The 50,881-nt window shown below is 65.0% G+C and carries 50 protein-coding genes, 2 tRNA genes and 1 rRNA gene (1 of these 53 cut by a window edge); 31 read left to right on the forward strand and 22 right to left on the reverse strand.

Annotation, left to right across the window (positions count from 1 at the left end):
- From ACFQO4_RS11900 to ACFQO4_RS11915, 4 genes are all read left to right on the forward strand, one after another.
- Positions 1 to 1,369: the 3' portion of an MATE family efflux transporter gene (locus ACFQO4_RS11900; protein WP_500261114.1), read on the forward strand. 104 nt of this gene lie to the left of the window's left edge; only the last 1,369 of its 1,473 coding nucleotides appear in the window; the start codon falls outside the window, past its left edge; the stop codon is at positions 1,367 to 1,369.
- A gap of 1 nt (position 1,370) precedes the next feature.
- A complete protein-coding gene (locus tag ACFQO4_RS11905) occupies positions 1,371 to 2,288 on the forward strand; it encodes a hypothetical protein (RefSeq protein ID WP_500261115.1) in 918 nt (305 codons plus the stop codon).
- 340 nt (positions 2,289 to 2,628) lie between these two features.
- Positions 2,629 to 3,315 carry a hypothetical protein gene (locus ACFQO4_RS11910; protein WP_500261116.1) on the forward strand — a complete coding sequence of 229 codons (687 nt, stop codon included), beginning with the start codon at positions 2,629 to 2,631 and terminating at the stop codon, positions 3,313 to 3,315.
- Between the two features lie 144 nt (positions 3,316 to 3,459).
- The gene (locus tag ACFQO4_RS11915; protein ID WP_500261117.1) at positions 3,460 to 4,701 is read left to right on the forward strand and encodes an MBL fold metallo-hydrolase; all 1,242 of its coding nucleotides are present in this window, start codon (positions 3,460 to 3,462) and stop codon (positions 4,699 to 4,701) included.
- A gap of 34 nt (positions 4,702 to 4,735) precedes the next feature.
- On the opposite strand, the gene ACFQO4_RS11920 is transcribed toward ACFQO4_RS11915, so the two are convergent.
- Genes ACFQO4_RS11920 through ACFQO4_RS11935 form a run of 4 tightly spaced genes read right to left on the reverse strand, consistent with a single transcriptional unit; the run spans position 4,736 to position 9,683 of the window.
- A complete protein-coding gene (locus ACFQO4_RS11920; RefSeq protein WP_500261118.1) occupies positions 4,736 to 5,818 on the reverse strand; it encodes an ABC transporter permease in 1,083 nt (360 codons plus the stop codon).
- Positions 5,815 to 6,948 (reverse strand): ABC transporter permease, encoded by a 1,134-nt coding sequence (locus ACFQO4_RS11925; protein WP_500261119.1) that lies wholly within the window; start codon positions 6,946 to 6,948, stop codon positions 5,815 to 5,817. Before ACFQO4_RS11925 ends, ACFQO4_RS11920 begins: the two co-directional genes overlap by 4 nt.
- The gene (locus ACFQO4_RS11930) at positions 6,945 to 8,519 is read right to left on the reverse strand and encodes an ABC transporter ATP-binding protein (protein ID WP_500261120.1); all 1,575 of its coding nucleotides are present in this window, start codon (positions 8,517 to 8,519) and stop codon (positions 6,945 to 6,947) included. Before ACFQO4_RS11930 ends, ACFQO4_RS11925 begins: the two co-directional genes overlap by 4 nt.
- 54 nt (positions 8,520 to 8,573) lie before the next feature.
- Complete coding sequence (locus tag ACFQO4_RS11935; protein WP_500261121.1) at positions 8,574 to 9,683, reverse strand: BMP family lipoprotein; 1,110 nt, start codon at positions 9,681 to 9,683, stop codon at positions 8,574 to 8,576.
- A gap of 445 nt (positions 9,684 to 10,128) precedes the next feature.
- Between ACFQO4_RS11935 and ACFQO4_RS11940 the strand changes: the two genes are divergently transcribed.
- Complete coding sequence (locus ACFQO4_RS11940; RefSeq protein WP_500261122.1) at positions 10,129 to 10,689, forward strand: flavodoxin domain-containing protein; 561 nt, start codon at positions 10,129 to 10,131, stop codon at positions 10,687 to 10,689.
- A 1,098-nt stretch (positions 10,690 to 11,787) separates the two neighbouring features.
- Entirely contained in the window at positions 11,788 to 12,219 is a 432-nt protein-coding gene (locus tag ACFQO4_RS11945; protein ID WP_500261123.1) for a hypothetical protein, read from the forward strand.
- A gap of 109 nt (positions 12,220 to 12,328) precedes the next feature.
- Here ACFQO4_RS11945 and ACFQO4_RS11950 read toward each other — a convergent pair whose 3' ends face one another.
- The gene (locus ACFQO4_RS11950; RefSeq protein WP_500261124.1) at positions 12,329 to 14,302 is read right to left on the reverse strand and encodes an aconitate hydratase; all 1,974 of its coding nucleotides are present in this window, start codon (positions 14,300 to 14,302) and stop codon (positions 12,329 to 12,331) included.
- Between the two features lie 266 nt (positions 14,303 to 14,568).
- Between ACFQO4_RS11950 and ACFQO4_RS11955 the strand changes: the two genes are divergently transcribed.
- Together ACFQO4_RS11955 and ACFQO4_RS11960 are read left to right on the forward strand one after the other, a co-directional pair.
- Positions 14,569 to 14,709 carry a hypothetical protein gene (locus ACFQO4_RS11955; RefSeq protein WP_500261125.1) on the forward strand — a complete coding sequence of 47 codons (141 nt, stop codon included), beginning with the start codon at positions 14,569 to 14,571 and terminating at the stop codon, positions 14,707 to 14,709.
- A complete protein-coding gene (locus ACFQO4_RS11960; protein WP_500261126.1) occupies positions 14,703 to 15,692 on the forward strand; it encodes a YeiH family protein in 990 nt (329 codons plus the stop codon). Before ACFQO4_RS11955 ends, ACFQO4_RS11960 begins: the two co-directional genes overlap by 7 nt.
- A 22-nt stretch (positions 15,693 to 15,714) precedes the next feature.
- Here the strand turns inward: ACFQO4_RS11960 and ACFQO4_RS11965 are convergent, their stop codons facing one another.
- Entirely contained in the window at positions 15,715 to 16,098 is a 384-nt protein-coding gene (locus ACFQO4_RS11965) for a hypothetical protein (RefSeq protein WP_500261127.1), read from the reverse strand.
- A gap of 105 nt (positions 16,099 to 16,203) precedes the next feature.
- Between ACFQO4_RS11965 and ACFQO4_RS11970 the strand changes: the two genes are divergently transcribed.
- The gene (locus ACFQO4_RS11970; RefSeq protein WP_500261128.1) at positions 16,204 to 16,572 is read left to right on the forward strand and encodes a helix-turn-helix domain-containing protein; all 369 of its coding nucleotides are present in this window, start codon (positions 16,204 to 16,206) and stop codon (positions 16,570 to 16,572) included.
- Position 16,573: 1 nt separating this feature from the next.
- The gene (locus tag ACFQO4_RS11975; protein WP_500261129.1) at positions 16,574 to 16,909 is read left to right on the forward strand and encodes a DUF7521 family protein; all 336 of its coding nucleotides are present in this window, start codon (positions 16,574 to 16,576) and stop codon (positions 16,907 to 16,909) included.
- Positions 16,910 to 16,927: 18 nt separating this feature from the next.
- Here ACFQO4_RS11975 and ACFQO4_RS11980 read toward each other — a convergent pair whose 3' ends face one another.
- Positions 16,928 to 19,075, reverse strand: a complete 2,148-nt coding sequence (locus ACFQO4_RS11980) for a CARDB domain-containing protein (RefSeq protein WP_500261130.1) — start codon at positions 19,073 to 19,075, stop codon at positions 16,928 to 16,930.
- Positions 19,076 to 19,258: 183 nt separating this feature from the next.
- Here ACFQO4_RS11980 and ACFQO4_RS11985 point away from each other — a divergent pair, with 183 nt between their 5' ends.
- A complete protein-coding gene (locus tag ACFQO4_RS11985) occupies positions 19,259 to 19,711 on the forward strand; it encodes a GNAT family N-acetyltransferase (protein ID WP_500261131.1) in 453 nt (150 codons plus the stop codon).
- Positions 19,712 to 19,846: 135 nt separating this feature from the next.
- Positions 19,847 to 20,212 (forward strand): hypothetical protein, encoded by a 366-nt coding sequence (locus ACFQO4_RS11990; RefSeq protein ID WP_500261132.1) that lies wholly within the window; start codon positions 19,847 to 19,849, stop codon positions 20,210 to 20,212.
- Between the two features lie 57 nt (positions 20,213 to 20,269).
- On the opposite strand, the gene ACFQO4_RS11995 is transcribed toward ACFQO4_RS11990, so the two are convergent.
- The 3 genes from ACFQO4_RS11995 to ACFQO4_RS12005 all read right to left on the reverse strand — a co-directional run bounded on the left by ACFQO4_RS11995 (position 20,270) and on the right by ACFQO4_RS12005 (position 23,703).
- Positions 20,270 to 21,610 (reverse strand): outer membrane protein assembly factor BamB family protein, encoded by a 1,341-nt coding sequence (locus ACFQO4_RS11995; protein ID WP_500261133.1) that lies wholly within the window; start codon positions 21,608 to 21,610, stop codon positions 20,270 to 20,272.
- Between the two features lie 106 nt (positions 21,611 to 21,716).
- The gene (locus ACFQO4_RS12000; RefSeq protein WP_500261134.1) at positions 21,717 to 23,063 is read right to left on the reverse strand and encodes a tryptophanase; all 1,347 of its coding nucleotides are present in this window, start codon (positions 23,061 to 23,063) and stop codon (positions 21,717 to 21,719) included.
- A 175-nt stretch (positions 23,064 to 23,238) separates the two neighbouring features.
- Positions 23,239 to 23,703 (reverse strand): hypothetical protein, encoded by a 465-nt coding sequence (locus ACFQO4_RS12005; protein WP_500261135.1) that lies wholly within the window; start codon positions 23,701 to 23,703, stop codon positions 23,239 to 23,241.
- Positions 23,704 to 23,813: 110 nt separating this feature from the next.
- Between ACFQO4_RS12005 and ACFQO4_RS12010 the strand changes: the two genes are divergently transcribed.
- From ACFQO4_RS12010 to ACFQO4_RS12050, 9 genes are all read left to right on the forward strand, one after another.
- Entirely contained in the window at positions 23,814 to 24,971 is a 1,158-nt protein-coding gene (locus ACFQO4_RS12010; protein WP_500261136.1) for an RAD55 family ATPase, read from the forward strand.
- A 25-nt stretch (positions 24,972 to 24,996) separates the two neighbouring features.
- A complete protein-coding gene (gene rnhB / locus ACFQO4_RS12015; RefSeq protein ID WP_500261137.1) occupies positions 24,997 to 25,659 on the forward strand; it encodes a ribonuclease HII in 663 nt (220 codons plus the stop codon).
- Positions 25,660 to 25,685: 26 nt separating this feature from the next.
- Entirely contained in the window at positions 25,686 to 26,282 is a 597-nt protein-coding gene (locus ACFQO4_RS12020) for a class I SAM-dependent methyltransferase (protein ID WP_500261138.1), read from the forward strand.
- A 37-nt stretch (positions 26,283 to 26,319) separates the two neighbouring features.
- On the forward strand, positions 26,320 to 26,799 hold the full coding sequence (locus tag ACFQO4_RS12025) for a DUF5810 domain-containing protein (RefSeq protein ID WP_500261139.1): 480 nt from the start codon (positions 26,320 to 26,322) through the stop codon (positions 26,797 to 26,799).
- Between the two features lie 25 nt (positions 26,800 to 26,824).
- Entirely contained in the window at positions 26,825 to 27,235 is a 411-nt protein-coding gene (locus ACFQO4_RS12030) for a DUF5809 family protein (RefSeq protein ID WP_500261140.1), read from the forward strand.
- 571 nt (positions 27,236 to 27,806) lie between these two features.
- Positions 27,807 to 27,971: a hypothetical protein gene (locus ACFQO4_RS12035; protein WP_500261141.1), complete on the forward strand. Its 165-nt coding sequence runs from the start codon at positions 27,807 to 27,809 to the stop codon at positions 27,969 to 27,971.
- The gene (locus ACFQO4_RS12040; RefSeq protein ID WP_500261142.1) at positions 27,971 to 28,402 is read left to right on the forward strand and encodes a hypothetical protein; all 432 of its coding nucleotides are present in this window, start codon (positions 27,971 to 27,973) and stop codon (positions 28,400 to 28,402) included. Before ACFQO4_RS12035 ends, ACFQO4_RS12040 begins: the two co-directional genes overlap by 1 nt.
- Positions 28,386 to 28,979 carry an NUDIX hydrolase gene (locus ACFQO4_RS12045; protein WP_500261143.1) on the forward strand — a complete coding sequence of 198 codons (594 nt, stop codon included), beginning with the start codon at positions 28,386 to 28,388 and terminating at the stop codon, positions 28,977 to 28,979. The genes ACFQO4_RS12040 and ACFQO4_RS12045 overlap by 17 nt, the downstream gene beginning before the upstream one ends.
- Before the next feature lie 50 nt (positions 28,980 to 29,029).
- Entirely contained in the window at positions 29,030 to 29,452 is a 423-nt protein-coding gene (locus tag ACFQO4_RS12050; protein WP_500261144.1) for a rhodanese-like domain-containing protein, read from the forward strand.
- Between the two features lie 487 nt (positions 29,453 to 29,939).
- On the opposite strand, the gene yciH is transcribed toward ACFQO4_RS12050, so the two are convergent.
- The gene (yciH, locus tag ACFQO4_RS12055) at positions 29,940 to 30,233 is read right to left on the reverse strand and encodes a stress response translation initiation inhibitor YciH (RefSeq protein ID WP_253431440.1); all 294 of its coding nucleotides are present in this window, start codon (positions 30,231 to 30,233) and stop codon (positions 29,940 to 29,942) included.
- Between the two features lie 148 nt (positions 30,234 to 30,381).
- Here yciH and ACFQO4_RS12060 point away from each other — a divergent pair, with 148 nt between their 5' ends.
- From ACFQO4_RS12060 to ddfA, 5 genes are all read left to right on the forward strand, one after another.
- Positions 30,382 to 30,801, forward strand: a complete 420-nt coding sequence (locus tag ACFQO4_RS12060; RefSeq protein WP_500261145.1) for a PPC domain-containing DNA-binding protein — start codon at positions 30,382 to 30,384, stop codon at positions 30,799 to 30,801.
- 1 nt (position 30,802) lies between these two features.
- Positions 30,803 to 34,375, forward strand: a complete 3,573-nt coding sequence (locus ACFQO4_RS12065; protein WP_500261146.1) for a DNA polymerase II large subunit — start codon at positions 30,803 to 30,805, stop codon at positions 34,373 to 34,375.
- A gap of 2 nt (positions 34,376 to 34,377) precedes the next feature.
- Positions 34,378 to 34,659, forward strand: coding sequence for a WNWW family protein (locus ACFQO4_RS12070; RefSeq protein ID WP_500261147.1), 282 nt, complete (start codon positions 34,378 to 34,380; stop codon positions 34,657 to 34,659).
- A 202-nt stretch (positions 34,660 to 34,861) separates the two neighbouring features.
- A complete protein-coding gene (locus ACFQO4_RS12075; protein ID WP_500261148.1) occupies positions 34,862 to 35,347 on the forward strand; it encodes an Lrp/AsnC family transcriptional regulator in 486 nt (161 codons plus the stop codon).
- A gap of 121 nt (positions 35,348 to 35,468) precedes the next feature.
- Entirely contained in the window at positions 35,469 to 35,741 is a 273-nt protein-coding gene (gene ddfA / locus ACFQO4_RS12080) for a DdfA family disk-determining factor (RefSeq protein WP_500261149.1), read from the forward strand.
- A gap of 155 nt (positions 35,742 to 35,896) precedes the next feature.
- On the opposite strand, the gene ACFQO4_RS12085 is transcribed toward ddfA, so the two are convergent.
- On the reverse strand, positions 35,897 to 36,298 hold the full coding sequence (locus tag ACFQO4_RS12085; RefSeq protein ID WP_500261150.1) for a DUF7968 family protein: 402 nt from the start codon (positions 36,296 to 36,298) through the stop codon (positions 35,897 to 35,899).
- Positions 36,299 to 36,416: 118 nt separating this feature from the next.
- Here ACFQO4_RS12085 and secF point away from each other — a divergent pair, with 118 nt between their 5' ends.
- Positions 36,417 to 37,295 (forward strand): protein translocase subunit SecF, encoded by an 879-nt coding sequence (secF, locus tag ACFQO4_RS12090; RefSeq protein ID WP_500261151.1) that lies wholly within the window; start codon positions 36,417 to 36,419, stop codon positions 37,293 to 37,295.
- A complete protein-coding gene (locus ACFQO4_RS12095) occupies positions 37,292 to 38,884 on the forward strand; it encodes a preprotein translocase subunit SecD (RefSeq protein WP_500261152.1) in 1,593 nt (530 codons plus the stop codon). Before secF ends, ACFQO4_RS12095 begins: the two co-directional genes overlap by 4 nt.
- Positions 38,885 to 39,094: 210 nt before the next feature.
- Here ACFQO4_RS12095 and ACFQO4_RS12100 read toward each other — a convergent pair whose 3' ends face one another.
- From ACFQO4_RS12100 to ACFQO4_RS12125, 6 genes are all read right to left on the reverse strand, one after another.
- Positions 39,095 to 42,187 (reverse strand): MEDS domain-containing protein, encoded by a 3,093-nt coding sequence (locus tag ACFQO4_RS12100; RefSeq protein ID WP_500261153.1) that lies wholly within the window; start codon positions 42,185 to 42,187, stop codon positions 39,095 to 39,097.
- A gap of 297 nt (positions 42,188 to 42,484) precedes the next feature.
- Positions 42,485 to 42,967, reverse strand: coding sequence for a ribosomal protein S18-alanine N-acetyltransferase (gene rimI, locus ACFQO4_RS12105; protein ID WP_500261154.1), 483 nt, complete (start codon positions 42,965 to 42,967; stop codon positions 42,485 to 42,487).
- A 103-nt stretch (positions 42,968 to 43,070) separates the two neighbouring features.
- Entirely contained in the window at positions 43,071 to 43,562 is a 492-nt protein-coding gene (locus ACFQO4_RS12110; RefSeq protein WP_500261155.1) for a ferritin-like domain-containing protein, read from the reverse strand.
- A 64-nt stretch (positions 43,563 to 43,626) separates the two neighbouring features.
- Positions 43,627 to 43,980: a DUF6360 family protein gene (locus ACFQO4_RS12115; protein WP_500261156.1), complete on the reverse strand. Its 354-nt coding sequence runs from the start codon at positions 43,978 to 43,980 to the stop codon at positions 43,627 to 43,629.
- 4 nt (positions 43,981 to 43,984) lie between these two features.
- A complete protein-coding gene (locus tag ACFQO4_RS12120; protein WP_500261157.1) occupies positions 43,985 to 45,760 on the reverse strand; it encodes a nitrite/sulfite reductase in 1,776 nt (591 codons plus the stop codon).
- A gap of 45 nt (positions 45,761 to 45,805) precedes the next feature.
- Entirely contained in the window at positions 45,806 to 46,180 is a 375-nt protein-coding gene (locus tag ACFQO4_RS12125; RefSeq protein ID WP_500261183.1) for a DUF8134 family protein, read from the reverse strand.
- Positions 46,181 to 46,570: 390 nt separating this feature from the next.
- Here ACFQO4_RS12125 and ACFQO4_RS12130 point away from each other — a divergent pair, with 390 nt between their 5' ends.
- Positions 46,571 to 46,765 carry a DUF8595 family protein gene (locus ACFQO4_RS12130; RefSeq protein WP_500261158.1) on the forward strand — a complete coding sequence of 65 codons (195 nt, stop codon included), beginning with the start codon at positions 46,571 to 46,573 and terminating at the stop codon, positions 46,763 to 46,765.
- Positions 46,766 to 46,849: 84 nt separating this feature from the next.
- A complete protein-coding gene (locus ACFQO4_RS12135) occupies positions 46,850 to 47,569 on the forward strand; it encodes a DUF7119 family protein (protein ID WP_500261159.1) in 720 nt (239 codons plus the stop codon).
- A 77-nt stretch (positions 47,570 to 47,646) separates the two neighbouring features.
- Here ACFQO4_RS12135 and ACFQO4_RS12140 read toward each other — a convergent pair whose 3' ends face one another.
- The gene (locus tag ACFQO4_RS12140; protein WP_500261160.1) at positions 47,647 to 48,927 is read right to left on the reverse strand and encodes a M20/M25/M40 family metallo-hydrolase; all 1,281 of its coding nucleotides are present in this window, start codon (positions 48,925 to 48,927) and stop codon (positions 47,647 to 47,649) included.
- 82 nt (positions 48,928 to 49,009) lie between these two features.
- Between ACFQO4_RS12140 and ACFQO4_RS12145 the strand changes: the two genes are divergently transcribed.
- Positions 49,010 to 49,083: transfer RNA gene (locus ACFQO4_RS12145), tRNA-Lys, on the forward strand.
- A 339-nt stretch (positions 49,084 to 49,422) separates the two neighbouring features.
- On the opposite strand, the gene ACFQO4_RS12150 is transcribed toward ACFQO4_RS12145, so the two are convergent.
- The 3 genes from ACFQO4_RS12150 to rrf form a co-directional block, all read right to left on the reverse strand.
- A complete protein-coding gene (locus ACFQO4_RS12150; protein ID WP_500261161.1) occupies positions 49,423 to 50,355 on the reverse strand; it encodes a DUF8231 family protein in 933 nt (310 codons plus the stop codon).
- A 217-nt stretch (positions 50,356 to 50,572) separates the two neighbouring features.
- A tRNA-Cys gene (locus ACFQO4_RS12155) sits at positions 50,573 to 50,648 on the reverse strand.
- 114 nt (positions 50,649 to 50,762) lie between these two features.
- A 5S ribosomal RNA gene (gene rrf, locus ACFQO4_RS12160) occupies positions 50,763 to 50,881 on the reverse strand; the annotation flags it as partial.

Here is a 50,881-nt window from a genome sequence, read left to right on the forward strand (position 1 = left end):
GGGTTACAACCTCGCGGACACCTTCTGGGTCGGTCGCCTCGGGAGCGACGCCGTCGCCGCGCTTTCGTATTCCTGGGCCATCGTCTTCCTGATGGTGAGTATCGGGGGCGGCCTCACCGCCGCGGGGACCGTCCTCGTCTCTCAGTACAAGGGCGCGAAGGACTTTCGGCGGTCGCACCACGTCGCCGGACAGACGCTCTCGTTCGTGACCGTCGTCGGCTTCGTCTTCGGCGCACTCGGCTTCGCGCTCTCGCCCTGGCTGATCCAGCTGGTGGGCGCCGAACCGGGCACCGCCGCTTACACCTACGCGGTCAACTACACCCGGATCATCTTCGTCAGCGTCGGTTTCATGTTCTGGTTCTTCATCTTCGACGCCCTCTCGCGAGGCTGGGGCGACACCCGGACGCCGATGTACCTGATGGCGCTCAGCGTGACGATGAACGTCGTCCTGGACCCCATCCTCATCCTGGGATTCGTCGACAACCCGCTCTTCGCCTGGATTGGCGCGACCGGTCTCGAGTCGACGCTCTACGCACAGACCGGCTTCGCCGGCTTCGGCGTCGAGGGCGCCGCGGTGGCGACGGTTTTCTCCCGCGGTGTCGCCGCCCTCGTCGGCCTCTACCTGCTCTTTTCGGGCCGAGTCGGGCTCGAGCCGACCCTCGCGGACCTTCGCCTCGAGCTGCCGACGGTCAAGAAGATCCTCGAGATCGGCGGGCCCATCGCGACCGAGCAAGGCTTTCGCTCCTCGGGGATCGCCCTGCTGACGGCGCTCGTGGCCATCGCCGGAACCGACGCGGTCGCGGCCTACGGGATCGCCAACCGGCTCTCCTCGCTGCTCTTCTTGCCGGCGCTCGGGCTGGCCCGCGGCACGGAAGCCGTCGTCGGGCAGAACCTCGGTGCCGAGCAGGTGAGCCGTGCCTGGAAGGCCGTCAAGCTGAGTTCCGTCGTCGTCGTCGGGATCTTCGTCGCCGTCGTCGCGGTCGCGTACCCGCTGGCCGAACCGATCACGGCGGTCTTCATCCAGGGCGAGGGGAGCGAGCAGGTCGTCACCTACGGCGCCGCGTTCATCCTGATCGCGGGGCCCTCCTACATCTTCATGGGCGTCTTCCAGGTGCTTCTGGGCGGCCTCCGGGGCAGCGGCAGCACCCGCGCGGCGATGTTCCTCTCGATTCAGGAACTCTGGATGTATCGCATCCCCATCTCGGCGATCGCCATCCTCCACTTCGGGCTGGGCATCTACGGCGTCTGGTACGCCATCGCCCTCTCGTACGTCCTCTCGGCCATCGTCACCGCCGTCTGGTTCCTGCGCGGGACCTGGACCGACAACGTCGTGACCGAGGACGTCGCGTCGGCACCCGCCGGTGATTGAAATGACCGGGTCGAATCCCTTCGTCGACGATGGTGACGTCAGCGGCAACGGTGCCGAACTCGTTCGAGGGACGGGGCTCACCCCGTCCGTCCGGGCACTCTCACTGCGCGCCTGTCCGCCTCCAGACGACTCGCTTCCGGTCACCCTCTGTCGGACCGTCGCGACGACCGTCGACGCCGACTCGAGCGTCGGCGCCTCGGCCGCGACGCTCGAGTCCCTGGCCACCGCGCTGGTCGCCCTCGAGGGGTACGTCCGGCTGCGACGCGCGACGCTATCGGAGAGAACCGACGACCGCGAGACGGCGCTGCTGGCGAGCGATTACCTGTTCGCTCGCGCGCACAGTGCGGTTGGGGCGGCCCCGCTGGACGCCGAACGGGCGCTCGTGGGCGTTCGCGCGTTCACCGATGCCTCGAGCGAGTTGCCTGCGGCGATTTGTCGTGGCGGGAGCGCGGGCGACGGGGAGATGGAATCGGAGTCGGAATTGGAATCGGAATCGAAACCAGCGCTCGAATCGACCGTCGAAACAGGCCCACTGGCCGCCCTCACCGGCTGCGGCTGCATCCTGGGGGCCGTCGTCGGCGACCGACTCGATGCAGCCGACCCGCTTCGAGCGTACGGGCGCCACCTCGGAACCCTCCTCGACGCCGTTCCGGGCGGATCGCTCGACGAAATCGCGAGCCCACCCGAACGCCTCGCTCGCGACCACCGCAAGACGGTTCGACAGGCGATGATTCGTGGCTTCCAGGGCGAGGCGATCACTGGGTCACTCCCCGACGACCCCCGTCTTCGGACAGTGCTCGTCCCACGACTCGAGGCGGCGACAGCCGCCCACGCCCGCCTCGCCGATCACCTCGACGAAACCGCGCTGGGTCGGCTCGAGCGACCGCTTCGCTGGCTCGGGAGCGAACTTGTCCACTGACAAGCCCACGACTGACGTCGTGGGTTACTGGCAGGAAGTCACAGATAATGTCAGACGGTCAGTATAGGCTGCTACCGAGAGCACACCCGTGGAGAGATATTCCCGACACTTGTTCTTCTTTAGAGTGGGTCCGAGCCGAACGAGACTGTCAGGAGAGAGGCACACGTCTCGAAGACAGAGCTACAGCATCGTTTCCTTTTGACACCGGTATTTATGCGTAGAGCGGTAAATGAGCTAACAAATGCGGCGAAGACAGTACGTACTTGGAGCGGTCTCGCTCCCGGCTGCTTGTACGGCGGGGTGTCTATCGCGTGTCTCAACACTAGACGACCGGTCTGACTTGACGCCTGGCGACGACCGAGACGTCGAGACGGTTGCCACAGCGACGTTCGACGAGGATATAACGCCACTTTGTACCGAAGGCGAATCCCTCGGTTCAAGCGTTGACGGGTGGTTCGCGGACGTCGTTACCGATCACGAATTTTTCCGAGACACCGAGAGCGGTCGATACGGTGTTCGTGGTCGAATTGAGTGGGAAACGGGGAATATTCCAAGGATTCGAGCGGAGTTTTCCGACGGTTCACGCGGATCGGATCGAGGTTTTGGCGTTGATGAGGACGAGACGTATTTGTTCACGGTGGTGAGTGCTGAGGGAGATCCTGACGCGATAGACGGGTACACACTCACCATTGATGGCGGTGGGGTCGAGGATATCGGGACCGTTCCAGAGGAGTACGCGACAATCGATGGGGACTGGGGCCAGATTGGAACGTACGATGACGCACCGGTGTATGGATACGTTGGGACAGTTTCCAACGATCACACGAAGGACGTCACGCTCTACCCATACCTGAAGGCGTACCTCGATGAGACGACAGTGGCCTACGCTGAACGAAGTACAGAATTTGGTATCGATCTATCTCCGGGAGACACACGAACGGTCTACTTCCCCTATCTACGGTGCGACCCCGCGAAAATTGACCACGTTGAAGGATGGCTCGAGTGGGGCACGATGAATAACCCGTAGCCAGTCACATCCGGAGAGACATAGACTGAGTATTGCTCAGATGTCCCCCTCAATATCGCTGGTTACTTCTCGTGGGGTTCAATCCGGACGCAACTCGACCGGATCGCCGGAGCCAAATCGCTCGAGTCCCCAGACAGAGTAGAGATGCACCTCGAGTTTCTCGGTGGGGCCCGCGAGATCGGTCGGAGCGCCCTCCTGGTGGACGATTCTCTGCTACTCGATTTCGGAATGGACTCGGGGAATCCGCCCGCGTTCCCGCTCCGGGAACCCGACCCGGACGCCGTCGTCGTCTCCCACGGCCACCTCGATCACGTCGGGACCCTTCCCGCGCTGCTGTCGGGCGACGCTCGCCCGCCGATCCATTGGACCCAGCCCAGCTCCGACCTCGCGATGGTGCTGGCTCGAGATACGCTGAAACTCCACGGCGGGAGCTACGACTGTCCGTTCACCGAGGCCGAACTCGCCCGCCTGACGCAGGTCTCGGAGACCCACGGCTACGAGGAATCGTTCGAGGCCGCAGGTTACGAGGTGACGTTCTTTGACGCCGGTCACGTCCCCGGGAGCGCCCACGTTCTGGTAGATGACGGGGATACCCGCCTGCTCTACACCGGCGACTTCCACACCGAAGACCAGCACCTCCTGGCGGGGACGACCGCCCGTCCCGACGCCGACGTCGTCGTCTGTGAGAGCACGTACGCCGACACGACCCGTCCCCCGCGGGCGGATATCGAGCGCGCATTCGTCGACAGTCTCAAAACGACGATCTGGGAAGGTGGCACGGTCGTCGTCCCCGCCTTCGGCATCGGCCGTACCCAGGAAGTGATGTGCATCTGCGCCGAACACGACCTCGAGTGTTACGTCGACGGGATGGGCACTCGCGTCGCCGACCTGTTCTTGCGCCCGCGAAATCGCGACTTCCTGCGAGACCCCGACGAACTGCGCCGGGCGAAAGGGAACGCCCGGTTCGTCGACGGCCGAGACGGCCAGCGAAAACGCATCGCCGACCAGAACACCGTCATCGTGACGACCAGCGGGATGCTCCACGGCGGCCCGGCGATGACCTACGTCCCCGCAATCCGAAGCCACCCGGCGAACAAGATCGCCATGACGGGCTACCAGGTCGAGGGCACGCCCGGCCGGGACCTCCTCGAGACCGGCAGCGCCGAAATCGACGGCCGGGTGATGCCCGTCAGCGCCCAGGTCGAGCAGTACGACTTCTCGGCCCACGCCGACCGGGCGGGGCTCGAGTCGTTCCTCAAGTCCTACCGCGATTCGCAGGTGCTCGTAAACCACGGGGATCGCTGTGAGTGGTTCGCCGAGGAACTCCGGGCCGACGGCTTCGACGCGTCCGCCCCCGAGCTGGGCGAGCGCGTAGTCCTCGAGTAGAAAGAGTGCGAACTGCTCGGTCGACGTCCAGAGATCACTCCTCGGACTCGTAGGGTTCGCCGACGGAGGAGGGAACCTGCGTCTTCCCCCAACCCGTGAGGACCACGATGACGACGACGTACGGCAGCAGCCCCAGCAGCTTCGAGGAGGCCTCGATGTTGAGCGTCTGGAACTGGCCTTGCAACATGTCGACGCCGCCGAAGAGGAGGGCCGCGGCGGCCGCTCCGAGCGGGTTGTAGTTGCCGAACAGGTAGGCGACGATGCCGAGCCAACCGCGACCGTCGACCATCGTCTGCCCGGTTCCGACGAACGACGAACTGTGTGCGAGAAGCACCGCGCCGCCGAGGCCGGCCAGTCCACCGGAGAAGATCACCGTCGCGTAGCGGACGCGATTGACGTCGATACCGGCGGTGTCGAGCGCCTCCGGATTCTCGCCCGCTGCCTGGATCCAGTAGCCGTACTGCGTGCGGTAGAGGAAGATCCACGCCCCGACCGCGACGAGGACGGTGAGCCAGACCAGCGGCGACTGGTCGAAGACGACCCGGCCGAGGAAGGGAATTTCGCTGAGTCCCGGGATCGTCAACCGCCCGACGCCGGGGAGGCGCGGACTGTTTCTGCTCCCCCAGATGACGGCCGCCGTGAACGGCACGAGACCGAGGCCGATGAACCAGACCCCCAGTCCGGCCACGATCTGATCCGCCTTGTACCGGATCAACAATACGGCGAAGAGCACGGCCAGACCCATCGTGAGCAGGACCGAAATAACGATCCCGACCCAGGCGTGGACGGCCCCGCCGGCGCCGACGAAGTACGTCGCGGCGGCGGCGAAGAAGGCGCCGAAGATCATGAACCCCTCGAGCCCGATGTTGAACACGCCACTTTTCTCCGCGTACAGCCCGCCAATCGCCGCGAGCGTGATGGGGGCGGCCATCTCCATCGACCGGGCGACGTAGCCCGGCGTCACGATGCTGGCGAGGGTCTCGAGGCCGTCGGACAGCACCTCGGCGAGCGGAACGTCGAAGACGACGGCCCCGAGGACCCCGAGGGCTGCCAGCACGACGAGCACGAGGCCGACGAGTCGGACGCCGCGGTGACGAGCGTACTCGAGGCCGCTCATCGCTCGTCACCACCGAGACCGGCTCGCTTGGCAGCCATTCGGAACAGCTCCGGCGCGGCCACGAAGACGATGACGATGCCGACGATGCCGTCGATCAGCTGGACGGGCACGTCGCTGTAGGTCTGGATGTACGAACTCGAGGAGTTGAGCCCGCCGAACAACAGCCCGGCCGGCACGACCCCGAGCGGATTGTTCGCGGCGAGCAGGCTGACGGCGATCGCGTCGTAGCCGTAGGTGTGGATGCTGGCCGGTTCGATGAACCGCCCCTGGAACATGATGACGTAGACCGCGCTCGCGAGCCCGGCGACGGCCCCGGAAAACGTCATCGTCGCGACGATCGTCCGTTTCGCATCGACGCCGGAGTACACCGCCGCCCCGGCCTGGTAGCCGCTGGTCACCATGTCGTACCCGATCCCCGTTCGCGTCATCGCGATAGCGACGACCGCGACGAGCGCGAGCGTCAGGACGAGGCCGATCACCGAGAACCCCGAATCGCCGAAGACGATCGGCGGGAGGCCGACGTGGTCCGGGAGCCGTTCGGTTTGCACGTTCGTCGATCCCTCCGCCCGGAGCGGGTTCGTGAGCAGCCAGCTGACGACGCCGATCGCGATGAAGTTCAGCATAATCGTCGTGATGATCTCGTTCGCGTCGGCGTATGCCTTCAACACGCCGGGAAGCGCTCCGTAGAGGCCGCCGCCGACGGCGGCGGCGACCGTGCCGACGAGCATCAGGCCGATTCCGCCGACGGCACCGGTTGGCAAGAACGGGGCCGTCCAGAGGATCGACACGGTGCAGAACAGGCCGCCGACGACGAACTGTCCCTGCACGCCGATGTTGAACACGCCGGCTCTGAACGCGATCGCCACGGCGACGCCCGTCAGGATGAAGAACGTCGAGAGTCGCAACGTCCGCGCCAGGATGCGCTCGCTGCCGAGCGCGCCGACGATCAGGTTGTTCAGGAACATGATCGGACTGTACCCGGCGGCGGCTACGATCAGCAGGCCGATGAAAATCGCCGTCGTGACCGACGCGAGGGCGATCCCGAGTCGTTCCAGGACCGTCGCCTGGAGGAGCCGACCAGCGACGCGGTCCGCCAGCGATCGAGTGCCGCTTTCGTCGGCCGAACTCATGGCTGGACCTCGCTGTCGGGCTCCGACAGCTCGTTCTGGTCGGCGAGGCGCTGGCCCGCCATCAGGAGGCCGAGTTCCTCCTCGGTGACCGCGGCCGGGTCGACGGTGTCGATGAACGACCCTTCGTACATGACCGCGGTTCGGTCCGAAAGTTTCTGGATTTCCTCGAGCTTCGACGAGACGAGAACGATCGCCAGTCCCTCGTCCCTGAGTTCGATCAGTCGGTTGTGAATGAATTCGATCGACCCGATGTCGACGCCGCGAGTCGGATGCGAGGCGATCAACAGCGATGGATTATGTCCGACCTCTCGGCCGACGATGAACTTCTGCTGGTTCCCGCCGGACAGCGACGCCGCCCTGGTGTCGGCGTCGGGCGGTTGCACGTCGAACTCCGCGATGATCTCCTCGGTGTGGTCACGGACGTGCGCCCAGTCGATAAATCCGTTTTTCGCGAACGGCTCGATGGTCTGATTGCCGAGCAGTCCGTTCCGGACCAGGTCGTAGTCCATCACCAGCCCCTCGGCGTGGCGGTCCTCGGGAATGTAGGCGATGCCCGCCTCGATGCGGTCGCGTCGCGACAGCGTGGTGATGTCGTCGCCGTCGAATCGGATCGCTCCCGAATCGGGCGTCCGGAGTCCGGTGAGGGCTTCGACGAGTTCGGTCTGGCCGTTTCCCTGCACGCCGGCGATGCCGAGGATCTCGCCCTCCCGGACCTGAAGGCCGACTCCGGAGACTTTCTCGAGCCCGCGGTCGCCCGTGACCCGTAACTCCTCGACCTCGAGGAGCGGTGATCCCGGGGTGGTCTCACGAGGTTCGCGATCGAACAGCACCTCGCGGCCGACCATCATCTGGGCCAGCTCCTGCTCGGAGGTGTCCGACGCGGGGACGGTGCCGACCGCCTTTCCGTCGCGGAGAACGGTGATGTCGTCGGCGATCGCCATGACTTCGTCGAGCTTGTGCGAGATGAAGATGAGCGAGCGACCGTCCGCTCTGAGGTCCTCCATGACGGCCATCAGCCCGTCGACTTCCTGTGGCGTGAGGACGGCCGTCGGTTCGTCGAGAATGAGGACGTCCGCCCCCCGGTAGAGGCTCTTGACGATTTCGACGCGCTGTCTCGTCCCGAGGTCGAGGTCCTGGATCGGGGTGTCGAGGTGGTCGGCGACCTCGAACCCGTAGCGGTCGCTGATAGCTTCGATCGACTCTCGTGCGGCCTCCTCGTCGACGAATCCGTTCTCGACGGGTTCGTGGCCGAGGATGACGTTCTGGAGGACGGTCATCGGCTCGACGAGCTGAAAGTGCTGGTGGATCATGCCGATTCCCGCGTCCATGGCGTCGCGGGGGGTGTCGATCGTCCGTTGCTCGCCGTCGATAACGATCGTCCCCTCGTCCTGATCGTAGAGTCCGTAGAGGACGCTCATCAGCGTCGTCTTCCCGGAGCCGTTTTCGCCGAGGAGGGCGTGAATCGAGCCGGCCTCAAGCGTGAAGTCGACGCGGTCGTTGGCGACGACGTCGCCAAACCGTTTCGTGATCCCCTCGAGTCGGACGGCCGGTGGTGGGTTGTGCGAAGTCATGAAGTGGTCAAAGAGATGAGAACGGAACGCCTGAGTGCACGGTCGTCCCGTCGACTAGCATCCAGTCGGTCCGCATTCGAAGTCGATCTCGCCGTCGATAATGGCCTGCTTGGCGTCTTCAATGTTCTGATTGAGGGAGTCGGGCAAGCTGTCTTCGAACGCCTGCCCGGTCACCCAGTCGATCTGTCCGCCTTCGGTCGAGAGGTTCTGTTCGCCCTGAACGCTCTCCCAGTCGTCGTTGACGACGGCTTCTGCGACCGTGTAGGTGGCCTCGTTGAGGGCCTTGATGGCCGAGCCGAGAATCACGTCCTGGTAGCTGTCGAACGAGACCGACTGGTCGCTGTCGACGCCGAGCGCGAATCGACCGTTATCCTCGGCGGCCTGGAACGCCCCTTCACCGGCGGCCGAGGCCGCGTGCCAGACGATGTCGGCCCCGCTCTCGATCTGTGAGACGGCCTGGTCGTTGACTCCCGAGGGGTCGTTGAAGCTGCCGCCGTAACCAGTGAGCACCTCGATGCTGTCGTCGACCCAGTGGACGCCCTGTTCGTACGAGACCTGGAACGCCTCGATCAACGGGATTTCCTCGCCACCGACGAAGCCGACGGTGTTCTCGTCGGGATTGGTCGAACTCCCCTCGTGTTCGATCTCCTCCTGGGTCAGCGTCCCGGCGCCGACACCGGCGAGGAACGACATCTCGTTGTTCATCTCGATCCACCCCGAGACGTTCTCCGCCTCGACGACGTTGTTGATGAGCATCCAGTTCACGTCCGGGTACTCCTGGGCATTCTCCTGGAGCGGCTCGGTGTGCTGGTCGGCGACCAGGACGATCAGATCCGGCTCGGATTCGGCGGCGTCAGCCTGGCGCTGGCCGTACTCGCCCTGGTTGGTCTCTTCGATCTGGTTAATGTCGATGTCCCACTCGTCGGCTGCTTGCTCCAGTCCCTCGAGCGCATTATCGTTGAACGCCTGGTCGTCGAATCCCGCCGGGCTCGAGATGATGGTCATCTGGTACTCGGCGTCGCTTCCGCCGTTCCCGCCGATACACCCGGCGAGGGCCATCCCACCGACGACTGCCCCCGATCGAAGGACAGAACGCCGATCGACCGGTACGGTTGTATTGCGCGACTCTCCAGACCCATCACGTCCACCAGTTCTGGAAAACATGTCACTACCAGATATGGGACTCCTACTATAAAATCATTTAGACCCAACAGGTCACTCTTGCCGTTAAAAGAGCCGTATAGGGCAGAATTCAGATTGTATTTTATATTCTGTATTCTTATTTATCGAAGTACTATAATATATGTTAGAGTGACTGATCGACACGTACAGTTGTGGTTGTGTCGGCAAATACAGACTAGAGATCAGTACCTTCAGCGGACCGAACGATCGTCGCGTAAGTTCCGCTAGTCCCTCCAAGCGTCGACTGACACGTGAAACCGGACGAACGCCATCGATTTCACCCACCAATTCAGACTTGGAATGCCACTGGTGGCTTGATAGGGATCGATGTGGTGGCTTTCCTGATGACTACGCGCACACGACCCCACCGTTCGCCGAGACATGCACGCCGACCCTCGAGTCTCGACGAGCAACACGGTGATCGCTGATGGGACGCATCCTCGTCGCCTACGGCTCGACTGAAGGGCAGACGGCCGCCATCGCCGACCGGATCGGCGACGTACTCGCCGACGCCGGCCACGACCCGCTCGTAATCAGCACGAAACACCCGCCGCCCGAACTCTCGCTGTCGCGCTACGACGGAGTCGTCGTTGCCGCGTCGGTCCACATGGGCAACCACCAGCCAGACGCCGTGTCGTTCGTCCGCGAGAATCTGGACGCACTCGAGCGCGTCCCCTCGGCGTTCGTCTCGGTGAGCCTGACAGCAGCGACCGACAGCGAGGACCCCGACCGAACCACGAACGAGTACGTCGACGACGTCCTCCAGGAGACCGGGTGGTCGCCGACGCGAACCCACCTCGTCGCCGGTGCGCTGAAATACCGCGAGTACGGACTGCTCACGCGCTTCATCGTGCGCCGCATCGCCGGCAAGGAGGGGCTGGCGACCGACACCAGTCGAGATCACGAGTACACTGACTGGGACGACATCGAGGCGTTCGTGTGCGAGTTCGCGACGCTTGTAGACGATCATAGCTCGAACGCCTCGTAACTATTCATAACCGGACTGAGTATCCGGAAGAACGGTGAAGACGTGAGTTGGAGGCGGAACTAGGAAGACGTGTTTGAGCGGTCGATGGGAACTCGAGATAGCGGTCAGTCACTGATAGTCGTCACTAGCGGGGAGAAGATGAGTAGGGAGTGGTTCGAAAACGTGGCGGAGATCGCCCGCTCAAATATTCATAATCGGTTTCCATCTTGCGGTTTTCAAGTTGGTAGCCACTCGAAAGTGAAGCGAGACGAAGAGTGACTCGAATTGGGATCTCGAAACTGGGTTCGGCGGTGTCGAGCCTTTTCTGCGGAGATCACGTTCACCTACTCGAGTCGAACGGGTGGGCTCTCAGCGGGCTGTCTGAAAGTTCATAATCGGTTCTCTGCTATCGTTTTGAGGGTGGAACCAGCACTGTAATAGCCAGGAAGGCCGAGACGGCCTTTGAGAGAGAAAACGCGTACTAGAGGAGTTCTCGTGGCGGTTATTCCTGTCTGGCTGCTCGAGGCTTGGCTCTACGCAGCGAGTGCCGGCCACGAGACGGCTGCGCTCACCGCTCACTCTGTGTACCCGCCTCGAGAAAGGTAGATGCGCCCCAAACTGCCCGAGAGGCCCCATATTCGGAAATTGGAGTGTGGGCCACGTTCTTGAAGGAGCACTTTCCTATGTACGCTCCCATCGGCGATCTTCATAATTGGCTTTGGGTCAGGATCGTAACGACTCTTCCGGACGAATTCCCCAATTATGAGTGAATTGAAGCGCGATAAGTCCAACCTCGCAAGCGCTGAGGTCCGGCTGAGACGTCAGCCGCGATTATGGCGGCAACTGTACCGATGCCGACAGCGATTGCGAACCCAGCGGCGCAAATGGCAGGGGTGGGCTGCACCGGGCCGCCGAACCTGAGGAGGACACCGGTTAACCAATTCAGGACGGAGACCGCTGGCAGCGCTACTACAAACCCAAGGAAGCCGCCGACCAACCACAACGCCCTGACCAGCGACCGCGATAAGTAGCAGCGACGAGGGGAGTCCAACAGCCAACCCAGTGACGACGCTCTGGTGCCCCGAAAACATTTTTCCGGCCGTCCGATGTCGAGCGCGTATGGATCCCGACGACAAGAACGCGGACGACGCGAAGGCGACCGACCTCGAGCTCAGCGACGCCGAAAAGGACGCCCTCCACGACCTCCAGCTCGCGGTCGAACACCTCCACCGGGGCTACGGCGCGCTGCTCGAGTGTCACCACGAAGTCGGCCACGCGATGGATCAGATCGCCGACGCCGAGGACCGCCTCCGGGAGGCGGGCCACGAGACCCGGGCGAACGACCTCAGGGACGAGTACCTGCCCGCTGGCTCGGTCGGTGACCGGTGGACCTACGAGTTGATCGAGGAGTTCTCCAACGGGTTCCTGCGGGAGCTGACCGACTTCGAGGCGACCGTCCGGGACGAACTCGCCGACGGCCAGGGACACGTCACCGAGCGCGAACAGCAGCGGCGGTGGCGCGAACGAGCCGAGGGATGGGAGTCGGAGTAACTCGAGAAGCGAGTCGAGACCGCGAAGGTCGAGCGACCTCGATCGAGCCGAGGCTGTTCGAAGCGACGAAAGAGAGAAGATGTCGGCGACAGCGACTGCAGGCAGTTCCTCAGTCGTCAGCGGGCGCCGCCCCGGAACCGCCCTCGGCCTGAGCCTTCGTCCAGGCGAGTTTGCCGCCGGCAGCGAGGATGTCGCGCTCGCGCTCGGAGGCGTCCAGTGTGGCGGTGAACTCCTCCTCGCCGTTGACGCGGACGGTGAACTCCTCGGCGCCGCTCGAGACGGCTTCCTCGACGTCGTCGACGATCTCGATATCGTCGCCCTGGTCGATGGCGTCGTAGGTCTCCTCGTCGATGGTCAGCGGGAGCAGGCCGAAGTTGAAGAGGTTCGCGCGGTGGATCCGGGCGAAGCTCTGGGCCAGCACGCCGTCGACGCCCAGATACATCGGGCACAGAGCAGCGTGCTCACGTGAGGAGCCCTGGCCGTAGTTCTCGCCGGCGACGAGGAAGCCGCCGTCGGACTCGAGCGCACGCTGGGCGAAGGTGTCGTCAACGCGGCTGAGCGTAAATTCGGAGAGTTTGGGGACGTTCGACCGGTACATCAGGATGTCCTGGGTCGCGGGGATGATGTGGTCGGTGGTGATGTTGTCCTCCATCTTCAGCAGCGCCGGACCCTCGAGTTCGGCCTCGAGGGGGTCCTTGAGGGGGACGTCGCCGATGTTGGGTCCCTTGATGAGTTCGTCGTCGACGGCCTCGTCGGGGCTGATGAGGTCGGCTTTCGAGGCGTTGTACTCCTCGGCAAGTTCGAAGCCGGGATCCTCCAGGTCGCCGAGTTCCTCGGCCAGGTCGCGCGGATCGATGATTTCGCCTTTGAGCGCCGCGGCGGCGGCGACCTCCGGGGAACAGAGGTAGACGTTGTCGTCTTCGATGCCCGAGCGGCCCTCGAAGTTACGGTTGAACGTCCGCAGGCTCACGGAGTCAGAGGCGGGCACGTGACCGATGCCGATACACGCACCACAGGTCGCCTCCGAGAAGTTGACGCCGGCGGCCATCATCTCGGCGACCCAGCCCTGGCGGGCGAGCAGTTCCGAAGCCTGCTTCGAACCGGGGGCGACGATCATCTCGGTCGTCTTGTTCACTTCGCGGCCCTCGAGCATCTTCGCTGCGGGGAGGATGTCCTCGAAGGCGCCGTTGGTACAGGAGCCGACGATGACCTGATCGACGTCCGTTCCCGCGACCTCGCTGACGGGCACGACCTTGTCGGGCATCGACGGTTCGGCGATCAGCGGTTCGAGATCCGAGAGGTCGACGACGATTTCGTCGTCGTACTCGGCATCGTCGTCGGGCTGGAGTTCGACGTACTCGTCGCCGCGACCGACGCGCTCGAGGTAGTCTTTCGTCTGCTCGTCGGTCGCGAAGATCGAGCTCGTCGCGCCGAGTTCCGTCCCCATGTTGGTGATCGTCATCCGCTCTGGAGCACTGAGGCTCTCGGCGCCGGGGCCGGTGTATTCGAGGATCTTGCCGACGCCGCCCTTGACGGTGAGGCGACGGAGCATCTCGAGGATGACGTCTTTGGCGGTGGCCCACTCGGGGAGTTCGCCCTCGAGGCGGACGTTGACGACCTCGGGCATCTCGATGTAGTAGGGGGCGCCGCCCATCGCGACGGTGATGTCGATCCCGCCGGCGCCGATGGCGAGTTCGCCCAGCCCACCCGGCGTCGGGGTGTGGCTGTCGGATCCGAGCAGGGTTTTGCCGGGAGCGGCGAAGTTCTCGCGGTGGACGTTGTGGCAGATACCGTTGCCGGGGCGAGAGAAGTGGGCCCCGTAGGTGCCGGCTGCAGAACGCAGGAAGCGGTGGTCGTCGGTGTTTTTGAAGTCGAACTGGTAGGTCTGATGGTCACAGTACTGGGCGGCCAGTTCGGTCTGGACCTCGTCCAGTCCCATCGCCTCGAACTGGAGCCAGACCATCGTGCCGGTCGTGTCCTGTGTCAGCACCTGGTCGATCTCGATCCCGATCTCTTCGCCGGTCTCGAGTTCGCCCTCGACGAGGTGATCGTCGAGAATTTTCTCGGTGAGCGTCTGTCCCATAGCATCCCAAACTGGGCTATCCTGCCTGATAAATCCAGCGTGTTTCCGAGTGGGTGAGCGTCCAAAACGTGGTTGTAAAACGGTTTATTCTGCAATAATTGCTCCCACAGGTATGCGTTCGAGACAGTAACGAGAAACTGGCACTCGAGTTCGTGTGCATATTCTTCCAGATGCGTCTCCGACGTCGTCGAGTTGGATGGCAATAATTTCCGGAATCTACGACGGGAATCAGTACCTATACAACCGCGGATAAATCAGCTACCAACATGAACGGCGATCGAGTTGGCAGCGTGCTCGAGGGAACGGTCGATCGCTGGACCGAACTCGATACCGACTGGCAGGGCGTGGTCGTCGGCCTGGCGATCGTCGCTCTCATCGGCGGTTTCGGCGTAGACGTTGCATGGTAGCGGCCGTCGCCAGAACGCTGCCCGGCCTGCTCGTGCTCTGTCTCGGAGCGGTACTCGCTCGCGGCCTCTCGACGCTCGCGGGACCGAACGAGTTGCTCCTGGCGATCGCTCTCGGGGTCGTGCTGGCAAACGGAGTCGGTGTTCCCGAACGACTTCGTATAGGACTGGCGACGCACAAGATCTGGCTCGCCGCGGGAATCGTCCTACTCGGCGCGTCGGTGACCCTCGAGTCGATCCTCGAGACGGGGGCGACGGTCCTCCTGTTGCTGGTCGCGACGGTGACGCTCACCCTCCTCACCGTCGAGGCGGTCGCTCGAACCGTCGGCGGACTCCCGGAGCGCTTTGGCTCGTTGCTCGCGGCGGGTGCCGGAATCTGTGGCGTCTCCGCCGTCGTCGCCGTCGGCGGCGGAATTCGTGCTCGAGAGACCCAGATCGCCTACGCGGCGGGCACCGTGTTGCTGGTCGACGCGATCACGCTCGTCGTCTACCCGATCGTCGGCTCCGTGCTCGAACTCTCCGGACAGGTCTTCGGCGTCTGGGCCGGTGTCAGCATGCTCTCGACCGGTCCGGTGGTCGCCGTCGGATTCGCCCACTCGGAGACCGCCGGGCAATGGGCGACGATGACGAAACTCGCCCGCAATGCCCTCATCGGCGTCGTCGCGGTCGGCTACGCGAGCTACTACGCTCGCCGGGGCTCCGGTGAATCGACGTCCCTGCGGCTGCTGTGGTCGAACGTCCCGAAGTTCGTGCTGGGATTTCTCGCGCTCGTCGCGCTCTCGAGCGCGGGCGTCTTTTCGCCGGCCCAGCAGGAGTCGCTCGCGAACGCGGTCGACTGGCTGTTCCTGCTCGCGTTCGTCGGCCTCGGAACGGAGATCCGGGTGGCGGACCTCAGGCGAGCTGGCATCGCTCCCGCGCTCGTTGTGGTCGCCGCGGTGGCCATCGTGAGCGTGCTGTCGCTCGCGGTTGCACTCGTCGTGCTGTGACGCCTGTCAGCGAGCGCTCGAGCTAGATGTTCAGGACGACGAGGACGAACTGGCACGCTACGATCGCGCCGAGGATCGCCAGTACGCAGGCGTCGTAGACGAGTCGGAACTCGTCGAACTCGTCGATCGCTCCCCGGCGCACCAGCCAGGTTCGGAGCCACCAGGCGCCGACGTACAGCCCGGCCAGCGCCAGGGGAAACGCGACCAGGACGGCCAGCGTCGGCGCGTGTTCGGGTCCGTAGTAGGTGCCGATCGTCCACCGAATTCGGACGGTGCCTGCGAGGCGTCCGTACGAGACGGCGCTCAACGCGACGCTCGCGAGGACGATCACGAGACCACCGAGTGAGAGCGGCCGCGCGCGTTCGAGGTTCGAGCCGTCCGATCGGTCAGGGGTAGTCGTGACCATGACGTCTCTCGAGACGACCAGGACCAGTATAACGGCTCGAGCACGGCTTCAGACCCTGTAGTCGTGGGAAGTTCTATACGGGTGTGGGGTCGAAATGAGGCCATCGTGAGTGAGGATGCGGACGCCGACGCCGAGGATGACGCGGACGTCGAGCGACTCGCGACCGTGCTCGAGGATCCGACAACGCGGACCATCCTCACCGAGACGAGCCAGGAACCACTGTCGGCGAGAACCCTGAGCGAACGGTGTGGAGTCTCTGAACCCACGATCTACCGTCGCCTCGAGGACCTTCGCGAGTGCGACCTGCTCGTCGAGCGGACGAAACCGGACCCCGAACGCGGCCACCACCGAACCATGTACGCGACGAACTTCGAACGACTCACGGTCGAACTGCGCGACGGACACCTCGAGTTGCGGGTCGACCGCCGCGAGGACCCCGCGGACCGATTCACGCGGCTGATCGAGGGGATGTGAGATGGCGTTCCAGCCGCTCCAGTTGTGGGATCCGGCGATGCCGCCGGACTGGGTGATCGCGTTCCAGCAGGTGACGCAGATCGTGAGCGTGCTCATCGGCGTGTTCATCGCCTACCAGGCCTACCGCGGCTACCGACGCAACGACAGTCGACCGATGCTGTTTCTCGCGCTCGGGTTCGTCCTCGTGCTCGCCGTGCCGTTCAGTCTCTTCGTCCTGTACGCCGCGGTTCCGGGAATCCCCCAATCCGCCGTCGTCGTCGCCTCACAGTCGAGCCAGGTGACGGGTCTGCTGGCAATCCTCTACGCTCTCTGGATGCCGACCGGAGGAAGAGGGTAAGGTTGAACTCGAGGCCGCCTACTGAGACCGCCGCCCGAGAACGAGCCCTATGGCGACGGCGACGATCGCCGCGCCGACGCCGAATCCCGGTACGGACTCCGCCCCCTCCGAAAACCGAGACTCGATCCCGGACTCGACGGTCACCGTCACCCGCTTGTCGCCAGCCCCAATCTCGTGGCGCCCGCGATCCTCGAACGACAGCGTCGTCTCGACGGTCGTCGACTCGCCCGGTCCGAGGGTGACGGTCTCCTCGGCGACCACGCCGTCGACGGTGCGGATCTCGACAGTCGTTCGCCCGACTCGAGACTGCTCGTTTTCGACCGTTGCCGTCACCGTGATCTCCTCCCCGCGTTCGACCCGGTCGGGGCTGGCCTCGAGAGCCGTCACGGTGAGGTCGGCGGGATCGACGACGTCCACGACGAACGGGTCGTCGCCGACGTGGAGCGCGTACCGACCGGCCGACTCGGGCGTCCACGATAGGCGTTCGACGGTCGCCTCGCCGGGCTCGAGGCGGCCGGTCGCTTCGGACGCGATGGCGTCGTCGACCAGGACGGTCGCCCGGTAGGGCCCATCCCGATCGCCGCGATTGTCGACTGTGACCGGGAACGTGACCGTCTCGCCCACGACGAGCGTCCGGGGGACGCCGTCGGCGGTCGTCTCGCGGAGCCCCGAAATCTCGACTGCCTCGCCGTCAGCGAGTCCGTACGCCATCACCGGCGTCGGCTGGTCGAACGCGTCGGCATGCTCGAACCGGTTCCAGGTGTCGGGGGCCGACGCCGTCCGTGTGTAGGTTTCGGCGAACTCGCGAACGTCGCTCCCGCCGCGGTGCTCGAGGTCCGCGAGCCAGTCCTCGAACGTGGCCGTCTCGCGCTGGTTCTGTGCCCGGAAGACGTCTTCCATGGTCGACTCGCCGTCGCTCTCGAGGCGCAACTGGCGGTCGATTGCGCCGTAGACCAGCGGTCCCTTGACGTAGTCGGTGAGCGGGTCCTGCCAGGTGCCGGGGTCCGTGAGAACGCCCTCGGCGTAGGGCGAGTCCCGGCCCTCACCGAGCGAGCGTCGGAACGTCAGGTAGTCGAGGTCGCCGCGCTCGTAGGTGAGCAGGCTGGCGTAGTACTCCGCCTGGGCCTCGACGAGCCAGCCGCTGGCCCGGTCCAGGTTCGAACGGGCGAACCGCTGGCGGGTGTGGACGTACTCGTGGAGCCAGACGCTGCCCGCCACGTCGAGGCGGGCGTCGTCGCGCACCCAGGCGTCCCGCTCGCCGTACTGGATGCCGTTAGCGCCCCACTCGACCGAGCCCGTGGGGGCGGCGACGATCATCACCTCGCTGTGGCGGTTTCCGACGCCGAGGCGCTCGCTGGCGTGAGCGAGCGCCTCGAGCACGTCACCGGGCGATTCCTCGAGGTCGGCGGCCTCGGGCACGACGAGGCGGATAGTCTCGCTTCCGTCGGTCGTCTCGTAGACCTCGTTGGCCCCGAAGAACGCGACGTGTTTCCCGGCGACCCCCTCGCCGTCGACGGCGACCTCGCGGTGGACGTCGACCGACGAGCGCTCGCGCCAGGCCAACTGGAGCTGGGGCGTCGCGACGATGCCCCACTCGCCCGTTTCGACGAACGTGTAGCCGCTCCCATCGTGGCCGTGGCGTCCGACGTCCGTCCGGTTCGCCGGGAGCCTGAGCGTGAGTTGGGGCGAGCGGCCCTCGTGGTCGCTCTCGGCCCACCGATAGGCGCCGTCGTCGGTCTCCTCGAACTCGCTCGTCTCGAGGACGGTCGCCTCGGATCCGGGCGTCACCGTAAGTCGAGTCACCGGTTCCGGCACGTCGTAGGTGACGACCGCCTCGAACTCGCCGGGGCGGTCGGGTCGCTGGTGGAGGACGACGGATTCGCGAATCAGGTCGGGTTCGGCACTCGCGGTCGGGATGGCGTTCGCGTTCGCACTCGAACCGACGGTTCCCGTCGCGCCCGCTGCGAGCGAACCCGACGAAACGGCAGCCGGTCCGCTATCTGGTGCCTCGAGTCCCGTGCCGACCGGATTCGCGTCGTGGGTCTCGAGCGACGGGGACGGCGAAGCAGGCGCAGAGCTGGCGACGAATGCACCCGCACCGACGCTCGCGGGAACGCTTCCGAGGACGATTACGATCAGGAGGGCAGCGACGAACCGGCGTGTCACACGTCTTCTTCTCTCCCGCGCGAGCAAGACTGTTCTGGCTTCCTGACGTTCAGTCGATATACGTTCTGCACCCTGACGGTCCGTCGATGAAAGCCGGGCCGTTTTCGTTCCCGGGAACGTAGCCAGCGCCGTGTACGAGCGACCAGTCGCCGTCCGAACGGATAGCGAGTCGGAGGGGCCTCCGTGACCGATCGCCGCGTCCGACAAGCGACGCCAGGCGACGCCCTGGCCGTCCGTCGACTCGTCGACGGCGCGTTGCTCGAGATCGGTGACGTCGAGTCCCGAATCGACGACGGTGACGTCCTGGTCGCGACGGAATCGCGATCGGTGGGTACCGGCGAGACGCGACGAGTCCTTGGCGCGATCGTCCTCGAGACACCGACTCGAGGCGAAACGGTGGGGGCACACGTCGTGGCAATCGCCGTCCATCGGCGCCACCGCGGACGTGGGATCGGAACCGACCTGCTCGAGGCGGCGCTCGAGCGAACGGGGGCGCTGACGGCGAACTTCGACGCGGACGTGCGGCCGTTTTACGAGTCTCTCGGGTTCGACATCGAATCGATTGCAGAGGGGCGGTATCGTGGAGTGCAACGACTCGAGTCGTGGACGGAGCGCCAGGGCGGCGAACGCGATTAGTCGTGAGAAGCTGACGCTGCGAGTGCCATCATCGAGCCCGCTCTCAGCGACTGAGAGACGCCAGCACCCCCCATTCTCGAGGCTGGAGATGCCGGACGCAGATTTATACCGGGGAACGTGGTAGATGGCCTCGGCATGAACCCCAGACAACTCCTCACCGGTGATCCCAAGCGGAGTTCGATGCTCTACCTCGGGATCGGCGCCATCTCGCTGCTGAAAGCGCTGGCGGTCCGCAACGACAAGCGGCGCTTCAAACGCGAACTGCTCGACGCCGCCCTGTTCCTCGGCGTCGGGATCGCGCTGCGCAAGTACGGCAGCCTCAGAGAGCAGAAACAACAGGAACTGCGCGAGTCCGTCCCCGACGTGCTCCTCCAGGCGCTCGAGGGCGACGGGAGCGGCGACGACTTCGCGTCGATGGCCAGAAAACGATTCGGCCGCGAGTCGGAGCCGGAACCCGAACCCTCGCTGCGGGATCGAGCGACGGGCTTCGTCCGCTCGTAAGTTCGTAGAAGCGTAGAATAGCCTCGAGCGAGGACCGAAAAAGCGTACCACCGTTTTTCAGGCTTCGACGAGCTTGTAGGCGCCGCCGTCGGTCTCGCCGTCCTCGGGAGCGGGCGCCCGCTCGGCGTAGTAGATGGCGCCGTCGGCGACCAGCGGCGTGCTCGTGACGACGCCGTCGTGGTCGACGCGCCAGACCGCCTCGCCGGTCTGTTTCTCGACGGCGTACAGCGTCCGGTCCTTCGAGCCGAAGACCACCCGGTCGGCACACACCGTCGGGCACCCCGTGAGCGCACTGTCGGTTCCGAAGCGCCAGTGCTCCTCGCCGGTGGCGGCGTCGAGCGCGTAGAGGTTGCCGTCGTGGCTCCCCGCGAAGACGACCCCGAGGCTCGGGTCGATCCCCGGGCCCGTCATCGAGAGCCCGCCCGTCTCGACCGACCAGTCCTCGGTGCCGTCCTCGAGGTCGACCCGGTAGATCCGCCGGTCCCACGAGCCGAAGTAGGCGCCACCGTCGTAGGTGGCGATCGGTCCCTTTATTTCGCCGTCGGTGTCGTTGTCGGGGTCGGTCTCGAACGTCCACTCGAGCTCGAGTTCCGGATACTGCCAGCCGTAGAGCACGCCGTCGTTGGCGCCGACGACCAGCCGGCCGGCGTTGGGGTCGATCGCGGGCGTCGAATGAGGGTGGTCAGTGGGCCGGCTCTCGGCGTCCTCCCACAGGACCTCGCCCGTGTCGGGGTCGACGGCGAACATACTACCCTCCGGGTCGGGGTACTCGACGGCCACGAAGACGCGCTCGCCGTCGAAGACCGGGCTCGAGCCGATCGACCCGCCCAGCTTCTCGGCCCACACCTCGTCGCCCGTTTCGAGGTTGAACGCGTAGAGGACGCCGTCGTAGGCGCCGATGAAGACGGTGTCTTCAGTGACGACGGCCGTCCCATGGATACCGTTGCCGTCCGTATTGGTGTCGGCCTCCCACAGCACCTCGCCATCGGCGGTGAGTGCCGTGACGATGCCGGTGTCGCCCGGCATCACGAGGCCGCCGTCGGGCGTCGGCGTCGCGCTGGCTTTCGCCGCGCTGTGATCGCCGGTGTTTACCTCTGGGAGGCGCCAGGCCTGCTCGACCGCGTCGGGGATCCTCTCCTGGGGGCGATACCCCCAGTTCTCGAGCGATTCGCGGAACTGGGCGACGCCGTCAGGGTACGTCGCCCGGAGGGGATCGTCGACAGGCTCGATCAGGGGGTCGTCTTCGGTGACGTTGTCGTTGCCGTTGCCGTTCCCGTCACGATTACCGGCGTTTGGCGTCGAATCGTCGGATTTCGACTGGTCGAGACAACCGGCGGTTGCCGCCGCGAGACTCGCGCCGCCGAGTCGGAGGACGCGTCGTCGGGAGAGGCCTTGCATTACGAGAGCAGTTTTACTCGAGTGGCATGAACGTTCGCCTCGAGCGCCTCAGTGCGCTCACCGGTGGTAATTTCGAGGTGACCGACGACCGTCCGCGAGCGGAGCGCTACCCGGATATCGGCTCGAGTTCGGCCGTGAAGTGACGGAGTTCGGGTACCTCGGGTTCGGTTTTGATTTCGAGGCCCGTCGCCTCGTCGGCCCGTTCGAGGACGGCCGCCGCGGCGTCGGCGACGTGCTCGAAGTGTTCGCGGTGGTAGGTCCGGCGGGGGACCGCCAGCCGGACGAGTTCCGGGCGATCGGTGCCGGGGAATGCGAAGCTCCCGAGTTCGACGCCGCGGACACCGCCCTCGCGGTAGAGTTCACAGACCAGCACCTGTCCGGGGAAGTCGCTCGACTCGAGGTGCGGGAAGACGGCCTCGGCGTCGAGGTAGACCGCGTGACCTCCAGTAGGGGTGTAGACGGGAACGTCCCGGTCCTCGAGCAAGGTTGCGAGTGTCCGAATGCTCTCGATGCGGTCGGCGACGTAAGCTTCCTCGACGGCCTCCCGGAGGCCGACCGCCAGGGCCTCCATGTCTCGCCCGGCCATGCCGCCGTAGGTGGGAAAGCCTTCGTAGAGGATCGCCCGCTGTTTGCAGCGGTCGGCTAGCACCTCGTCCCGGGTGGCGACGAACCCGCCGACGTTCGAGAGGCCGTCTTTCTTCCCGCTCATCACCAGCGCGTCGGCATACCCCAGTTGTTCGCGGGCGACGTCGGCGACCGACGCCTCGGCGTAGGCGGCCTCACGCTCGGTGACGAAGTAGGCGTTCTCCGCGAAGCGACAGGCGTCGATGACGAACGTGGCGTCGATCTCGTCGGCGAACTCGGCGACCCGGCGGGTGTTCTCGACGCTCACCGGCTGACCCGCCGCCGAGTTGTTCGTGATCGTCTGGATTACCACGGGGACGCGGTCGGCGCCCACCTCCTCGACGACCTCGCGGCCGCGCTCGATCGAGAAGTCGCCCTTGAAGTCACCAGGGGCCCCGGGGTCGGTCGCCACCTCGACCGGGCAGTCGACCGGGTCGGCGCCCTGGTTGGCGACGTGGGCCCGCGTCGTGTCGAAGTGCGTGTTGTTCAGGGCGACGTCCCCCTCCTCGAGCAGGGTGCCGTAGAGGACGTTCTCGGCCCCGCGCCCCTGGTGGGCGGGGACGACGTGGGGAAAGCCCATAACCTCGGACACCGCGGCCTCGAGTCGTCGGAAGCTCTTCGACCCGGCATAGGACTCGTCCCCGCGGAGCAGGGCCGCCCACTGGTCCTCGCTCATCGTTCCCGTCCCGCTGTCGGTCAGCAGGTCGATGAAGACGTCCTCGGCGTCGAGGTTGAAGACGTTGTAGCCCGCCTCCTCGAGGGCGCGCTCGCGATCGCCGCGAGAGGGGAGGTTGATCGGTTCGACCATCGTCGACTTGTAGTGTACCATATCCCGTCCTGGGGTGCGCCGATAGTTCAATGCATCTGCGGGTTTCTGGGGACTATCCGCCCCGAACGTACACCGGGCGACGAATCGGGGCTTCGAGGCGCGTCCTGTAGTCGCGGGAGGTGGCCTGGTCGGCACGCTCGAGACGCCGACCAGTCGAGCCAAAGTGGGCCAGCAATCAGGGCTCGAGGCGATACCGGATCGTCCGCGCACCGTCGAACCGGGGGCCCGACCCGTTGTGGCCGAAGCCGAGTTCCTCGGCGGCCTCCTCGACTGCCCCGTGGCCGTCCGGAACGAGTACCTCGACCGCCATCCCCTCACACTCGGCGAAGCGAACGGGTTCGGCCAGCAGGCGCTCGCAGGCGGCCTCGGTGCCGTCGATCTGGGTGACGTGGACGGTGTCGCCCTGGGCGTCGAAGCTGACGAATCCGAGGAGGTCCTCGGGATTGGACTTGCCGTACTGCGAGGCGTCCGCGTCGCTCGCGTCGTCCGCGGGTGGGACGTCGGCGTTCGGGTCGTGGGTACCGTCCTCGGCCACGCGCACCGTCCGGTCGTGGACGAGGTTCCGGGCCACGTCGGTCGGAGCGTCGGCGATGGCGGCAATCGCGTCGGCGTCGGCCTCGAGGGCATCCCGTACGTTCATTACTGTTTGTCAATGCCACGCACGAATATAAATCCGACGAGCCACGGACACCGCCGTGACCCACCGTCGACGCGGCCACTTTCTTGTGACCCGAGCGCGAATCCCGCGACATGAACGACGCGTCGGCGGTAGACGAAACTCGCTGTGCGTTCTGTGGACACGCGTGCCCGCTCGAGCCGGTTACCGGAGACGACGAGGGAGCGGACCCGGACCGGGTCTTCTGCTCGCGCGCCTGCCGCGACGCTTTTCGGGAGAACGAAGACGGGTCCCGGAAAGAAAACGGACACCGAACGCTCGAGACGGGCGTCGCCGCCCTCGAGGCGAGCCTCCCGCAGGGGCTCCCGCGCAACTCCTTCGTCCTCCTGGTGGGCAACTCCGGGACGCGCGAGGAGGCCATCCAGGCCGAACTGGTCTGGCGCGCGCTCGAGCGCGGCGAACCGGCGATCGTGGTGGCGTTCACCGAACCGCCCACGTCGGTCGTCGAGAACTTCCTCGCGATGGACTGGAACGTCCTCCCCTACCTCGAGTCCGGCCAGCTTCGCGTCCTCGACTGCTTTACCTCCCGGATGGACGACCCTGAACGCCTCCACGACCGGATGACCGAGTGGAACACCCACCTGCGGCGCGTCGTCGAGCCGCAGACGGCCACCGTCCGCGATCCGAGCGACGCCCACGAAGTGCTGAACGTCCTCGACAACGGCCTCGAGGCCCTCGAGATGATCGAGACGGGGCTGGTCGTCGTCGACTCCATCGCGGAGTTCGCCTCGCTCGTCCAGCCCGTCCAGGCCTACGACTTCGTCCGGGACGCCCGCGCCGAGGTCTGCAAGGGCCGGTTCGTGCCGCTGATCGCCGGGGGAACGGTCGCGGGCGGCGAGGAGGTCTTCCCCCGGAACCTCGCGTACGCCGTCGACGGCGTAATCGACCTCGCGCTCGACAACTCGATCGTCGAGGACACACTCTTTCGTCGGCTCCGGGTGCGCAAACTCCGGGGCGTCCTCGCGATCAGCGAGTGGCACACCTACGAGTACACGAGCGGACTCGGTATGGTGACGTTCGATCCGCTCGAGGAACTCGAGGGCGACCGCGGTGACGGTGGTGGAGATTCGGACGACGGCGAGAGGACGGGCGACGACGGCGGAACGATCGGGAGGGGCGGCGACAAATCGAGCGGGACAGACGACGAGACGAGCGGGACGAACGGCCCGCGAGACGACGTCGATGGAAGCGAACGCATCGACGAGCCCCAAGTCGAGGAACGGAACAGCTAACTGCTCCAGCCGAAATCCTCCGCCAATGCCCTTCGGTGTCGACGAAGCCGGCAAAGGCCCCGTCTTCGGGTCCATGTTCGCCGCCGCGGTCTGGGCCCCGACTCGAGACGCTCTCCCCGACGGCGTCGCCGACTCCAAGCGCCTCTCGCCGAAGCGGCGGGAGACCCTGGCCGAGACCATCCGCGCGGACGCTCGACTTCGTGTCGGCGTCGCCGAAATTACTACCGACCAGATCGACGCCCCAGACACCGACATGAACGGCCTGACCGTCGAGGCCCACGCGAGCGCGCTCGAGGCGGTCGCTTCCGAGTGTGACGAACCCATTCGGAAATCGACGACGGCCCACTGCGACGCCTGCGACACCGATGCCAAGCGATTCGCTCGCCGGGTCGCCGACGCCTGCACCCTCGAGGCCACGGTCGAGGCGACCCACGGCGCCGACGACGACGACCCGCTCGTGGGCGCCGCGAGCATCGTCGCCAAGGTCGAACGTGACGCCCACGTCGCCGCCATCGCCGACGAGTACGGCGAGGTCGGCAGCGGCTACCCCTCCGACCCGACCACGCGGGCGTTTCTCGAGGAGTACGTCGCGAGATGTGGAGCGTTGCCGCCGTTCGCCCGCGCGTCGTGGTCGACCTGCGCCGACGTGCTCGCCGACGCCGAACAGACCGGACTCGGGCAATTTTGACGTACCCCCGCCCGAAATACGCCGGTATGAGCGAAGACGAGGTCGCTCGAACCCTGCATACCTACGAATCGGACGCCGACGCCTACGTCGAGAAGTACCGCACCGAGTCGGTGCTCGCCCGGTACGGAGAGGCGTTCCTCGAGGCGCTCGAGACCACCGGCGGGACGCGCGTCTTCGACGTCGGCTGTGGTCCCGGCATGGACTCGGCGGCGCTCGAGGCCCGCGGATACGACGTCGTCGGCCTGGATCCCACCGAGTCGTTCCTCCGGGCGGCGACGGAGGACGTCCCGTCGGCGTCGTTCCTCCGGGGCGACATGCGCGCACTCCCGGTCGCGACCGGCGCGGTCGAGGGCCTCTGGGCGTGCGCGTCGTTTCTCCACGTCCCCCGGGCAGACGCGCCCGCGACGCTCCGCGAGTTCCGACGGGTGCTCGACGCCGACGGCGTCCTGTACCTCTCCGTAAAGAGACCCGACCTGGCCGCCCGCGACGAGAGCGACCGCCACTTCGAACCCTACCAGCCGAGAGCGGTCCGCGACCTGCTCGAGGCAGCCGGGTTCGAACGGGTGACGGTGACCGAACTGGACGGGTGGGTCTCCGCGCTCGCTCGCACGCCCTCTCGATAGCAATCGACTTTTTGGGCCCCGCGTCGTAGCGCTACCCATGGGATACGTCTGTCCGATCTGTGAGGCGGGCGTCACCGACGGCCGCCAGCTCGCCGACCACCTCGCCGTCACCGCGTCGCTCGGTCGCACGGCTCACCTCGAGTGGCTCGAGGAGCACGTCCCCGACTGGGGCTCGAGAACGCGGGACGAACTCGCCGACGCCGTCGTTCCACACGCGCTCGAGGTCGAGTTACCGGTCTCGGAAGACGCTCCCGAGGGGCCGGGTTCGGTCGCGCAGTCGGGGCAGGGGGCGGGCGCAAGGAACCAGCAGGACTCGAGGAGCCCGAAAGACCCCAGGCTCGAGGACGCAATCGCCCGACAGGCGCAGGAACCGGGGCGAGGAGACGTGACCGCCGAAACCAGGGACGTCCTCGAGGAGGCGAGGGCACTGACGGCTCGAATGGAGGGCGACACTACGGGTGACGAGGACGACCCGAAGGCACGCCTCGAGGACGAGACCGGAAACGAAAACGCGTAACTATCCTCCCTTCGACCCTCTCGACATGCACACCGTCGGTACATTCGCCCCCGAGACGCTCGAGGACGCGAGCGAGCAGTACGAATCGGTGGGCCCCGCTGCCCAGACCGTCGTCCGCGAGGTCGCCAAATCCATGGACTTCGACCGCGAAGAGTACGCCAACCGCGTCTCGAGCGACGTGGTGGAGACGGCTCGAGACGCCCTGTTCGCGAGTTTGCTCGAGGTTCGCGTCGGCACCCGCGAGGAGTACGAGGACTGGCACGAGGAGTACGACGGCGAGGTGATCGAAGCGGGGAGCGAGCACGTCGACCACGTGGTCTGGCACGCCGCCCCGACCGGCGAGGCCGTCGCCGCCACCTTCCACGAGAAGGAGGAGGCTGCCATCGCGACACTTCGACGCCAGGCGTTCGGGCGACTGTACCGCGACCAGCTCTAGTACCCTTCCAAGCGTCGACGGCCCATCGGCGATCGGGTGACGGAGCGCGTCGCCTGGAGCGAAACTTCGAACGTCCGAGAGAACCATATCGGGTACTCGAGCGGCAGAGAGCGCGTGCACCAGCGTCTCGAGGTCGCGGCGTTCGTGGAGCGACGAGACGCGGAAACCGGCACGCACAAATGACGACGATCAGGACGAGTTCGGGCCTGAACTCGAATCCGAAGCCGAACGTGAACTCGAACGCGAACCCAAATCCGAACTCGAGTCGTCGACCACTTCGAACGACGTCCCGCCGCAGCGACACCCCTCTCGTCGCCCAATCGGGCGGATTTTTTCGTCAGACCACCGCTCCGCCGCGTACGCCGCCCCGCAGGACGTGCAGATCGCCGCTACTTTCTGCACGCGTTCGCGCTCGTGATCGCTGTCGACGCTATCTTCGTCTTCACCTGCGACTTCGTCTGACGCCGATTCGGCGGCGTCGTCTCCCGCAACCTGGTCGTCCATGTGGGCCCCTAGAGGGGCCACAACGGGATAGCAACCATGCGGTGACTTCGAGGGTGTTTATATAAGCGTGCTGGCGCGTTTCACGGCCTGCGTTCGCTATCACTTGCGCGGGAGCGTTCTCGAGACGACGGAGCGCCGCGGAGCGCCGGCGGAACGCCAGCGAAGCGCCGGCGAGGCGACGATGAAGCAACGACGAAACGCGTATCCTCCGTCGGTTCCGATAGTCGACTAATGCGTCGACGGACCCTCCTCCTCGTCTCGGCCTTCGTGCTCGTGCCGCTCGTTCTCCTGGTCGTCCTCGGCGCCGTCCCCTCGCTGATCGGCGGTGGGGACGTCTACTACGTGGTCGCGAGCGAGGTCGACCTCGAGGACGGCGAACCGCCCGAAGAGAACGTCACGGGGACGATCGCCGCCGAGAACCTCTCGGAGAACCGCTTCCCGTACACGACGGGCGCGCTCGAGGACGGTCGCTCGGCGGCCTACGAGGAGGGGCGATTCGGCTTCGAGTCGGCGTTCACGCACACGCCGTTCGACGAGTTCTCCGAGTTCGAGACGTGGAACCGCGCAGCGACCGACCCCGAGGCGGACGTGGTCTACCTCGAACAAAACGGTACCTACTACCGCCTCGAGATCACACCAGCTAGCGATGTCGATGGACCCTGACGACGCGGACGACGGGGAAGCCGACGCCGACCCGGGTGCCACCGAGGATACACCGGCGTGGCCCGTGCTCGAGTCGAGGACCGAGTACGAAACCGGCTGGTACGACGGCGGCTACGACCTGGTCGAACAACCCGACGGCTCCGAAAAACGCTACTACTGGGCCGACCTCCCCCCGGCGGTGGTGATCGTCGCCGCGACCGACGAGTCGATCCTGTTCGTCGAGCAGTACCGCCCCGCGGTTCGGGAAACACACCTCGAATTACCCGCTGGAATCGTCGAAGAAGGCGAGTCCTACACCGCCGCGGCCGCGCGCGAACTCGAGGAGGAAACCGGCTTTCGCCCCTCGAGTCTCGCCCTCTTGCAAGAGTATCGCGTCGCGACGGGCGTCCTTCGCCACGACCGTGGCGTGGTCTACGCGGAGGGGCTCGAACCCGGCGAGCGCGACCTGGACGGCAACGAGTTCCTCGAGGTGCGGACGATTCCGAAGGGAGAGGCGCTGGCTCGAGCGCGCGAGCACCCGGCGAACGACTCGACGCTGAGCGCGCTGTTGCTGGCCCGCGAAGATGGGTTGCTCTAGGGGCCAAGAGTATCGTTTAACCCGCTCGAGAACCAATCCCGACCAACACGATGGACGGCGAAATCTCCACCGACGACGTCTCGGCACTGCTCGAGTCCGACGCCGATGTACGGATCGTCGACATTCGCGACCAGGCAAGCTTCAAACGCGGCCACATTCCCGGCAGTGAAAACGTCCCCTTCCACGAGTTGACGGCCAGGATCGAGGACTTCGACGACGCCGACCGGATCGTCACCGTCTGCCCGCACGGGCAGGCGAGCGTCCAGGCGGCACGACTCATCGGCTCCTACGAGGGGAGCGCAGATGCCCGCGTCGAGAGCATGGCCGGGGGACTCGAGGCCTGGGCCGAGGCCTACGAGCTGTCGGCCGACGACGGCGAGGGCGACGAGCGAAACGAGCGAGACGGACGAAGTGAGCGAAACGAAGGCACACACGGTACTCGGGAGAACGCCGACTCGAGTGCGCCGTTCTGATTCTCGGTCGGAGTCGCCAAGGTTGTCGTGGCGACGATCATTGCACCAGCCGGCCGAATCGGTCTGAGAGACACACCTCCGGCGAAGCGAGCGTCGGACGACACCCCTCCGGTAGTAACGACCCTGACTATGACGGCCGAACGACCTTCCCTGTGAATGATGCACACACGAATGGTCTGCTTCCGCATCGCACCACAATGGGACAGACCGTCAGGATTTCAGCGGGCTGAGAACCGCACCAGCACCCGGCCACACCCCCCACGTGGCCGGTTTTGCTGTCGGCGTATTCGAGTCCTCGAGTTGTGGTCAGAACGCGACAGAGGTATCGAGCGACGCGACTCGAGGCGTGACTCGAAAAGCGTCACGTGAAAACGAGAGCAGCGCCCCCGCTTGAGCCGTCGGCGAAACGAAAAACCGCATCGCAGGTGCTAGTTTCGTTCGGTTCACGATCCGCCGTGGATCGGAAGTCCAGTCAGCGCATCGACGGTCAGGCGACGTTGAACCCGCGATCGCGGAGGAAGTCCTCGATGCGGCCGCGGTGGTTACCCTGGAGTTCGATGTGGCTGTCCTCGACGGTCCCGCCACAGGCGAACTTCGATTTCAGATCCGACGACAGACTGTCGAGATCGACGTCTTTGGGGTCGAATCCTTCGATGACCGTTACCTCTTTACCGTATCTGCGCTCGTCAATGCGGATGGTGAGTTGCTGCTGGCCCTTGGCCACGTCCTCGCAGACGCAGAGTTCCTGAGGCAGCCCGCACGTCGAGCAGACTTCCGACATTACGTTCGCCCGTACGGAATGAGCATATTAAACACTATCGGGACCGCAACCGTCTTCCGCCTCCAGCGGCCGGACGCTCGACCCGTCGCCGCCCGAAGCTGCCTGACAACCGATGGGATTTTCCCGTCTGCGCGTCCAGGGTGTTGGCATGAACTATCGCACAGTCGAACCGACGGGAGAGTACGTCGCCAGCCTCGACCACGGCGCCGACTGGCGGGCCGAGATCGAGTCGCTCGCGACCGAGGTCGACGCCGACGCCGCCTGGTTCACCGCCCTCGGCGCCGTCCAGGACGCCGAAATCTGGTTCTACGACCAGGATACGCTCGAGTACGAACCCGTAACCTTCGACGAACCGCTCGAGGTTGCCAGTTGCGTGGGGAACGTCTCCTGGCTGGAGGGTGATCGGTTCGCCCACACTCACGCCGTCCTCTCGCGACCCGACGGTACGGCCCTCGCGGGCCACCTGAACGCCGCGACCGTCTTCGCGGGCGAGGTGTACATGCGCATCTTCGAGGAACCCCTCGAGCGCGAGCACGACGAGACTACCAACCTCGACCTCTGGCTCTAACATGCGGGCCGAGGACGAGCGCTACTTCGAGACGCTCGAATCCCAGCTCGAGGAAGCCATGGACGTCGCCGAGACGGCCAAACAACGGGGCGACGATCCGAAACCCGAAGTCGAGATTCCGGTCGCCAAGGACATGGCCGACCGCGTCGAGAACATTCTCGGAATCGACGGCGTCGCCGAGCGGGTGCGCGAACTCGAAGGGCAGATGTCCCGCGAGGAGGCCGCTCTCGCGCTCGCGGAGGACTTCGCCGACGGCTCCGTCGGAGACTACGAGACGAAAGCCGGGAAGGTCGAGGGGGCCGTCCGCACGGCGGTCGCGCTCCTGACCGAAGGGGTCGTCGCCGCGCCCATCGAGGGCATCGACAAGGTCGAGATTCTCACCAACGACGACGGCACCGAGTTCGTCAACGTCTACTACGCGGGGCCGATTCGTTCCGCGGGCGGGACCGCCCAGGCCCTCTCGGTGCTGGTCGCGGACTACACTCGCGCGCTGGTCGGCCTCGAGACCTACGAGGCTCGCCAGGAGGAGATCGAGCGCTACGCCGAGGAGATCGGCCTCTACGACAAGGAGACCGGGTTGCAGTACTCGCCGAAGGACGAGGAGACGAAGTTCATCGCCAAACATCTCCCAATCATGCTCGACGGGGAGGCCACGGGCGACGAGGAGGTCTCAGGCTTTCGGGACTTAGAGCGCGTCGACACCAACTCCGCTCGCGGCGGGATGTGTCTGGTGATGGCCGAAGGGATTGCCCTCAAAGCCCCCAAGATTCAGCGCTATACGTCCCAGCTCGAGGAGATCGACTGGCCGTGGCTCCAGGATCTGATCGACGGGACCTATTACGATGACGCTGAGGCAGACGGCGAGGAAGAAGGAGGCGATGACGACGAGGTCGACGAAACGGAAGCGTCGGACGACGGTGACTCGAGTCCCGATTCCGTCGCGGACGGAGACGAAGACCAGCCCACGGGCCCACCCCGCGTCGAACCCGCCACGAAGTTCCTCCGGGACCTGATCGCCGGCCGTCCTGTCTTCTCCCACCCCTGCGCGGAGGGTGGTTTTCGCCTGCGCTACGGCCGCGCGCGAAACCACGGCTTCGCGACCGCGGGCGTCCACCCCGCCTCGATGCACATTCTGGACGACTTCCTCGCGACGGGTACCCAGATCAAGACCGAGCGCCCCGGCAAGGCCGCCGGAGTGATTCCCGTGGACAGCATCGAAGGGCCCACCGTTCGCTTGGCCAACGGTGACGTCCGACAGATCGACGACGTCGAGGAGGCCCTCGAGGTCCGCAACGGGATCGAGAAGATCCTGGACGCCGGCGAGTACCTGGTCAACTACGGCGAGTTCGTCGAGAACAATCACGCACTCGCGCCCGCCGCCTACGCCGTCGAGTGGTGGGTCCAGGACCTCGAGGCCGCGGGCGCGGACGTCCAGGCGCTCGAGGACGACCCCCGAATCGACCTCGAGGACCCGCCCGCCGAGCAGGTCCTCGAGTGGGCCCTCGAGTACGACGCCCCGCTCCATCCGAAATACACCTACCAGTGGCACGACCTCTCGGTCGCGGCGTTCGACGGACTCGCCGAGGCCGTCAGCGACGGGACGGTCGAGGGCGAAGGTGAGACGCTCGTCCTCGAGCACACCGACGCCGTCCGCGAGGCGCTCGAAACGATCGTCGTCGAACACCGTCAGCGCCCCGACCGGATCGAGGTCGACGACTGGGAGCCGTTCGTCCGCAGTCTGGGACTGACGACGGACCTCGAGCGCACCTGGTCGCTCGAGGACCTGAGCGAACGGGCGCGCACCTGGGGGGTAGACGAGGACGGTGACAACGCCATCGAGGCGGTCAACGAGGTCGCGCCCGTCGCGGTTCGCGAGCGCGCGCCGACCCGCATCGGCACGCGGATGGGCCGACCCGAGAAGTCCGAGCGCCGGGACCTCAGCCCGCCCGTCCACACCCTCTTTCCCATCGGCGAGGCCGGCGGCGCCCAGCGCAACGTCGCCGACGCCGGCAAGTACGCCGAGACGATGAGCGACACGCCCGGCGTCGTCGAACTCGAGATCGGGCGCAAGCGCTGTGAGGCCTGCGGCGAGGAGACGTTCAAAAATCGCTGTCCCGAGTGCAACGAGCGGACCGTCCCCGACTACGAGTGTCCCTCCTGTGAGTCCCGGGTCGACCCGGACGAGGCGGGTCGCGTCGAGTGCGACCGCTGTGAAATTGAAGCCACCTGCGTCGAATACACCGAAGTCGACATCCACGAGGTCTACCGGGACGCTCTCGAGGCCGTCGGCGAGCGCGAGAACGCCTTCGAGATCCTCAAGGGTGTGAAGGGGCTCACCTCGACGACCAAAGTGCCCGAACCGATGGAGAAGGGCATCCTCCGGGCGAAACACGACGTTTCGACGTTCAAGGACGGCACCGTCCGCTACGACATGACCGACCTCCCCGTGACGGCCGTCCGGGCCAGCGAACTCGACGTGACGGTCGGCCAGCTCGAAGCGCTGGGGTACGAGGCGGACGTCCACGGCGAACCGCTGACCCACGAGGACCAGCTGATCGAACTCAAGGTCCAGGACATCGTCCTCTCGGACGGCGCGGCCGAGCACATGATGCAGACCGCCGATTTCATCGACGACCTGCTCGAGCAGTACTACGGGCTCGAGCCGTTCTACGAGATCGACGATCGCCAGGAACTCGTCGGCGAGCTAGTATTTGGTATGGCACCGCACACCTCCGCAGCTACTGTCGGGAGAGTGACCGGTTTCACGAGCGCCGCCGTCGGCTATGCGCACCCGTTTTTCCATGCAGCAAAAAGACGCAACTGTGACGGGGATGAAGATTGTGTGATGCTTCTCATGGACGGGTTGCTGAACTTCAGTATCAGCTTCTTGCCAGACAAACGGGGCGGCCGCATGGACGCCCCCCTCGTCATGTCCTCGAGGATCGACCCCTCCGAGATCGACGACGAGGCCCACAACATGGACGTCGTCTCCCGCTATCCTCGCGAGTTCTACGAGGCCACCCTCGAGCAGGCCGACCCCGGCGACGTCGAGGACATCGTCGAAATCGCGGAGGATACGCTGGGAACCGACCGCGAGTACACCGGCTTCGGGCACACCCACGACACCACCGACATCGCCATGGGGCCGGACCTCTCCGCGTACAAGACGCTCGGATCGATGATGGACAAGATGGACGCCCAGCTCGAGCTGGCGCGCAAACTCGAGGCCGTCGACGAGACGGACGTCGCCGAGCGGGTCATCGAGTACCACTTCCTCCCTGATCTTATCGGCAACCTGCGGGCGTTCTCGCGCCAGGAGACGCGGTGTCTCGACTGCGGGGAGAAGTTCCGTCGGATGCCCCTGACCGAGGTCTGCCGGGAGTGTGGCGGCCGCGTCAATCTGACCGTCCACAAGGGGTCGGTCAACAAGTACATGCAAACGGCCATCGACGTCGCCGAGGAGTACGGCTGTCGGGACTACACCAAACAACGGCTGGAGGTGCTCGAGAAGTCCCTGGAGAGCGTCTTCGAGAACGACAAGAACAAGCAAAGCGGTATTGCGGACTTCATGTGACCGTGACCGTCGAACCAGGCCCGCTCGAGGTTCGCCTCCGCGATCGGTTCGGCGGCACCGTTGGGGAATCTCGAGTCGTCGTCCGCCAGGCCGTCGACCTCGCGGATTCGGGACTGTACGAGGCCGACGTGGGTACCGAGTTGACCACCGAGGCGGTGCTCGAGGAACTCGCGGATGCACCCCACGGGAGCCCGGCCGATCGGTGGAACTGGTGGATTGGCTCGCTCGAGGTCGCCTACGGGGGGTACGGCCAGTTCGGGATTCAGCGCTACCGCGACGGCTGAGACGCATCCCGGACGACGGCAGTCGCCAGGATTGCTATAGAAAGTATAGTTTTAGACTGGGCCGGCCACCGGGTCGAGCGTCACGCCATCGAATACCTCGAGAGCAACGTGAACGGCAGCGTATCGGAGTCGAGCTACCCGTGAAGACGACCAGACACATGCGCACACAAGATACATCTCCGCCTCGCTAGTACCGGCAGGTATGGGTGGACGACAGTCAGCACTCGACGAAACCGACCGGGGGATCCTCCACATGCTACAAATAGACGCCCGGAACAACAGAGCCAGGGAGATCGGGGAGGCCGTGGGCGTCTCTGCGAGCACCGTCCGGAATCGAATCGAAGCGCTCGAGGACGAGGGCGTGATCAGGGGATACGTCCCGAAGATCGACTACGAGCGGGCGGGCTATCAGCTGTCGATCCTCTTCACCTGCACCGCCAGCGACCCGTCCGAGCCGCTCACCGAGGACTTACTGGAGAAACACGGCGTCGTCTCCGTTCGGAAGCTACTCGCCGGTCGAGAGAACTATCACATCAGAGTCGTCGGTACGGACACGAACGACGTGTCGAACATCGCGAACTCGATCCGTGAGTACGGCCTCGAGATCGTTCGATCGGAGGTACTCGACGACGAGTACGTCCAGCCGTTCGATCACTTCGGCAAGGATGTTCCCTCGGGAGAGGGCTGAGAAACGGTCACCCTCCAATTTCAATTTATTTTCTGTGGAATAAGCAGCGTTCGGCGGTAAAATACAGATCTCCCGGAACTGGTGGAGGGATTTATACGTATCCACCGGCTGCCTAACAGTGATGGAAACCGCTACACCTACGCAATCAGTCTCCTCCAGCTCGCCCGTCACGACCGTCGTCGAACTCATCGCCGACCGGGAAGGAACGGATCCGATGGAGCTACGGCCGCCGCTTTACGACGTGATCGATCCCGAGGCACTCAACGCGCTCTTCGCGCCGACGAGTCGCGGCCGACCGCGCGGGTCCGGCGAAGTTTCGTTCGAGTACCTGGGGTACGACGTCACCGTCCGGGGGGACGGGGACGTTTCCGTAAAAAACACTACCGAACGGTAGCGACCACGAGCGGTCGTGGCGGTCGGGCCGGATCCATTATTCACTCGGGTCACACGCCCACAGCGGTGAGTGAGCCGTCCGATGGCTCAGATATCCCTCGGCCCGGCGCTCGCTAGCTGTCCCAGCCGGTCACCGCGCTCTGGACGCGAAACCGCTCACGAACGGCGTGGTCCGCCCGCGCTCTGGACGCGCCAGCTCCCATCGAGACCGCAGGCTTCCCGGACCTCGTAGTCGATCTCGGTCTCCGGCCCGATTCGCGCCCCGCCGTCGACGGACTCGACGCGCAGGGGGACGTCGAGGGTGTTCCCGCAGCAGCCGACGCCGACGAACTCCTCCCAGACGTCGCCCGGTTCGGCCCGCTCGCGAGTCTTGCGGAGGAACGCTCCGAACGAAGGCTTCTCGACCTGAAACCGCCCCCAGTCCGAGAGGTCCTCGGGGTACGAGAGGACAAGTCGAGCAGCCGTCCGTGCGTCGGTCCCGTCCTCGTTCGGCTCCGTAACCGCGTCGCTCTCCGCGGCCCCGTCGCGCGCTGTACTCGTGTCACTCGAGTGTTTCATGTGACGACTACGCGCTCGAGCGTGATGACGGGTTCCGTTTCGTTCACCGATCCAGTACCTGAAATATCGTGATGGAATTGAGAAGGCTTACTTTCGCCGACGGTAACACCCAGGGTATATGGGGACTTTCGCGGTACCGGAAATCGATTACACCCGGTACACCAACCGCCAGCTGGCGGCGGTTCCACTCGCCGTCCTTGCATTCGCGTTGCTCGTTCTCCTCGGCGGCTACGTCGTCTACGGCACGCCGGTCGAGCTGGGCATGGACTTCGCCGGCGGAACCGAGTTGACGATCGAGACGACGAGTTCCGAAGCGGAGATCGAGGCCGCCTTCAGCGAGGAACCCGAGTCGGTTCAGTCGGTCCAGGCCACCGAAAACCAGTACCTCGTGCAGTTCGCGCCGACCGACGCGGACGTACAGTCGGAGGCGGAGTCGAACCTCGAGCCCGTCTCGGGTAACGACCAGGTCGTCCAGCTCTCGGCGGAGACGTCGGCGAGTTTCGGGGCGGCCGCCCAGCAGACGGCGCTGCTCGGCCTCGGAGCCGCGTTCGTCGGGATGAGCGTCATCGCGTTCGTCCTCTTCCGGACGTTCGTTCCCTCCATCGCCATCGTCATCTCGGCGTTTTCGGATCTCGTGATTCCACTCGCGTTCATGAACGTCCTCGGGATTCCACTGTCGCTCGGAACCGTCGCCGGACTCTTGCTGATCGTCGGGTACTCCGTCGACTCGGACATCCTGCTGAACAACCACATCCTCAGGCGAGGCGGTGACTTCTACGAGAGTACCCACCGGGCGATGCGCACCGGGATCACCATGACCGTCACGTCGATGGCGGCGATGCTGGTCATGGCCGTCGCCGCGTGGGCGCTCGGCGTCGAACTCCTGCTCTCGATCGGCCTGATCCTCACCGTCGGACTGGCTGCCGATCTGATGAACACCTACCTGCTGAACCTCAGCCTGCTTCGGTGGTACAAGTTCGAGGGGGTGGCCCGATGAGCGCCATCGGGTCGATCAAGGCGAACTGGCGCGTCCTGTTGTTGGTCGTCTTCCTCACGGGGGCGCTCCTCGCGCTGTTCGTCCCACCCGACATTGTCGGGGACAGCGAGGAAGCCTACGCTACCAACGAATCCGACTCGAGTATGCACAACCTCGAGTTTGGCCTCGGTCTCGACGGCGGGACGAAGATCAGCGCCCCGGTCACGGGGATGACCGTCGAGGAAGTCAGCGTCGACGCCGAGGGCACCCAGCTGGATCGACGCGGCCAGGAGATTCAGGCCACGGTTTCGGAGGAACTCGGCCTCGAGACCGGCGATGCGCTCGTCCGGACGGACCACCAGAACGGCGAGATCAGCGTCGAGGTCTTCACCGGGAACGTCACCGAAGCGGAGTTCGCCGCGGCGCTCCAGGAAGCCGGTCTCGACGTCACCGAAGACGACGTCAGGCAGGGCGTCACGCAGGCGACCCGCGACGACATCCAGACGACGATCGAGTTGCGGATCAACGAGGCCGGCCTCTCGGGCAGCCAGGTCTCCCAGGCCGAGATGGACGGCACCTACTACATCGTCACCGAGGCGCCCGCGATGACCACCGAGGAGCTTCGAGCCCTGCTCGAGTACCGCGGAATCGTCGAGATCGTGATGCACTACCCCGACGGCGAGGGCGGCCAGCAAAACGAGACGGCGCTCGTCCAGTCCGACTTCGGGAGCATCGGGACGGCATCGTACAACAGCGAGCAGGGGTACGACTACGTCCCCGTCTCGGTCAACCCCGGTCCCGCCGAGGAGTACCAGCAGGCGATGGTCGAGAACGGATTCACACAAAATCCCAGCAGTTGTAGCTACGGAAACCCCGACGCTGTGGGGTCGAACTACTGTCTGCTGACCGTCGTCGACGGCGAGGTCATCGACGCTCACAGCGTCGCGCCGACGCTCGCCTCGAGCATGGAACGCGGCGAGTGGGCCAACAGCGGCCAGTTCGAGATGATCACGCCCAGCCAGCAGGACGCCCAGACGCTCTCGATCAACCTCCGCGCTGGCGAGCTGCGCGCCCCGCTCGACTTCGACCGGGCCCAGACGTACATGATCAGCCCCGCGCTGGCCGAGCAGTTCAAGAACTACTCGCTGCTGATCGGGGTCCTGGCCGTGCTCACCGTCAGCGGCGTCGTCTACGTGCGCTACGGCGACCGGCGCGTCGCCCTCCCGATGATCGTCACCGCCCTCTCCGAGGTCGTCATCCTGCTCGGCGTCGCCGCCCTGTTGCGGATGCCCCTCGACCTCTCACACGTCGCCGGATTCATCGCCGTCGTCGGGACCGGCGTCGACGACCTGATCATCATCGCCGACGAGGTGTTAGACGAGGGCGACGTCAACTCGAGGCGCGTCTTCGAGTCCCGGTTCCGGAAGGCGTTCTGGGTCATCGGGGCTGCGGCGGCGACGACGATCGTTGCCATGTCACCCCTGGCGGTGCTCAGCCTGGGCGACCTTCGCGGGTTTGCTATCATCACAATCCTGGGCGTGCTCGTCGGGGTTCTCATCACGCGACCGGCCTACGGGGACATCCTGCGCCGGTTGTTGACCGACAAGTGAATCACCGTGTTCGCGTTTTTCCCGCCAGTCGTCTCGAGTTCTGTAATCAATACCGAACGCTCAGATCGGCTCTGGCGAAGAAGACTAATTCGGGCTGAGTCCGCGCTGCATACGCGGATAGAGGAACACCGTGTTCGGCACAACTAACTCTTCGAGAAGACAGAACTGGCGCCTGTGTGCAGTCGTGTTTGACTGTTAGATTGCTTCCGGCTAGCCGCTCACACCTGTATCCCGTCGCTCGCCAGCCGCTACTTGCAGCGTAAACGAGAACGTCGCTCCCTCGCCCGGTGCTGACTCGACCCAGATGTCTCCGCCGTGGCGCTCGACGATCCGCTCGCACAGTGCGAGTCCGATGCCGGTCCCGTCGTACTCCTCGTGGGTGTGAAGCCGCTGGAACACCTCGAAGATGCAGTCTTGATTGTCAGTATCGATGCCGATACCCTCGTCGCGGACCGACACGATCCACTCGGACCCATCGCGTTCGGCCGAGACGTGGATCTGGGGCTTCTCGTCGCCGCTGTAGGTGATTGCGTTCTCCAGCAGGTTCTGGAACACCTGGCGGAGCTGGCTGGCATCACCGCTGACGCGAGGAAGGTCGTCGACGGTGATATCGGCGTCGCTCTCCGCGATCTGGATCCGAAGATCCGCCAGTACGTCGCCGAACACGGTATCGAGGTCGATGAGTTCCAGCGGATCGCCCTGCGTCTCGACACGCGAATAGGCGAGCAGCCCGTCGATTATCTCGCGCATGCGGTTGGCCCCATCCACCGCGAATTCGAGAAACTCCTCGCCGTCCTCGTCGAGCGCGTTCTCGTACCGTCGTTCGAGCAGCTGAAGGTAGGTCGAGACCATCCGGAGTGGCTCCTGCAGGTCGTGGGAAGCGGCGTAGGCGAACTGCTCGAGCCGTTCGTTCGATGATTCGAGTCGCTCGATCACCTCTTCTAACCGTTGCTCGCGCTGCTTGCGTTCAGTAATATCCTGGGCCGCTCCGCGGAACGAGATGGGCTCGTTATCGACGACCTCCGGGACGCCCTGCAGCCGCAGCCATCGTATGTCGCCGCTGTTCGTACGGATTCGTACCTCCACGTCGAAGGGGTTGCCCGAGTCGAGCGCGTTCTCGACGGCGGCCTCGACGATCGCCTGGTCGTCCTCGTGATACATGTCGAGGGCATCCTCCAGCGGCGGTTCCTCGTCGGAATCCACTTCCAGAAGCTCGAAGATGTGATCGGTCCAGAACACGTCCTTCGTTTCCGGGTCGATCTCCCAGCCGCCGACGTCCGCGATGCGTTCGGTTTTCTCGAGTAAGTCGAGCGTCCGTTCGAGTTCACGTTCGCGCTCGATCTGTTCGGTAACGTCGCGCGTCAATGCAAGCTGGGACGTCGTCCCGTCGGGGCGATGCAGCGGCGCCGCGTGCGTTTCCATGTGCCGGCGCGTGCCGTCTAGCCCGACGATGTCGAACTCCAGGACGCCTCGCTCGCCCCGACAGATCCGCTCGTTGAACTCGCGGAACGTCTCGCGGTGTTCGGGGGCGATCAGCCCGTAGACGGATTCGCCGATCACCGCCGATTCCGAGTCGGCCCCCACCATGTCGAGCCCGGCGGAGTTCATCTGGATCAGAGTGCCGTCGTCGGCAACGGTCTTGATGCACTCGGGCGCGGTCTCGACGAGCGCACTAAGGTGCTCTGTGCGCTCGCGCAGTTCCTGCTCGCGGTGGCGGCGCTCGAGTTCGTATTGCACCCACTGACCCATCAGGTGCTGAAACGTCCGTTCGGCCTCCGAAAACGCTTCCGCTCTCGGTTCGGTCGAAACAAACCAGAACGTCCGGTTACTGTCGTCCTCGAATTCGAGGTACGTTCCGAGGTACGTCCGCACGCCGAACGTGTCGTAGCACAGCTTGCCTTCGAACCCGCCGCTCGTCGGAGCGGTAATTGCACAGGTTCCCCCCTCGTCCGCAGGCACACGGCAGTACGTTTCGGAGAGAGGATACGATTTGCCCGGATTGAGCTGTTCGTGCTCCCCGTTCGTGACCTCCACCTCGAAGTGATCAGTGTCCGGTTCTGCGATGGCGATACCGCCGAGCTCCATATCGAAGTGTTCACAGCCAAGATCGAGTAAGTCCTGGAGCTTCTCCTCGAACGTCCGATCGGGATCGGACGTTATCTCGTACAATTGCTGTTGGGCTCGTTCCCACTTCCTGCGCTCGCTATTGTCGCGGACCACCGCGAGCAGGACCGGACGGCCGTTATGCTCCATCCGAGACGCAGAGATTTCTGCCGGAATCTGGCCCCGGTCTTTGGTGTGACAGGTAAGTTCATCAGTCCACCCAGTGCCGTCTTCGAACACCCCCTCGACGAATTCCCGGAACGCGTCGAGTTCGTTGGGGTGTATGTCGGAGGGGGCGATGGCCATCAATTCGTCGTGCGTATAGCCGAGCATCTCGGTTGCGGCCCGGTTCGCGTCGACGATCTCGTCCGCTTCGGGGTCGACGATGAGGATGCCGTCGTGACTGCTCTCGAAAATGCGCTCCAGGTACTCTTGCCGTTCCGTTAACGCCGCCTTCACCTCGGTCCGTTCTTGCAGCGTCTGCAGCATGCGATCGACCTTCGGCTCCATCTTCTCGGAGCCGAAGAACTTCTCGGGTGGTGTGTAGTAGAAGTTCTGTGAGACGGTGCTGTTGGAGACGATGTGTGGGTGCGTCTTGATAACGTCGTGGATAACTGATGCCGGGAACCGCTCCCGGTTGTACTGGCACATAACGGCGTAGTCTTCGTCCTGGTAGAGGGGATTGAGCACAGCCTCGTACTCGACCAGTTCGTCGGTGCTCGTGTCTCCCTCTAGTGCCCACGTCATCTCGGCGGCCGCTCTGAGTCCCGTGTAGCCATCCTCGTCTTTCGCCTGTTCGAGCGACTCCTCCCAGAATTCCAGCATGGTGGTCCTGTCGAACTCGCCGTTTCGGCGGTAGGTATCCGCTGGTGTGAGGACGGAGAGTGCACCCGATTCGAGGGCGGTGTTCACGTCGATACCGTGATCCCGTATCGCCTCCACGACTGCTTCCCTGGAGTTGTCGTCGGCGACGTACAGACACTGTTCGCCACGTTCGAGCCCCTCGCAGATGAACGGAATTGCAGATGCAAATTGGTCTTCACGGCGCTCGTAGATCAGTGCAAAATGGTCGTTCGAGTGGTCGTGGGTGTCCTGGGGCTCGGTCGGCTCCCGAAGCTCCGAGTGCTGATGCAGCGCTCCCAACCCACCCTCGCGGTCCGGTCTTCGCTGTCGCGTACCGCGCTCGACCTGGTTACTCACTAAATCATATTATTCACGGAGATTCTTAACTCTGGTCCCCAATTAGACCAGGTGATCCATCGATCACCTGCTACTGATTTTAGCAAATGCTAGGTTTCGCGTCACCCAGACCACTGACACCGGGGACACGCCTCGACGAAATCGTCCTCGTCGCCGTGCGTTCGGCAGTAGTCGACCGAGACCAGGCGATCACCGCAAAACAGGTGCTGGATTCCGGCACGAAGCTCATCGCTCGAGGCTCGGAGCGACAGGGAAAATATCGACAGTGGGTATTTGGTAGGCACGGCCGACAGCGGATCAGACCAGCTCGCGAACCATCACGATGGCGTCCTCGCCGTCCTCGTAGTACCGCGGCACTCGCCGCAGCGGGTCGAAGCCGAACCGGTCGTAGAGGCGTTTCGCCCCGTCGTTCGATTCTCGAACCTCGAGTTTCGCCGAGTGAGCACCCTGACTCGCGAGGACGGCGAGGGATCGACCCAGCAGCGCCGAGCCGATACCCGAGCCGCGCCAGTCGGGATGGACGGCGACGTCCTTGATGTGACCGATGTCGCGGCCGTAGTTCGGCGTCACGTCCGAGACGACGTACCCGGCGATCCGCCCGTCGCCGGTTTCGGCGACCAGAAACCCGGGCTCGCCCAGAAACTGGGTGAACGCGTCGTATGGCCAGGGCTGGGGGAACGACGTGTCCTCGATCCGCACGACGGCGAGGAGGTCGGCCCGCTCGGCCTGGCGGATCGTCACGCCGTCTCGAGTCCGCGTCGACTCGGTCGGGGTCGTCACAGGAGGGAGTATCGACGTGGGGGTAAAAGAAGTACGCGACCGTTTACCTCGTTCGTCGAGTGTGGATTTCGGTTCGAAGTCGGCGTTTCAGCTGGACGCCGTCTCAGGCCGGGATCGCTCCCATATCGAACTCCTCGGTGAGCGACTTCAACTCCTCGAGGGCGTCCTGTTCCTCACGAAGGTTCTCCTCGAGCAGGTCGGCCGCGTCGCCTAAGTCCATCTGGGCCGCCAGCGGGATCAGGTTGCCGTAAGCCGCGATCTCGTAGTGTTCGGTCTTCTCGGCGGCCGCCATGTTGTGGTAGTCGAGGACGTCCTGACTGGGGTCAGTCTCGAGGAACTCCTCGTACTCCTCGATTAGCCCCTCGATGCCTTCGCACTCTTCCTTTTCAGGCGGCTCGCCGAACATGTCGAACACCTCCTCGAGGCGGTCGATGTGCGTCTGGGTCTCCTCGCGGTGTTCGGCGAAGGCGTTCGCGATTTCCTCACGCTCGGTGTGTTCCTCGAGGTCTTCCAGCGCGTCGAGTAGCTGGTGCTCGGCGTGGTAGATGTCCTCGAGTCCGTGCTCGAACAGGTCGTGGATCGTTTCGGTGCTCATGGAACCACCGATTCGGACTCCGCCAAGCACGACCAAACCTCGTCAGCCTGCGATGGCAGGCGGGTTACTCGGATGCTGATTCAGAATCCGAATCCGCAGTCGAGGTCGAACTCGAGTCTGCTTCCGAGCCCGTATCCGCATCTGTGGCTTCCTCGACGCGACCGGCATGTTTCTCGAGATCAGCCGCCAGCGCCCGCGCCTGATCTGGCGTCAAACGAACCTCCTCCATGTGCGCCGGCAAGTGGTCTTCCATCATGTTGTCCAGCTCGAGTTGCAGTTTGACGTGGTCGGGGTTCTTCCGGGGAGCCGTCGCGTCCACCACCGCATCGCGCTCGGCCTCGAAATCGTGCCCCGTCACGACGGCGTCGGCGAGATCCAGTGTCGTGTACGCGGTGACGCGCATGAGTCGGTCGGCCATCGGTTCAGTCGTCGGACGGTATCGGCGACCCGTCGGGCGTCGCCGGGGCCGGGCTCTCGTCCAGGGCGTCCTGGTCGGCGTAGGGGTACCAGGTCCGCTTGGTGTTGTGCATGTACGGATCCTCGTAGTCGGTCTCCTCGGGTTCGATGAGGTCCGCCAGTTCGTCGTCGTCTCGAGCGGCGACGAACTCGCGGAAGCTCTCTTCGCCCTCCCGGGCATCAGCGAAGTTCTCGAGCAGGTTCGCGATCGCTCCCGGCACTTCGTCGACGGGAACTCGCTCGCCGACCCAGGAGGCGAACTGCGGATTCTCGCCGAGGCCGCCACCCAGGCCGATGTCGAGCGCCTCGACCGGTTCGCCGTCCTTGCGCGTCTTCATCCCCCGCAGGGAGACGTCGGCGATCTGGGGCTGGGCGCACGACGCGGTACACCCCGAGAGGTGAATGTGGAAGTCGTCGACGCCCTCCGGTAGGTCGACGTTCTCGACCAGCCAGCGCGAGAAGCGAACCTGCCGGTTCTTCGTCTCGACGATCGAGAGCGAACAGAACTCGGTGCCGGTACAGGCGATCGATCCGCGCTGGAACGGGTGCGGGTCCGGACTGTAGGTCTCGAGCAGGGGCTCCGCGAGCAGGTCGTCCAGATTCTCGTCGGGGACGTCCGTGAAGACGACGTTCTGGCGCTGGGTGAGACGAACCTCGCCGGAACCGTACTCGTCGGCGATGTCGGCCAGTTCGAGGGCATCGTCGGCGCCGATCCGGCCGACGAGGACGTTCAACCCGACGTACGAATTGCCGTCCGGTTGGTCGTGAACGCCGACGTGGTCGTGTTTCCCGGCGGCCTCGCCGGCGTTGTAGGAGTACGACGAGCGCAGGTCCTCGCCCGCAGTCTCGAGGTCGAAGTCGACGTACTCCTCCTGGAGCACGTCGCGAACCTTCTCGGGCCCCCACTCGTCGACGAGGAACTTCATCCGAGCGGCGTAGCGGTTCTCGCGGTTGCCGTAGTCCCGGAACAGCCCGGAGATGCCGCCGGCGACCTCGACGGCCTGCTCGGGCGTGACGAAGACGTCGATCCCGCGAGCAAATCGGGGCTCGTTGCGAGCCAGACCGCCGCCGACGCGGACGTTGTAGCCGGTCACCGTCTCGCCGTCGATTTCCTTCTCGGCAGGTTCGAACGCGAGGTCGTTGATGTCGCCCTGACCACAGCCCTCGTCACAGCCGGTTACCGCTACCTTCCACTTCCGGGGGAGATTCGAGTGCGCCTCGTTTCGCTTGAACGTGTCGTGAAGCTCGTCGGCCAGCGCACCGGCGTCGACGTGTTCGTGCTCGTCTTTCCCCGCGACCGGACAGCCGACGATGTTCCGCCAGGAGTCGCCACAGGCCTGCACCGCCGAGAGGCCGACCTCCTCGAGTCGGTCGAAGATGGCGGGCACGTCCTCGAGGTTGATCCAGTGGAGCTGGACCGCCTGGCGGGTCGTCACGTCGAGCCAGCCGTTGCCGAACTCCGGATTGGCGGCGGGGCCGTTCGAGTACTCCTTCGCGAGTTCGGCCAGGACACGAAACTGTCCCGGCTCGAGGACCCCGCTCGGCGGACCGACCCGGAGCATGAAATAGGACTCCTGGCCAGCGCGCTGGTGGTACAGTCCGTACCACTTGAAGCGCTCGAACCAGGCGTCGTGTTCGTCCTCGGGGATCGACTCCCACCCCGACGCGGCGAACTCCTCGATCGCCTCCCTGATATCGGTCCCGTACAGTTCGTCTTTCCAGTTCTCGACGTCGCTTGGCATCTGCACCGGGCTACGCGGACCACCTACAAGGCCCCGGCCGTGGCGTCAGTTCTCCCCGCCTCTCGCCCGTTCCGGCGGTATTTGCCGGCCCGATTCGACCGCTCCAGCGGACGACGGCTCGAGCGTCGCCTGGACGGCCGACGCCTCGTACCGTTCGAACTCGCCGTCGACGACCCGGCCGACCGGCAGGCGTTCGAGCGAGGAGTGACGGCCACACTCGAGACACCGGCCGACCGCCCCCGCAACTACGCTGGTGCCGTCGACCCCGACGTCCGTGAACCCTTCGAGCAGGACGTACGCCGGTTCGCACCGACAGAATCGGCCGCGAGCGAGGGTCCAGACGTCGCTCGCGCCGACCGTCCGGGAATCGTCGACGCTGATCCACGCCCCGTCGTCGAGGGTACGCAACGAGATGGCCATGCCCTCGCTTCGGGTGGCAGCCACCTTCGTCCATCGGCCCGTGCAATGCTTCGCCGTTGTCGTGACGGCTGTTTGGGCGGAGATCGCAAGCAGGCGTTGCCATCTTTCGTTTCGTCCCGTCAGAGATACCAGCAATCGTTACCCGAGAACGGGAGCAGGGGTATCGCTTGCACCCGAAGCCGTGCTTAAGCGATGGCCGACCATACGGGGGAGTATGCCCGACGATCCGTCACGGCCACACGACCGCCCATCACGCCGCCAGCCCTCCGAACGCAGGATACGGAGTCGCCAGCACGTCTCCGCCGACGTGGCTCCGGAATTGCACCTCCCTCCTATCGAATCCGGCGCGTCGCGATCGGTACCGACCGACGATCCGACGGAGGATACACGATGACGAATGCGTCACCCGACGGACGCCAGCTGGACGAATCCGACGACAGTAACGGCAACGAAGGGGACGTCAGCGACCGAGCCACCCCGGAGGCTACTCGCGGTGAGGACGACACGGCCCACCTCGAGGACGTCGACGTCGGCGCTGGCTGTACGGAAATCTGGGAGCACCTCGCCGAGCGACGCGAGGAGTAGCGAGGAGGCTCTGATGCACTCCTCGACGAACCACAGCGAACGGTCTGGAACGCTTTTTAGGCACGTCGCCCCTATCAGCGGTACATGACCGACGACCACACCGGAGATCGTCGCGCTCGAGACGGCGACCCCGGGAACGAGCCTCCGATCCCGACGGATCGAAAATCGCCAGTCGGCGCACCGGTCATCCGGGGCGACGAATCGATCACGGGAAGCCACGCTCGCCAGGCCGTTCAGTTCGACCCCGACGACCCGGACAGTCTCGCACTCGCGGCCGAAACCGTCGCCCAGTTCGCCACCGGGTCCGTCGACGAAGATCACCTCTACATGCTCCGCGGTGCCGCGGCCTGTGCCGCCCTCGTCCGCGGGGAAGGATCCTACAAGACCGCCGCCGAGCGAGCCAGCGACCAGGTCGAGGGTGACGGGACGGTCACGGTCTCGTTCATCCGCAAGTGGGCCCGCGTCCACGACCTCCCCCGATCGGTTCGTCGACAGGTTGCCCTCGGCGAAATCGCCCCCTCCGCCGCCAAACACATCGCCCGCGTCGGCGGCGAGGACCGACTCCTGCTCGCCTGGGCTGTCCTCGACGGTGACCTCACCGTTCGCGACGTCCGCCAGGTCGCCAGCCAGGTCAACGATGGAGCCTCGATCGAGCACGCACTCGGCGACTGCGACGTCACCCTCGGTCGCCTCGAACTCACCCTCCCGGCGTCGGCCTACCGCGACCTCCGGCGACGAGCCTCACTCGAGGGCGTCGATCCGGGAACGATCGTCGCGGACGCCCTCGAGAAATCGCTCGAGTAGCCTCTGAAGCAAGCGTTGCGAACGCACTCGCTAACCCGCTCGGATAGTTCCAGTCCCGGACGAGCGTCACAATCCCATCACTGCGACAGGTACGTCCGCGCCGTCTCCGCCAACACCGCCCCCGCCTCGAGCACCTCGTTCCACTCGATGGTCTCCTCCGGAAAGTGCGCCTGGTCGATGCTCCCCGGCCCGAACAGGACCGTCGGAATCCCCGCCTCGACGTAGTGTCGATTGTCGGCCCCGTAGGTCGCCCCGCGCGGTTCGGTCGCCCCGGCCTCGAATCCACGCGCTACCATCCCGTCCTGGAGCGCCGAAACCACCGGTTCGTCCGCCGCGATTTCCGCCGGCTCGAACTGCACCGAGAACCGCTCGATCGTCGGCCCACTGACTCCCGCCGGCCAGGACGGCTCGTCCGACAGCGACTCGAGACGGCTTCGGAGCGCGTGTTCGACGTCCGTCACCGTCTCCCCGGGCGCGACGCCAACACGAACCTCCGCCGTCAGTTCGTCCGGGACCGAGGACGCCCACCGTCCCGCCTCGACTCGCCCGATACAGATCGGCCACGGAATCGGGAACTCGTCGTACAGCGGATGGGAGACGGACTCGGCCCGTTCGCGCTCGAACGCCTCGCACTCCTCGCGAACGCGCTCGAACGCCGGCAACACCGACGCCCCCCGCCACCGCGTTGCCGCGTGGGCCGACCGGCCCTCGAGGCCGATCCGGATCATCAGGCTTCCCTCGACCGCCGTCACCGGACGCAACTCCGTCGGCTCCGCGACGATCACCGCGTCTCGCTCGAACGGATAGGGATTCTCGAGTGCGGCCGCGGCCGCACCGATCCCGCCTTCCTCCTCCCCGACGACGCTCTCGACGACGATTCGACCGTTCAAGTCGGAGTCGTGGCCGAGGTTGCCATCCGCACCGCTCTCTGCAAGGTGACGCGCCGCAAACACGCACACCCCCAGCCCCGACTTCATGTCCGCCGCACCCCTGGCCGTCAGGCGACCGTCGTGCCACCGAGGCTCGAACGGCTCACCCTCCCATCCCGACCCCGTGGGAACGACGTCGACGTGACCGTTCAACACCAGCGTCCGCCCCGCGTCAGGATCTCCGAACTCGAGAACCCCGGCGACGCTCGGCCGACCTGCCGTCTCGATGTCGTCGGGGTCGTCCGGAAACGACGGATGCTCGGCGAGAACGGCCGGGTCGGCCTCCCAGGCGTAGGTTCGAAAGCCCGCCGCCTCGAGTTCCTCACGCAGCCACACCTGGGCCGGCTTCTCGTTTCCTGCAGTCGTCTCGAACGAACAGCACGTGTCGACGAACTCTCGAAGGTCGTCGTCCCAGATGCGGAAATTCATGTGCGAGACCACGTCGGACCCCGATATAATACCGTGGGAGAAAGAAACGTTTAACCACGCGTCCCCGAAAGAGGAGCATACGGGGCCGGTAGCTCAGTTCGGCAGAGCGTCTGGCTTTTAACCAGACGGTCGCGTGTTCAAATCGCGCCCGGCCCGCTATCCCATCGCGAACAAAGCCGTGAACGACAGGTAAGGGAACCGATGGGATTTGAACGCAGGGAGGTCGCGCGCAATGCAGTGAGCACGTCCGACCGCGTGTTCAAATTGCGCCCGGCTCGCTTTTGCCACGAGTAAATTCGTGAGCAGCGAGTTCAGATCGAGCTGCATTGTCGCCACGAGGCCCCTCAAGTATCGAACCGCACCGAACTATCCACAGTTGCTACTCGAGAACGGCCAACGCGCACAGACACCGCAAACCAAAAACCGAAACCACCCCGACACCAATCACGTCGGCGAACCGATACGCCGACCGCGATCGCCTAGAAACTCGAGCCCTCAACCTCGCAACGGCATGAACGCCAATCCAGACAGCAGGACGATCGCAACCACTGACAGCCCGATCGCCCACCAGAAGCCGTGAATTCGCTCGTTGTGCTCATCGACTGCCTGGTGTTGAGCCTGGAAACTCTCGACGTCCTCGGTCAAATAAACGACGTCCTCGCTCGGGAAGTGGACGCCGTAGGGCGTCTGCTCGATCATCACTTCCTCGTTGTGGGCGAGCGATACCTCCGTGACTTCCTCACCGGTGTACTCGAGGGTCACCTCGTCCGGCTCGATCGTCGTCACCTCGGCGTCGACCTGTTCTTCCATCTCAGATTCGTAGAAGGTCACCTCGTCTCCAACCGCGTACTCCTGAGTGTCGATATCGTCGACCTCCGTGACGTGGCGAACGACCTCCTGGCCGTCCTCCTCGACGATTACGTAGACGCCGTCGGGGCGCTCGAGGAACGTGTATCCCTCTCCGTCTTCGGATTCGACTGCCTCGATCAGCAGGAAGGTTTCGGGTTGGGCTTCCTCGTCACTCTCGTTTCCGTCCTCACCCTCACCATCGCTCTCGTTTCCGTCCTCACTACCCTCTGGTGGCGCATAGATGTAAACGAAGTACTCCGTTCCCTCCTCTTCGAACTGAACCGTATCGCCATCGTCCCAGGAGTCACCGTTCGCAGCACTCGCACCGGACCACGTCACGTCCGTCGGAACGGAATCGTTGACGTGTTGTAACGTTCCCGTTCCAGCAGCCCCGTCCAGCTCGGACACGTTGTACGTCCGATCCTCGACCGTTATCTCGTCACCTTGCTCGAGTTGATGATCCGCATCGGCTTCGTCGATCGTCACCTGCGGTGATTCCGCGGTCGCGATAACGGCGTACGCGCCCGCAGCGATCACCATAAACAGGACGGCGTAGACGATCCCTGCGCGTAATTGCATGTATGAGGCGTTGTCCGCGCGTCGTATAACGGTTACTAAGTTCTCGAAAGAGCGGAGCTAGGGATAGCGTCCGGTCGAGCCGAACCCACTCGAGGGATCACGATCGACTGGCCCTCGACGATTCGATGGAGTTGGACTACAGGGATCGAAAACCGACGCGCTCGATGGATGAGATGAAACGGACTACTCGGACGGAACAGGGTACGAAACGTAAAAGAGCCAAGGGCCGGATTTGAACCGGCGATGGGTTGCTCTGCAGGCAACTGCGTTCGGCCGAACTCTGCCACCTTGGCGCGCTCGAATGTACCCACTGCGTTCGTTTAAGCGTAGCGGTACGATTCGCCCGCTGTAAAGACGAAAACCCCCACGAGCGCAGTCGCTCGTGGAGGTTGAATAGTGTATGAGTGGGTCGGCGGCGAGCCGGGGTTCCCAGCGGGTCTCCCACGCCAGTACTGGCCGAAACGCGGGCGGGCTTAACTGCCGTGTTCGGGATGGGTACGGGTGGTGCCCCGCCGCTCTGGCCGCC

Origin of the sequence: Saliphagus sp. GCM10025334, from assembly GCF_042663485.1 — an archaeon.
Classification (GTDB): Archaea; Halobacteriota; Halobacteria; order Halobacteriales; family Natrialbaceae; genus Natronosalvus.

Coding starts and splice junctions, on each gene's coding strand:
- ACFQO4_RS12150 (WP_500261161.1), bottom strand. CDS start 50,355: ATGCAATTACGCGCAGGGATCGTCTACGCCGTCCTGTTTATGGTGATC.
- ACFQO4_RS12135 (WP_500261159.1), top strand. CDS start 46,850: ATGACCGACGACCACACCGGAGATCGTCGCGCTCGAGACGGCGACCCC.
- ACFQO4_RS11990 (WP_500261132.1), top strand. CDS start 19,847: ATGAACCCCAGACAACTCCTCACCGGTGATCCCAAGCGGAGTTCGATG.
- ACFQO4_RS12125 (WP_500261183.1), bottom strand. CDS start 46,180: ATGGCCATCTCGTTGCGTACCCTCGACGACGGGGCGTGGATCAGCGTC.
- ACFQO4_RS12030 (WP_500261140.1), top strand. CDS start 26,825: ATGCACACCGTCGGTACATTCGCCCCCGAGACGCTCGAGGACGCGAGC.
- ACFQO4_RS11940 (WP_500261122.1), top strand. CDS start 10,129: ATGGGACGCATCCTCGTCGCCTACGGCTCGACTGAAGGGCAGACGGCC.
- yciH (WP_253431440.1), bottom strand. CDS start 30,233: ATGTCGGAAGTCTGCTCGACGTGCGGGCTGCCTCAGGAACTCTGCGTC.
- ACFQO4_RS12130 (WP_500261158.1), top strand. CDS start 46,571: ATGACGAATGCGTCACCCGACGGACGCCAGCTGGACGAATCCGACGAC.
- ACFQO4_RS11975 (WP_500261129.1), top strand. CDS start 16,574: ATGGCGTTCCAGCCGCTCCAGTTGTGGGATCCGGCGATGCCGCCGGAC.
- ACFQO4_RS12095 (WP_500261152.1), top strand. CDS start 37,292: ATGAGCGCCATCGGGTCGATCAAGGCGAACTGGCGCGTCCTGTTGTTG.
- ACFQO4_RS11965 (WP_500261127.1), bottom strand. CDS start 16,098: ATGGTCACGACTACCCCTGACCGATCGGACGGCTCGAACCTCGAACGC.
- ACFQO4_RS12065 (WP_500261146.1), top strand. CDS start 30,803: ATGCGGGCCGAGGACGAGCGCTACTTCGAGACGCTCGAATCCCAGCTC.
- ddfA (WP_500261149.1), top strand. CDS start 35,469: ATGGAAACCGCTACACCTACGCAATCAGTCTCCTCCAGCTCGCCCGTC.
- ACFQO4_RS11945 (WP_500261123.1), top strand. CDS start 11,788: ATGGATCCCGACGACAAGAACGCGGACGACGCGAAGGCGACCGACCTC.
- ACFQO4_RS12045 (WP_500261143.1), top strand. CDS start 28,386: ATGTCGATGGACCCTGACGACGCGGACGACGGGGAAGCCGACGCCGAC.
- ACFQO4_RS11960 (WP_500261126.1), top strand. CDS start 14,703: ATGGTAGCGGCCGTCGCCAGAACGCTGCCCGGCCTGCTCGTGCTCTGT.
- ACFQO4_RS12085 (WP_500261150.1), bottom strand. CDS start 36,298: ATGAAACACTCGAGTGACACGAGTACAGCGCGCGACGGGGCCGCGGAG.
- secF (WP_500261151.1), top strand. CDS start 36,417: ATGGGGACTTTCGCGGTACCGGAAATCGATTACACCCGGTACACCAAC.
- ACFQO4_RS12000 (WP_500261134.1), bottom strand. CDS start 23,063: ATGGTACACTACAAGTCGACGATGGTCGAACCGATCAACCTCCCCTCT.
- ACFQO4_RS11955 (WP_500261125.1), top strand. CDS start 14,569: ATGAACGGCGATCGAGTTGGCAGCGTGCTCGAGGGAACGGTCGATCGC.
- ACFQO4_RS11915 (WP_500261117.1), top strand. CDS start 3,460: ATGCACCTCGAGTTTCTCGGTGGGGCCCGCGAGATCGGTCGGAGCGCC.
- ACFQO4_RS12020 (WP_500261138.1), top strand. CDS start 25,686: ATGAGCGAAGACGAGGTCGCTCGAACCCTGCATACCTACGAATCGGAC.
- ACFQO4_RS11925 (WP_500261119.1), bottom strand. CDS start 6,948: ATGAGTTCGGCCGACGAAAGCGGCACTCGATCGCTGGCGGACCGCGTC.
- ACFQO4_RS12075 (WP_500261148.1), top strand. CDS start 34,862: ATGGGTGGACGACAGTCAGCACTCGACGAAACCGACCGGGGGATCCTC.
- ACFQO4_RS12120 (WP_500261157.1), bottom strand. CDS start 45,760: ATGCCAAGCGACGTCGAGAACTGGAAAGACGAACTGTACGGGACCGAT.
- ACFQO4_RS11935 (WP_500261121.1), bottom strand. CDS start 9,683: ATGTTTTCCAGAACTGGTGGACGTGATGGGTCTGGAGAGTCGCGCAAT.
- ACFQO4_RS12060 (WP_500261145.1), top strand. CDS start 30,382: ATGAACTATCGCACAGTCGAACCGACGGGAGAGTACGTCGCCAGCCTC.
- ACFQO4_RS12010 (WP_500261136.1), top strand. CDS start 23,814: ATGAACGACGCGTCGGCGGTAGACGAAACTCGCTGTGCGTTCTGTGGA.
- ACFQO4_RS12040 (WP_500261142.1), top strand. CDS start 27,971: ATGCGTCGACGGACCCTCCTCCTCGTCTCGGCCTTCGTGCTCGTGCCG.
- ACFQO4_RS11950 (WP_500261124.1), bottom strand. CDS start 14,302: ATGGGACAGACGCTCACCGAGAAAATTCTCGACGATCACCTCGTCGAG.
- ACFQO4_RS12025 (WP_500261139.1), top strand. CDS start 26,320: ATGGGATACGTCTGTCCGATCTGTGAGGCGGGCGTCACCGACGGCCGC.
- ACFQO4_RS11905 (WP_500261115.1), top strand. CDS start 1,371: ATGACCGGGTCGAATCCCTTCGTCGACGATGGTGACGTCAGCGGCAAC.
- ACFQO4_RS12110 (WP_500261155.1), bottom strand. CDS start 43,562: ATGAGCACCGAAACGATCCACGACCTGTTCGAGCACGGACTCGAGGAC.
- ACFQO4_RS12005 (WP_500261135.1), bottom strand. CDS start 23,703: ATGAACGTACGGGATGCCCTCGAGGCCGACGCCGACGCGATTGCCGCC.
- ACFQO4_RS11930 (WP_500261120.1), bottom strand. CDS start 8,519: ATGACTTCGCACAACCCACCACCGGCCGTCCGACTCGAGGGGATCACG.
- ACFQO4_RS12140 (WP_500261160.1), bottom strand. CDS start 48,927: ATGAATTTCCGCATCTGGGACGACGACCTTCGAGAGTTCGTCGACACG.
- ACFQO4_RS11920 (WP_500261118.1), bottom strand. CDS start 5,818: ATGAGCGGCCTCGAGTACGCTCGTCACCGCGGCGTCCGACTCGTCGGC.
- ACFQO4_RS12050 (WP_500261144.1), top strand. CDS start 29,030: ATGGACGGCGAAATCTCCACCGACGACGTCTCGGCACTGCTCGAGTCC.
- ACFQO4_RS12115 (WP_500261156.1), bottom strand. CDS start 43,980: ATGGCCGACCGACTCATGCGCGTCACCGCGTACACGACACTGGATCTC.
- ACFQO4_RS11995 (WP_500261133.1), bottom strand. CDS start 21,610: ATGCAAGGCCTCTCCCGACGACGCGTCCTCCGACTCGGCGGCGCGAGT.
- rnhB (WP_500261137.1), top strand. CDS start 24,997: ATGCCCTTCGGTGTCGACGAAGCCGGCAAAGGCCCCGTCTTCGGGTCC.